Raw genomic sequence first — 51606 nt, 5'->3', positions numbered from 1 at the left:
TGTTGTACGGCGGTAATAATTTAGCCAGTATGGCGGCTTTTCGTTCAGGTGAAATACGTTTCATGTGTCACTCCGCGCCCTCAGGTTTATTTTTCAGAGGGGGTGACAACTATCCTGACACTGAGGGGTCTCGTTTCAGTGCTTTCACAAGGCGATAGCAATGAGGAGTGATGTAGCCGGGCAGGAAAAAATCCTCAACACCTTCTTCAAGGAAAAGTTGGGTATGAGCAATATTTTTTGACGGTATTTTTAGCACATCAAAATCAACGTCATTATCCGATATAACATAGCGCATTGAATTATTAGTCCATCAATTAAATAGTTCATCATTCATATTATGATATTATAATTATATAGGCTGACAGTTCAGCCTATATAAAAACAATATGACATTCACACCAGGCTGAAATGATTATATTCGCTATTAATATTTCTAACTATATAGATGAATATATTTTTGTACACAAAACATTGTGTTATGAATTAATTAGTTTTAAATCAGCTTTAGATGATTTTTTCTGCTTTTCATAGAAATTTTCATGTGAGCCAATATTGAGAAGATACAGTTCCAGCTTTGATGATATCCACGAATAACCTAATAAAACAGTTAGTTCATTTAACCTGAATTTGTGAACATGGAGATAAGCAAGATCGCCTTTTTTCAGTTCCCCGATTAAGGGATTATCAATAATTTTATCAATTTCATCTTCAACCACCTTCAGATCTTTTTCTGGTAGTTTTTTACAGGTTTTTTCAAATTTTGCAGACTGATAGACATCAATCTCGTTTTGTTCTGCGGACATAACGGGAAACCTTGTTATTTTCAACTTCGGCCTGCGCCAATAATAATTCTTCTATAAAGCGGTAAGGTAGATCAGGGTTATCTTCGGCAATCCGACCGATTTTTGCCCAGTGCTCAATCTGTTTTGGCACACTTCTGCTTTTTGCTTCTGCGTGAACCTTTGCATCGGCGACGAAGTCGTCGTCTAATCTGACTGAAATAGCCATATTCATACTCCTTTTACACGCAGACCCGTGATATGGGCTTACGTCTATACTGTTGCCTGAGTCAGGTACTGCTACAGGCTCAGTATGCGACATTATGTCGCTTATTGCAATTATTTGGTTCGTCGTTGTTAGCATCATTTTCCTCAATGTATTAATGGTAAGTTATATGAAAAAATAATAAATATAATTTGTTTCATTTTCTTGCAGAGAAGTAAGGCTAGGCGGTTTTATTATTTTTGTCATTTAAATAAAGAGGGTTTTTTATTGCCAATATTTATTCTGTGATCTGCCGCTAAAAAATAATAGAGTTAACTGGCTTGTTCAAGTCACTGTGGTTATATACAGAGAGATTGAATGAAAGACAAAACATTACAGGAAAATAAAATAATTTAAGATGAAATAAATAGTAGATTTATATAAGCGCGGACGGAAAGTGGTGAGACACTAACCGCCCGCTAACCACAACGAACTATCGAGGAGTTGGCCATGGCTAACAGGGATTCTATTGTACAAATTTTCAAAAATAAACACGGAAGAACAAAAAGTTACTGCAATATTAGATCTCAATCGCAAAAATCATCCTGCGATTGCTTACCAAAAATCACACTAACACACTGGCTGGAAAGGGAATTGGCAGCAATTAGTGGTTTAGATAAAAAATTAGTATCAATATGTCATTTTATTAATAGTAATCCACTATATATACGCCTTGTTAATATATTGTCCGGAATGAACAAATTAATAGTTCAGGAGGTGAATTATGTATGACAACACACCTCCTGAACTGGATGAATTAATTGACCAGTGCCGCGCTTTGATTTATGCCATTGTCACCCTTGATTCTCAGCAGCCAAAGGAGATACTCAGTTTTGTATTGTGGCAAAAGATGGACATGCTGTATGAAAAATATCAACAGGATATTAATGAGCCGGCTATATCTTAGCGTGGTGTATTTATAGGATTGGAATTATTTTATTTTAAATAACAGAGTTTACATCATCGCGGGCTGAAAGGAACTCAACGCTTCTGGTCAGCTAACCACAATACAATTAATCGTGAGCTGGTTATCGAAAGGGAATCAAGACTTCTAACCAGTTAATCACAACATAATTAATTGTAAGTTGACTATAGAAGGGACTCAGGACTTTCAGTCTGTGCCACAACCTAACTATCATGAGTTGGTTATGGTTTAATGCAGCACTATTTACAGAAGGTAAATAATTTTATGATTACATAAATGACAGGATTTATAAAAACGCGGTCTGGAAGTAACGAATAACTTCCAGACCGCTAACTACAATGCACAATGAAACTATCTTTAACTGGTTATGATTTGATGCAGTACTACTTATAGAAGGTAAATAATTTTATAATTAATTAAACAATAGAGCTTATAAAAACGCGGACTGCAAGGGACTCATAACTTCCAGCCCGCTAACCACAATAAAACTATCGTTAGTTGCTTATGGCTGACAGGGATTCTATGGCACAAATTTAAAAAAATAAATGCCAGATTCCAGAGGTTATAAAAAGATTAGACCTGCATCACTAAATGTTTTCAGTAAAGAGACGCTAATAATCTCAATAAGTCATTGTTAGAAAATGAAATTAGTTGTTCATTTAAAAAATAATACTGATATCTGATTAAGGTATTGTTTTATAGGAATCTATGCATAGAGAGAATATGGTTTAGTAACAAGGTTAATTATAATATTACGTATTAATTTAAATATTAATTAATAATGGTCCTCTTTTTATAAAACCAGGTAAAAGAATAGCAGGCAAATTACTCAAGCCCGCTTTATTAGTGGAGGTTAAAATGACCCGTAAAATGAATGATATTTTTGAGTTTTTCAAAGAAATGAAAGCTGCGGGTGTGACTGACGGTGAATCAGTACGCCGTATCGAGGCACGGATTAAAGCCCGTGAACTACAGGAACACTATCGTAAGCCGGCACCTATGACGGGAAATGATATTCGTTGTATTCGTGCAGAGCATAATATTTCCCAGGCATCTCTGGCACTTATTCTCAATATGACGAAAGAGAGTGTATCTAAGTGGGAACGGGGTGAAATTAAACCACACGGGGCAGCACTCCGGCTTTTGCATCTGATCGACAAAAATGAGTTGGTTATTTAAGATGTAATTATTCCTTGGTAATTATTTTATTAAACAAACAATGTGTTTTTTTTGCTTGTGATTTTTTTTATTATATACAATTAGTATATTCATTGAACGTAATATATAAATAAAATACTCTGTGATTTAGATTTCATTTACAGGAGTTAAATATGTCTTTCAATAAAAAACAAACATCCAAATCATTAGCTTCTCAGGCTGCAAGGATACTCAAGGATAAAAATTCCACGCCGCTTATTAAAAGGTTAGCAGCCTCAGTGCTATCGCAGTCAAATACACCAAAGCAGACAGGTGCTGATATGGAAACGCTGGCATCCCAAGTTTTAAAGAGTGTTATGTATGATGATATAACTAAATCATTTGCAGCATCTGCATTATCTCAGGCTAATAAAGAGCGTAGTAGTAAAAAATAATAATATATGAATTATATTATTTAAATTGGTTTTATACCGATGTTTTATGTCTGTATATTTTAAATGCTTATGGCTCTATTAAACAGACATTGTCAGTTGGATGATTTTTCACCGGATATTGTTGCACTCATTGGAATGTGGTTATACAATGTTTATACATTGTGGCGTCATAAGGGGGTGTTGAATGAGTATAGCCATTAAAAAATGGGGCAATAGTCAGGGTGTGATTATCCCAACATCGATCCTTAAGCAACTTGGTATAGAGGCGGGACACAAATTGGATATGTACGTTGAAAACGGAAACCTGGTTTTATCCCCTGTAAAGAAAAAATTTGTTTTTACAGAAGATTATCTCGTTAAAAATATGACAGAGTTTAATTCACATGCAGATGAATTAGCTCAGGTCAGCGGAACGGAAATTGGTGAATGAGCAAGGATTATATTCCCCGAAGAAACGATATTATCTGGCTTGATTTTGAACCCACGAAGGGAAAAGAAATCGGCAAATACAGACCTGCACTGGTACTTTCCGGTGAGGAGTACTGTAAAAAAACAGGGTTGGTTATTTGTTGTCCAATCAGCACCAGTATCAGAGGCAGTATCACAGAAGTTCCGGTAAATAATCTTGATACGCCCTGTATTGTTGCCGCCAGTCTGATTCAGACATTATCTTGGAAAGACCGTAAGGTTAAATTTGAAACTGAAGCGGAAGAAGGGGTATTTGATGATGTACTTGCCCGGATAATCCCGCTCATTGGTGCCGAGTCATTTTTTGATAGTTGAGATGATTTTGTAGTTTAAATATCAGACTACATTAGTAACAACTAAAGCTATACACAGAAACCCGCAGTTAACCGCTGCGGGTTTTTTTATGCCTGAAAATCAGGTAAATAAGTCAGAAAAAGGAAATTCTATGGCGAAAAATTATCAGCAGGCAGGTAGAACGATTGAAATCAGTAACAGCGGAAAAGAGGTATTGAAAAGCGGGTCGGTGGCGATGGTCGGCACTCTGGCGGCAGTGGTTATTGCCGATATTCCGGCGGGCAGGACAGGTGATGGCTTTGCCGAGGGCGTTTTCCGGTTTCCTAAAAAAGGGGGACTGGCATTGAAAGCCGGGTCTGCGGCTATGGTTAAAGACGGCGTTTTGACTGATACCGGCGGTGCGGTCATCGGCGTTGTCTGGGCAGATGCTGCTGATGGCGATCCGGATGCGGCAGTTAAAATCAATATGTTCCTCCCGGGAACATCGTCGGATGGGTAAGTTTGAATCATTGCTTAACCGAATGGATGCACTGACAGAACAGCGAATGGGCGTCACCATCCATCTTAACGGACTGCCGGTTCGTGCTGTTGAGTTTCATTTTTTATCGGAAATGGGACCCGTAAGTGGTGACGGGATCAGCTATGTCATTTTTACCCGTAGCATCACTCCGCGCCGTAATGACAGTGTAATGGTTAACGGAGATACATTTATTGTCACGCGTATCCTGCGTTGCAATGGTAAGCCGCATATTTTTATTGAGAGTGAATAATATGGAGGGTATTCGTCAGGCAATAAATAATCTCAATTCCATTAGTTTCACTGTCGTTCCTGTCGCGACCGCCCAAGCCGTAAACCGCGTTGCGGCAAGAGTGGTCAGCCGCAGTATTAAACGCGTGGCAGGTGAAACACGGTTACAGCAAAAACTTATCCGTCAGCGTGTCCGCCTGCGCCGTGCAGCCAGTAAACAATCCATTCCCAGCGCCCGGCTGTTGATAAACCGGGGCAATTTACCGGCGATTTCTGTCGGCAGCGCGAAGGTTCAGTTATCCCGCAAACGGCATAGCCGGAAAGGGCGTGGCAGTGTCCTGAAAATTGGTCGCTTTACCTTTAAGGATGCGTTTATTCAGCAGTTATCCAACGGGCGCTGGCATGTTTTGCAGCGGACAGGTCACGGACGTTATCCGCTTGAAGTGGTGAAAATCCCGCTGGTCACACCGCTGACACGGGCATTTACCGCAGAGACGGAGACATTACTTCAGTCTGATATGCCAAAGGAGCTGGTCTGGGCACTGAAAAATCAGCTCCGGCTGTACATCAAAAGGAGGGTGTGATGCGCAGGCATACCGCTATTCGCGCAGCAGTAATCGGGGTAGTTAAACAGTATGCAGGTGATGTGACTATTCATGACGGCCGTCCGGTTTTCCTCAGTGAAGATGATTTACCGGCAATGGCGGTGTATCTCACTAATGCCGTTCCCTGTGGTGACCTTCTTGATGAGGATCAGTGGGAGGCGGTACTGCATATCGAAATATTTCTCAAAGCGGCTCATCCGGACTCGGCGCTGGATGCCAGGGCGGAGGACGTTATCCGTCCGGCAATGTTATCAGTCCCCGCGCTTTCTGCGCTGTCTGTGAGTATATCGCCTTTGGGCTATGACTATCAGCGGGATGAGGAAATGTCTCTCTGGGGTTCGGCTGATCTGACATATCGGATCACGTATTCAATTTAATCAACATAATAAGGACGTTATATGACATTAACACAATCTCCGGTTAAAGGCGCAGGCACGACATTATGGCTGCATACCGGTAATGATGCGCAGGCAAAAAATCCGCTGGCAGATGAGGCTGGACACGCCTGGCGAAAGTAAAAGAACTTCAGCCGGGGGAAATCAGTGCTGAAAGTTATGACGATACTTATCTGGATGATGAGGATGCCGACTGGAAATCAACGGCTCAGGGGGAAAAATCAGCCGGAGAGGCAAATGTCACACTGGCATGGAAACCGGGAGAATCAGGACAGCAGGATCTGGTTGCCTGGTTTGATACCGGTGACATCCGTCATTACAAAATCCGCTATCCGAATGGCACCGTTGATGTGTTTAAAGGCTGGGTCAGCAGCCAGGGGAAAACCGTTCCGGCAAAAGAAGTGATCACCCGTACCATCAAAATTACCAACTCAGGTCGTCCCGTACTGGCTGAAACACTACTGAAGTCAGCTGCCAGCGAATAACAAACAGGAGTAACACTATGTTTTTAAAGCAAACGGAATTTACCTGTAATAAACAGTCGATTATGTTGAGTGAGCTGACTGCATTGCAGCGGGTGGAATATTTCGATCACCTTGTCCGTCAGACTGAATTGACTGAGCAAAATGAAAATACAGAGCAAAATCTGAAACGTACTGCACTTTATGTACGGATGAATATTGAGTCGAATGCATTTTTGGTGTCGCGTTCTTTGCTGAATTTATCCTCTGACGGGGGAACAGCAAAAGAATTGCAGGATTGCGTATTAAATACCTGGCCGCCGGGCGCACTGGAGCTGGCGGCGAAAGAGGTGCTGATACTCAGTGATATGCAGCTTGGTACTACGGAAGATGATAGTACAGAGCAAAACAATGTACCGGAACCGGCAGAAAAGTAATTGCCCGTGAGCGTCAGTTCATCCTGCGCCTCGCTCATGAATTTAAACGGGCAGACTGGCGCAGGATGCTGGCAGAAATGACAGCAACTGAGTTGGGAGACTGGTATCGCTATTTTGGCGTGATGCCATTTTCAGCTCAGTTGCTGGATCTGGAATTTGCCGCACTCAGTCACACAGTCGTATCGCTGGTGGCAGGAGCCACAGATATCTCACTGAAAGATTTTAGTTTATTGCAAAGAAACATATCCGGCAGTGAAACAGATGATTCGCTGTTAATGGCGGCAGGGGAAGGAATTACCGGAGGGATACGTTATGGCCGGACAGATAGCTGACTTAGTGATTAATCTGAGTGCAGACAGTAAGTCATTTACAGAACAAATGGGGCGGGTGGAGCGGCAATTATTAAAAGTCGCCGCCAGTGCAGATCACACGGAAGATAACATCAGACGGCTGGCAGAAAATCAGTCATCAGCCATTCGTCAGGCGGCTGACAGTACACAGGCTACACTGAAAGCGCTGGATGCGTCTCAGATATTTTGTGCGGACAATTTTGTCAGGAAATGGCGGGCATCTGCCCGTGAAATTGAAGCGATACACCAGCGGATTAATGCACAAATCAGTAGTAAACAGCATCAGGCCGGCAGTGCTAAATCACAGGCGCAGCAGCAGGATGAGTTAACTGCCGCTTTTTTCCGGCAGATTGATGCGGTAAAGCAGATAAGTGGTGGTCTGGAAAAATTGGCTCAGATCCGTATCCGTCTGAATCAGGCGCGGGACACCGGCACATTATCACAGCAGAACCATCTGGTTTTACTGTCAGCCACGAATGGTCGGATTAAGACGCTGCGGAGCGAAACGGAATTACTGTCTCAGCAGCGGGTCAGGTTTATTCAGCGGTTGAAAGAGCAGGTTGCGACACAAAATTTGTCTCAGAGCGCCATGCTGCGTTTTCAGGCGGCGCAGTTAGGTGTGGGGTCTTCTGCGGAGATATATATCCGCCGGTTGCGGGGGATGCGCACAGAAACGAGCAGACTAAAAAACAGCAGCCGGTTTCTGGCTGATGGACTGAGTCATCTTGCCGGGCAATTCGGACTGAGCGGAGCATTAGCCGGTGGCGGATGGGCAGCCGCACTGGCAGTGGTCACCGGGCTTGGTAAAGCCGCGTGGCAGGCAGAGCAGGAATTTACGCAATTTAATAAGCAGCTTATTCTGACGGGAAATTATGCGAATAAGTCCGCATCACAGCTTAATGAGATGGCGCGGACATTATCCGGTAACGGTATAACCCGAAATGAGATGGCGGTAACAATAGCAAAAGTGACCGGCTCCGGTTTTTTCCGTGATAATGAATTGACCCGTGTTTCAAAAGCCGCTGCACAGATGGAATATATGACCGGGCAATCTGTTGAAACGACGATAAATCAGTTTAAACGGTTGCAGGAAAGTCCGCTTCAGGCATCTCTTGAGCTGGAAAAAGCCAATCATCATCTGACTGCGGCACAATTAGAGCAGATCAGGATACTGGAATTACAGGGAGACAAAACGGCAGCGGCGCGTCTGGCGGTAGATGCTTATGCGCAGTCAATTAATGATGGAACTATGGAAGTCAGTAATAATCTCGGGCACCTTGAATCGGCATGGACGTCATTGAGGAATGAAGCTAAACGGACATGGGATGCAATGTTGGGGGAAGGCAGGACAAAAACACTTGAAGATCAGATCAGGGCAGTTGAAGAAAAGATACGGATGCTCAGTAATGTGGCACCTGATTATCGGCTGAAGCAATGGAATGATGAACTATCCGTCCTTAAAGAAGAAAAGTTTAATAAAAATATTGAGAAATCCCGTATTCAGGCTGACAAAAATAATGAACAAATAAATATTAACCGGCTAAGAATGCAGGATCATTATTTGGGTTTATATGCCACCAGAGAAACTAACCGAAAAATTAAGCTTCTACAATTAGAAAAAGATAGGTGGGCACTGACCAAAGAACAGTATGAAGATGCTAAAAAAGCAATATTACATATATTCAGGGACTGGAGAACGCCGAAGGGAGGGCAAAAAAAAGACAAATAAAACGGATGAAAAAATAAGGTCAGAAGAGCGGATAGTGAATGAAGAAACGTTGCTTGAATCGAAACTTCGCGTACTGAAAGAGTATAAATCTGTTACGGAGGTCATCAGCTCAGAACGTAAAAATCTCCGGGAAACAGAAGCCCGGATAGCGGTTGCGGAGGAAGCACAACAGAAACGTAAATTAACATTAGAAGAACAGCATCTGCTGGCAAATAAAAAAGCCATTCTCAGCCAGAAAGAAAAGCTTGCCATTATAGGTGATGAAATAGCGCAGGAAGAGCGGTTGGCGGATATACGGAAGAGAGCCGCACAGCATATAGATCAGCAAAATAAAAAACAGAGAGATATTATCAGCACTCACGGACTGTCTTCCCGGGAGGCTCAACGTGTCACAGAATTAAACGCGCTTAATGACCAATTTGGCGGAACGGATGCACATGCTGAAGTACTGGCAAAACAACAGGAACTCTATGCGGCAGAAGATATGAACAGAGCCGACTGGTTGGCGGGTGTTAAGTTTGCATGGGCAGAATATAAAGATGCCGCGATGGATACGTTTAGTCAAATCCGTGATGTCACAAAAGCGGTACTGGACGGAATAACGACACAGATAGTTGATTTTCTGACTACCGGTGAAACTAATTTTCGTGGATTTACGGCTTCGATTTTGAAAATGCTGACGGCGATTATGGTTAAGAGAACGATAGTGTTAGCAGTTGGTTCAGTCGGGTCAGCAGGATTTGGTGGATTGTTTCCGAATGCCAGGGGGGGCGTGTATCAGTCACCTTCACTGAGTGCCTACAGTGGCCAGGTAGTTCACACTCCGACAATGTTTGCATTTGCACGCGGAGCCGGGCTGATGGGTGAAGCGGGTCCGGAAGGTATTTTTCCGCTTCGCCGTGGTGCTGACGGAAAGCTCGGGGTGATAGCAAAGTTGTCCGGCAGCGGGGAGTCACTTGTACAGAATAATTACGTCACTATCAATAATGAGGGCGGTAACGGGCAGATAGGACCACAGGAAACAAAGTTAATCCTGAATCTGATTGAGCAGAAAACAAAACAGGTTATGGCAACGGAACGCCGTCCCGGTGGATCTATGGGGTGATTATGGAAATTTTTAGCTGGCGCATCAGGCCGGGAATGAGAGTAACGAGTCAGCCGCGTACCCGTGTAGTCCGTTTCGGTGATGGTTATGAGGCTCGCAGATCTGACGGATTTAATGCAGATCTGAAAAAGTATAACGTCATGTTATCGTTACCTAATTTGGAATCACAAAAAGTTGAGCAGTTTCTTGGCAGACATGCGGGGGTCATCACATTTTTGTGGAAACCCCCTCATGCTTCGCAACAAATCCGTGTACTGTGCCGGGAATGGTCTTTTTCAACCGGCAGAATCCGATCTGAAATTACGGCTGAATTTGAGGAAACCCTTATTTGAATAATTATTAGTCTGGAGATTATTTTGAAAAGAAATATTTTTTTTCTTTACCTGTCTGTTCAGTTTAAGTTTTACTTCAATGTCTGTAACAAATGGGAAGGAAATAACAGCTCCGTTAGGATTGAAGTGGGGAATGACAAAGAGTGATTTTCCTGAGAATATCAAATATATTAGTGAAATAGGATATGAGAATGGAATTGATCATTTTTTAGTAAAAAATACAGATGAAAGAATTGAAGGGCTGGAAATGTATAGCGTCGGAATTGATAAAGAATATGGTTTGTCTGTCGTAGACATTCTTTTTTATATCAATAATGATATGGGAGGAAATAAAGCCACTGAGAAATATAATATACTAAAAAATGTATTGGTTTCTAAATATGGTGAGCAATACTCTGATGAATATATATGGAGAAATCATAAAAAAAAATTCAATATCATTTTTTGATTGTATTAATAATGAGCAGTGTGGGAAGTTTTCTTCCTTATTTGAAGATGATAATGGTGGTAGCGTGACGCTGATGCTAACACCAACATCATCGGATAAAAAAGTAAATGTATACCTTTTATACAAATCACCCGTTATCAAAAAAATAAATGATGATACTAAAAATAATTATAACAATGAAATTATGAAAAAAGCAGAATCATTAGCTGACTTTTTGTAATTATATTGAATTGTATTTGCTCTATTGTATTCGTATTTAATCTTTTCGTAATTATTGATAGAGTACGGGCGTTTTTTTACTGTTATGAGATATTTTTTGGAATGATCGTGAAGTTATTTCTTTATAACTGATCGTATTGGTAGTTACTATACATGGTCGGAAAATAGTAACAGTGAAGAACTATAAGTTTATCCGTGAGCATGGGGACGGTACTCTCGGATATTTATTCCAATTTACGTGAGCTAATAGGTATCAATTTAAATGAAGTAAAATTAAATTTTGCCGATAAAGTATCTGTCTGTTTTAAAAAAAGGGATTAGATTCATTGTGAAAATGCGTAATGCTTTTTTCATCGCTGTTATTGGACTCACTGTTTATGTGCAGTTTTTCCAAAAAAGAAACCCTATTCAGGAATCTCAGGTAGAAAAAATTGAAATCAATCCGCAGTTAGGTCAAATTTGTAAGGCTACAACTGCTATGGTGTTTGGTCGTGATTATAAGCTTATAATGCTGGATAGCATAGATACAGATGGGATAGCTTATGTACATTACAACCGCCCGTCAGATAATTCAAATTGGGCTATTAAGTGCAAGCTTGAAGGTAATCGAGTTCTTTGGGCTTCGAATAATCCTGACAATACTGGTAGGTGGCGTAATCACCCTGCCGATGAAGTGATCACTTACAATATAAGCGGCACGAAACTAAAGCTGAAGCAAGTTTATACCGATGGTTCAAATGAAGATGCAATTTACGATATTAAATAAAGTAAAAACCATCCAGTAAAATTAGCACCATTAACACCTCCAATATATATATCCCTCCGATAAGCCGCAATTGCGGCTTTTTTTATGGAAAATCTTATGCAAAACATCTCTCCTGAAATGCGGATTGCTGTTATTGAGCTTTCCTCCGATCCTGAAATTGAACTGTTTGAAATCGATCTCACTCATATCGGCGGAATACGTTACCGGTTTTACAACGGCATGAATAATCAGCAAAAACCGCTTATCTGGCAGAAACAAACCTATGCTCCCTATCCGGTCAGCGGAGAGGGATTCACCTACAGTGGCAAAGGTCCGTCCGGACGACCGACAATTACGTTGTCTAATTTATTTGGTCTGATTACCGGCATTGTCAGCCAGCTGGACGGTGCTGGTGGCGGTTATGTTATCCGCCGGATAGTGAAATCCCGGTTCCTCGATGCGGAGAACTTTGCGGAAGGTAATACGGATGCCGATCCATCACAGGAAATCATCAGCCGCTGGGTAATAGAGCAGGTCACCAGCCTGAATAATAAAACAGTGTCTTTTATGCTGGCAGCTCCCAGTGAGACAGACGGCGCAATGTTGCCGTGCCGGGTTATTTTATCGGATGTGTGTCCGTGGAGATATCGCTCTGCTGAATGTGGCTATACCGGGCTGCCGGTTGCCGATAAGTGGGGGAAATCAACGGGTGACCCGGCAAAAGACAAGTGCGGTAAGCGACTGCCGGACTGCAAACTTCGCAATAATCAGGCACGGATCGGTGCCTTTGTTTCAACATCCCGCCTGAGTTAACCAGAGGCATTTATGATTAATACTATTCTGGCGCATGCCCTTGCGGATGCGCCACGGGAATCCTGCGGCCTGATTATCCGTAATCAGCAGGGTGAGCACTATCTTCCGTATCAGAACCGGTCTGCGGAACCGGCTCACTATTTTTCTGTTAGTTGTGATGATTTTATCCGCGCAGGTGAACAAGGTGAGGTGGTCGCAGTGGTTCACAGCCATCCCGGCGGAGAGCCGTATCTGAGTGCGGCAGACCGGGCTATGCAGGTGAACAGTGGTTTGCCGTGGCTGTTGGTTTGCAATAACACTGTCCGCCGGTTTGAGCCGGTGCCGCATCTGTTGGGGCGGATATTTCATCACGGCGCAACGGATTGTTACAGCCTGTTCCGCGATGCTTATCATTTGGCTGGCATCAATCTGCCTGACTTTGAACGGGCGGATGACTGGTGGCGGCGCGGCGGGGAACTCTACCTGGATAACATGGAACAAAATGGCTTCTCCCGGGTGAAAAAAGATATCCGCCCCGGTGATGTGATCCTTTTCTGTTATGCCAGTTCCCGGGCAAATCATGCGGCGCTGTATACCGGCGACCAGACCATTCTCCACCATATCCCGAATCAACTCAGTAAACGCGAGGCTTATAACCCACGATGGCAATACATGACTCACTCAATCTGGCGTTACCGCCACTGGCAACCTTCCGGCTTTACGGGGATCTGCAACGATTTGGACGCCGTTTCGATTTAAGTGTCAGCACCGCAGCGGAAGGTCTTCATGCGCTGTTTCTTCAGTTACCGCAACTCCGGCAGTGTATTCGTGATGGCTGGTATCAAATCCGGATCGCCGGCAGTGATGTTGCTCCTGATGAAATTCACCAGCGGTTTCATGAAAAACTGCGCGGCAATGCGGTCATTCACATTGTTCCGCGCATTGAAGGGGCCAAGGGTGGCGGGGTGTTCCAGTTTATTGCAGGTGCTGCGGTATTGGGATTGGGATGGTGGAATCCCGGCAACTGGGCTATCGGTGGCGCGCTGATATCTGCCGGTGCGGCAATGATGATGGGCGGTGTTGCGCAGATGCTGACACCTGTTGTGAAACAACCGGACGCCTCGCGTGGTGAGGAAGAGAAAGGAAATACGTATTTCAGTAATTTAGATAATGCCGTTGCACAGGGAATGGCTGTCCCTGTTGCCTACGGGCGGATCATGTGCGGGTCACGGGTGATATCACAATCACTCGAGGTCATGGATGACAGTGAACATAAATATATTGCTGCCGGTAAACATGGCGGCTGAGTGAGATAAAAATGGGAAAAGGTGGTGGAGGTCAGCGTACGCCTTATGAGGCACCAAATGATTTAAGCTCGCGGCAGAAAATATCACTAATTGACCTGATCAGCGAAGGACCGATTGAGGGTCCGGAAGAGATAAACAATGTCATCGACGATCTCACCTGCGTTTATCTCGATGATACACCGGTGATCGACGGCTCCGGTAACAGCACAGTGAATGGCATGACGATACAGTGGCGCTCGGGAACACTCGAACAGCCCGCACTACAGGGGTTTACGTCATCAGCCAATGAGGTGCCTGTCGGTATTGAAATGAAATGCAATCAGCCGGTGACACGGACTATTACGGCACCGGATATTGACCGGCTGCGGCTGACGTTCGGGACACAGTCACTGGTTGAATCAAAAGCTAACGGAGACAGTGTCGCAACAACGGTGCGGCTGATTATTCAGATACAGCGCAATGGCAGTTGGATCACTGAAAAAAATATCTCTATCGCGGGTAAGCGCAGCAACTCGCCGTATCTGATGGCGGTTATCTTAGATAATTTACCGCCGGCACCGTTCAGCATACGGATGACCCGGCTGACATCGGACAGCCACAGTGACCGGCTCCGCAATAATACCGTCTGGTCAGGTTATTCAGAGCTGATTGATATTAATCAGATATACCCGGGCTCTGCGGTTGCCGGGCTGACGTTTGAAAGTGAGCAGTTTGGTAATAAATTTCCCCGCCGTAATTATCTGATTAAAGGCCGGATTATTCCGGTGCCGTCAAATTATCATCCGGACACCCGGCAATATACCGGTATCTGGGACGGAACATTCAAACCTTCCTGGACTGATAATCCGGCATGGGTGCTGTGGGATTTACTGACACACCCGCGTTACGGACTGGGACAGCGGCTGAAAATTGCAGAGGTGGATAAATTCGCACTGTATATGATTGGTCAGTATTGCGACCGGGAGGTGGATGACGGATTCGGCGGGCGGGAGCCGCGTGTCCGCTGTAATGCTTATATTACGGATTTGCGCAAAGCCTATGATGTGATCAGTGAATTGTGCTCATCTATGCGGATCATGCCGGTGTGGAACGGGCAGATGCTGACTTTTGTCCAGGACAGAGCATCTGATTCAGTGTGGCCGTATACCAATGCCAATGTGGCTGAAGGGGTATTTGAGTACAGTTTCAGTCCGGTAAAGGCTCGCCATAATATTATCGAAGTCCGGTTTGTTGATCCGGATAATGGTTGGAAAACCAGTATAGAGCAGGTCTCTGATGATATTTCGGTGGCAAAAAACGGGCGCAATGTCCTGCGGGTATCTGCATTCGGATGCACCAGTCGCGGGCAGGCACACCGCCACGGGCTGTGGATACTGACAACGGAAAAACTGGAGACCCGGACTGTTGAATTTAAAATCGGGGCGGAAGGCTGCGCCATACACCGGGTGATATTTTTGAAGTGGCAGATAATGACTGGGTAGCGGCACAGATTGGCGGGCGTATTTTGTCTGTCGATCGCGAAAATAAAACACTGCTGCTGGATCGTGATATTGAAAAGCCGGTAAACGGCGATGCGTATGTTTCCCTGATTGACGGCAGCGGGATGCCAAAAACTATCAAAGTGATCGGTTATCCTGCCGGTAATCAAATTATTCCCGAAGCGATCCCTGAAGGAATAGCGCAGCACTCTGTCTGGGCGCTGACACTGCCGTCATTGCGCCGCCGGTTGTTCCGTGCCGTTTCGCTGGTAGATAATGGTGATGGTTCATTCACCGTCACGGCTGTTCAGCATGCACCTGAAAAAGAGGCGATTGTCGATAAAGGTGCTGTATTTGAGCCAAAACCAGACACACCAGCCAGTGGTTTTATCCCGCCCGTCGAAAACCTGACCGTTGAAATAACCAGTGATAATGAGGCATGGCAGGCAGAAGCGGCGTGGAATTCCCCTTATGCGTTGCGGGGGATGGCATATCATCTGAAGCTGTTAATGGGTGAGCGGATTGCCGGGACCGCCATGACGAAAGATTCATTTTACCGGTTCAGTGGCATGCCGGAAGGTTATTATACGCTGGTGGTCACTCCGCAGAATGACAGAGGGCAGAAAGGAGAGCCGGCCAGCACTGAGTTTTCAGTTAATCCGCCGGAAGCACCATCGCAGATTGATGTGGCTCCGGGGTATTTCAGTTTAAGTGTGGTTCCCCGTACAGCAGGGCGGAATAGCCTGCGCAATCAGTATGAATTTTGGTTTTCAGAAGCACAGATAAACGATCACCGGAAAATAGAATCCGCTGCATCTTATCTCGGTAATGGCTCAATGTGGGTTATTCAGGGGAGTAACCTGAAAGCCGGACAACGGTATTTTATTTATGTTCGCAGTATTAATATTGTCGGAAAATCTGATTTTACTGAGGGAAGCGGTATACCGGAAAGTCATGCCGGAGACATTCTTCAGCAGGCAAGCAGGGATTTTCAGCAGTCGGATGTTATTAAACAACTTAATAATGATATTGGCTATCTTAGCAGCGCAAAGAAATTACATGATCAGAATATTAAAAACCTGAATGCAGGGTTAAAACTAACGGATAACCGAAATAAATCAGATATAAAAGGGCTGAAGGATAAATTGCAGAGAAGTGATGATGCTGCAAGTCAGATTAAATCTGACTTCAGTAATAAGCTAACTAAAAACCAGCAGGATCTGGGAAGAGTAGTGGGTGACCTGAGAGCGCAAGGCAATAAAATTACAGAAATAAAGTCTTCTGATAATAGTAATAAATCTGAGATAAGAGGGTTAAAAGAACGGCTACAGAGTAATGATGTTGCTGTCAGTAATCTGAAATCGGAGGTTAATAATAAATTAAGACAAAACAGTCAGGATATCGACAGAATTACCAATGATATCCTGACACAAAATAATCTAATTAAAACTCACAAACGGGAAATGACCTCCGCCACAAGTAAAAATATATCAGAAATTAACCGTATTGAACGGGCATATACTAATAAGGAACGTAGCTGGTCACAAACAATATCAGAAGTGAAATCTTCAGTCGGAGAAATGAAATCATCGGTATTAAGTAATACGAACAGCATCACCACACTGAACCGTACATTTTCACAATCTGAACAGCAGGTTCAGGCAGCATTAAAATCGCAGGAAGCGGTAATTAACACCAAAACCACAGCGATGTTTGAGCAGAACAGCAACGGCTATGCGCTGCATTCTGTCAATGCCGGTATCCGTGTACATGGTATCGAACATAAGGCTGGTATGGTTATCGGGGCAGAAGTCAGTCGCGGGAAAGTAAAAACATCCATTGGTTTTAGTGCTGATAATTTCGCATTTTATAACCCTGCAACAAAGTCCATGGATCTGTTTATGTATATCAAAAATGGTCAGGTCTTTATGCGGGAGTCGTTTATTAATAAGGCATGGCTGAATAGTGTGGTAGTCAGCAATAAAATGGAGTCAGACAACTATATCCCCGGTAAAAAAGGATTCATTTTGGATGCAAAGAAAAATTCATTTGAAATGAATGCTAATGAAGGTGGGAGTAGTTTAAGTTTCAACGGCTCCGGTCTGTGCCTGCGTGATTCAAATGGCAATATCCGGATTGAAATTGGTCTGAAAGAAGATGACGACGAATCAGACTATGATTGGAGTGAGGATGATGAATGACAAAAAAAGTCGTATTTAATGTTTATCATGAAACTGGTGAAATCGACAACATTATTGATTCATTACTGACCGTTATTCATTCTGAACAAGTTGATTTTAAAAGAAACTCAATCATTATAAATGAAAAATATCTGAAAGACGGCGGGAAGATTATAGCCGTTCCTATCGTGACACACCGGTCAGAAACAACTTCAAGATATCCCACAATTGAGAACTTAAAGGTAAATGGTAACCGGGTTGAATGGACGTATTCAGGTAAAAATGGCGTGAAGAGTGCAACTATTCCGGTCATTCATGTTTTTAAATTAATAGGCGGATAATATAAAACCGGTCATTTCAATTAACGGCAGTGAAATAGGTTTGTTATCATCCGTGACGTATGTTCTGGAAAAAATAATAGACATGAGCGAGTTCTCAAAAGGCAGCGGAGAGTATGAGCACTGGATAGACACCGGGTATAAAATTAAGTACCCGAATATGTGGGATAAATATATTTTATTTCACAGGAATGCAAGACAGGATGGTACTGAGGCCACAATGCTCAGGTACAGATGGAATAACACACATACACAGATAAATGTCGTCGCGTCAGATACATTAAATATTTATATCTACAGACCTATTGTTGAGTCAGATATAAATAAAGGCTTTGGTATTAATATCTATAATGAAGATGGCGTACTTTTTTACTCATCATCACAATTTCCGCTCAGAATAAAAGATATTATTACGGATCTGACATTTGGCGGCACACTGTTTGATAAAGACAAACCTCTTGATTACCGCTCCGGCTACCGGGGCTGCATGGTGCTGAGTTATATTTCAGCATCGGTTGAAGGCAGTTTTTTCAGCCTGGTATTCGGTTACGGGGTTAATAATTCAGGCAATGTAAGGCGGGTAATCGATCTCGCCGCACTCGGTGGCGGCGGGGCATACGCTAATGATATCGGGTGTATTGTGGCGTATGCGCCGGATTGTTATCCGCGATGGGGAAGCACATCAGGTTCGGGCATAGCCGGGCAGTGATCAGGATATGAAAGTAAATACCTAGGCGTAATGACAATGACACTACACCTTGCTATGATTAAGGGAATATACAATTAACTCTGGAGTTAATTATGCCAAACCAAAGTAATACACCGGCGAAAGAACCAGATGCTGCTGCCCGTTCCACCCTGAATCTGCGGATAAAACCAGAAGACAAGGTTCTGATAGACAAGGCAGCGAGTGCAGCAGGTAAAAACCGTACTGAGTTTGTGTTGGACGCAGCCCGCCGTGCAGCGGAAGAAACGCTGGCAGATCTTCGTGTAATCAATGTCAGCCCAGAAGTGTATCAGCAATTTGTAGCACAACTGGATGCTCCTCCGCAAAATAATAACGGGATCAGAACAACCATGATGTCTGAATCTCCGTGGGCGAAATAACATTGAATCTGACGGCACCGGAATCACTGGAGCATAGCCATATCATTGACGATTTCGCCTCCGGAGAGGAGTCTCTTGATCACTGGCTGAAAATGCGGGCAATGCAAAACCAACACTTTGGGGCATCCCGTACCTTTGTAACCTGTACAGATAACCGGGTGATGGGGTATTACGCATTGTCTACCGGTGTTATCACTACGTCTCATGCTATTGGCCGATTCCGGCGGAATATGCCTACAGATATCCCTGTGATTTTACTCGGCCGACTGGCGGTGGATAAGCATGCCAAAGGGATGGGAATAGGGCGCGGATTAGTTAAAGATGCAGCACTGCGTGTACTACAGGCATCAGGGCTGGTGGGTATCAGAGGGATGGTGGTGCATGCATTGTCCGACGATGCCAGACGATTCTATGAGCATGTGGGTTTTGTCTCTTCTCCGCTGGACCCCATGATGCTGATGATCACACTGGCAGACCTCCGGTATGCAATGGGAGTACATCCAAATTGAATATTCAGACCGGGTGTTCTCTAAAAGGAACCTATGAATATGGGTTAATTCGTGGGTATAGGTTTTTTTTAAGTCATCACCAACCTTTTCTTGCGATCAGCTCCTTCATAGCATGGTTTTCCAAACTGACTTCCGCAAGCAACCTCTTAAGCTTGGTATTTTCATCCCCGGGTCCTTGAAGCCTTTTAATGTTAGCTGCTCCCATGCCTTCATATTTTGACTTCCAATTGCAATGTGTAATATTATTTGCTCTGTTCTGGTGATTGATTTCGACGATCTTCATACCAGAGTCAGCCTGCTTTAAATAGTAACGATCTGTGATTCGGTAAAATTGTCTTTTTTATCATGACTTCTGCTGTTTTCAGGGTAGAAAAATTAATTATTCCATTTTAGGGGAAGCGGATAGTAAGTATAAGCAGTTTTTTGTCGCCTCTTGAACGTTTTTGATTATCCGGATAGCGCTATAAAAAGATAGTAATTGAAATTATTACTATCATAATAAATTGATATAAATATTATCATATATAATGAGACCGTCGTGGTTTCTGAAAGAATAATAATGGATCTGCTAGCTAAAGTGGGAATATCAGCTGCTGCCAAATCATTAATGAGCTCAATATTACCTTCTTTGGGAAATTATCTTAATGCTAGATCATTAGTTAGATTTCTTAATAGCAGTGATAGTATGATAGGATATCTGATATATCATGTTACTAAGGTGTTAAAGATAAGAGCGATACACAGTAGTGAAAGTGATGTATATATTGATGATATTTATTAACCATTAACGTTAGAGAAAATACAAAAAATATCCAATGGTACTAACTTATTAAAATGTGATGAAAACTGTCAAGGCTAAGTTCAGATGTCCGGAATAGGGCAAAGTCTAAATGTCCATCAACTGCTTAGCATGGTCAGTAGGAGCTTCACAGGGAAAGCAATTCGTGGGAATATCATTAGACTTATAAAGTGTGAGGTATAAAAATGGCAAGGAATAAAAAAAACAAAAATGCTTTCAGCTACAACAATCATGATGTTGCGAGCAGGAATTTTATAAATAAAAACTTCAATAAAACTCACAGTTACCATTCTAATTTTTTTCAGTCAAAATTCACGAATACATCTTTTATTGGTGCCTCATTGAAATGGTGTAACTTTACTGGCAGTCTATTCCAATCATCTTTATTAAGAGGCGTCCTTTTTAGAGGAGGAAGTCTGCGGCACGTTGTATTTAAAGAATGTATAATAAACGCATGTAATTTAGATGGTTGCAAAACGGAAGGTTTAAGGATTGATAAGTGCTACATAATTAGCAGTAATAATTTAATTGACCGTTTAGATCCTTCTCAAATTATTGATTCGAAAATTTACAAGTCTTTTCCAGAAAATGAACTATTCAATCCTATTTTAATCGATGTTATTCAAGAGTTAAGAAAAAATGATTATGTGAGGCGATCTTCAGTTTTACATAGAAAATTGAATAAAATTGATACTATTTCGCTCATGTACCTTTTAGATCGCTTCGATGAAAACTTTCTTATCGAACAGTTGCCAAATATTTGTATGGAAATTGAACGTGAATTTCATACGATCAGCTATATTGACCAGCTTCTAAGAAAACAGGTATAATGTTGCTACCCGGTCTCACCACCCATAGAAATCCACAAACTGACGAACAGATGCCTGTCTACGGACTGATGCGGGTATAAAGCGTTTGTTTTTAATACGTTAGTGGAGGTAATGCCTATGGTATTAGATATCATGACTGTTTTGGCCTTTGTGTTTTTGGTTCTGTATAAAATAGCTTCACGAATCATTTCTATGTCTGGTGGTGCGATAACGTTCTAATTTTAAGAATCTTTTTCTTTAAAACTTACTAGAGTAGATTTCGTTTTGAATAAACGTAAGATACTCTTCACTTTGGCTGCCTTTCCTAAATTCTTTCTGTCCTTCAAAATCTGTATCAGGTATAAAATGGATTAACTGACTATCTTGATAAAGTGATAGAGCGGAGTTTTCATTGAGCTCCTTAGTGTCCATTAATTGATAAACTGATTCAATACATGCACCGATAAGAACATCACACAACTGCACGCTCGGGCTTTCTTTCGAATCAATCTGATAAACTTTTTTAAGATTTAGCGGGAATGAGATAGTTGCTATTTCGGAATGCTTAAACTCTCCTTTCTTATCACAATTGATCAAATAGTTAAGGCGTTCATTGTAAGTTAGCAGATTTTTCGAGCGATCATGCTCAATGGCATACTCTCCAGGGGACATCATTTCCGTGCGAGAGATTAATGCATTTAAAATAGTGAATGAGGCATCAGTACTAATCCCATCAGTCATGATGGCATCAATACAATCTTGGTGATTAAATGCCAAAGGACCAAAAAACTCCTTTAACTTTCGCCAGTCAATATCCCTTATTTTACTTATTAGCAAATTCACTGAGTCTAACGTTTTCTCTTTCATAGCATTTTGAAACTGAAGCAGAACATCATCAAACGCAGAGCCATAATACACTGGTCCAACGTAATACACCATTGATGCCATTGAGAAGTTACCACCATCCTCATAAAGATTAATTCCAAAATCATAATAAAATGGTTCAACGGCATAATCGATGAACATAAGGATTAGTAAAAAACGCTTATCACCTACGCATGTTATGCATGGGTAATTAGTTAAGAGGTGTTTTTGCAATTCAAACAATGGTTTACGGTTGGAATCTCTTCTTTTTAGTGAACTGTACTTCAATTCATTAGCTTGAAGTTTGGGGAAATATTCTTTTATCAGACGACGGGCATCATCATGGTTTATTAGTATTGATGACGCGCCTTGGAATTTTTGCTCTTTGTGGAGTAAGTCATAACCTGTATATCCACTTTCATCCATAGAAAACGTTATCATCATCCATCTCCATTGACCCTGTAAATAATTCTGTATAATTGCCACTGTATTACAGGTGAGCACTCAGGCGGTCACCAAACTCAATAATAAATCGTGTCATTGCCAATCGCCAGTTTCGGATCAGCATACTCTATTTTTTGAGGCTTCCATAATCGCCAAGTAAATTACTTTCTGTACAGAATCGTCGGTCGGAAATACTTTGTGTTTCTCTACCGCCTGACGGATCACGCTGTTCAGTGATTCAATGTGGTTTCAACCGTGAGCTTTTTAAGCATCCCAGAAACATGGTTAAGGTCGTCTTCTGTTTTCTGGTCTGTTCAGCCGCAAGAACTTTGAGTTTCTTTTCATCCATAATGTGCCTGTCTCCGTTGTTGGGGCGAACATATCAAAAATAGGTAATCACACAATTTAGATTACAGGCTCGAACATCTTAACACTCAGGTTCATCGCCTAAGCCGTAAGTGCAGGCAAAGGGATCTTCCCAGTTGTTATTTTTATAGAAAAAATTTATCGAATTGCCATCAGGTAATGTCACATATCCGACACCGCTCGACAGTAACAGCCATTTTCCGGACAAGCCATCTTTAAACTCAATATTGCCATATGCGACACAAGATGAATAATACTCATGAAGCCATGACTTCTCTTTTGATTCTTCTGCGTGACTAAAGTAGTTAATAATCTGTTTTTTATTGGGAATAAATTTCTTACAGGCATTTATTTCATTTTTATCAGTAACATTGCTACCGGTAGTGCCGACTTCGTGTATTTCAATATTTTTTACAACCCGTGCTTGTATAGAATGAGGGAGCAGGAATATCAGTAGTAACAAAAGGTATTTATTATTTACCATGATGCTGTACTCGCTTCAGTTTCGTTTTTTCTGGCTACATCCGGGTGTTTATATACTTCAGATGAAGAAATACCTAACACCTCTGAAAGCTCTGATATTAGCCATCTGAGTGACTCATTTTGTTTATTGCCGACAGATTCGTATGTACGTGTTTTATTATCACTCAACTCGGATTTTCCGACAATCTCAATGCCAATACTATCTACATTACCCGGATAACGATCCGGAAATGATTTTGTTTTCTCAATATCGGATATCTGTTTCGGCTTCCATGAGGATTCTAATCCTGCCATTTTTTGTAATTCAGCAGGCTCACATTTTTTTTGTGATGACACATCGTGACCGCATCAGCCCGACATGCCAAGTTGTTTTAGATAATGACGCGGTTTGATAAATAGTACCATCGCGGTCAATTAAAAAATGCGCGCCGTTAGACCCTGAATGACTATAGCTATTGAAGGTTTAGCTGGCGGTTTGAGTATCCGTCTGATGAACAATAATTCCGTTAATCTTGTCCATTCTGTCACGTTCTATTTTACGGAATATTTTGGTCACAATACGGTTTGATTTAACTAATCCGTTGTCATCAATATAGATCATATATGAATATCCGTTGGTTGATTATTCAATGTTTCCTGTAAAAGTTATATCATGTGGCTGCATCAGAATGCTATGGGGGTATTACGTATTTCTGTGCAGACGAGAAATAAAATAGTGATATTATTCATAATGATATTTTTTTTATAAGGTTAGCATATATTTTTGAATAATCTCTGAAATGTAGTTGCGAAGCCCTGACATAAAATAATCCACTAAAAACCAACAACACAAACCACAACACAAAATTACAACCACTTGATTAACAATAACAACTTACCGACTCTCACACATATCACAATTGATGCAACGTTCAGTAATCAGTAACGCCATAGTCGCTATCATCATATAAATTATTTAAAATTCAGCAACTTATATCTTTCACTTATACGTTACTATCTAGCCATTACATTATCTCAGAAAATCCCGCAGAACGAAGTATGAAATGGATAACTTTTTACGATTTGATTTCAGCAAAGGCGATAAGGTTACCATTTATGCCGGATTTCCAAAAGGAAAGCAGTTAAAAGGCTGGGAATTGTGTGGAGATATAAACGGATACCATCTTCTGTGGCGTATACCGCGATTAAACATCTGATCCCGAAGTTGACACAGTCAGCCCGGTCACGGAACCGGAAGCCATTTTATGATAGGTTGATTAGTCTGTGTTATGTTGAGGAAGGTCAGGCTGATTGGTTATTTAAACAGATGAATGAACAACAGCTAGCGATTAAATCGGCATTCGGTTTATTATAACCAATTGATAAATAATTATTTTTATCGTAATGGCATAAATATATTTATTAAATTTAAGTTAAGTATTAAACTTAGTATGTGGTAATAACATCAGGGCTGATATAGAAAGACAAACGGATGTCCCTGTAATGGGTAACATTTTAATCTTGGTTTGACAGAGACAAGTTCGGCTAATCATGACAAGGATAAAGGAATGGATGTTTACTTTGGACGAAATGAAGCTGAAGAAGAATATATACGTAAATTAAAAGCAGATGATCTATATAAAAAGCTTGAAGCTCAGTTAGCTGAGATGGACGATGATAATATTCATGCATTACTGACAGTAGAAGAGGCGAGTCAGTTTGTTTCAATCATGCAAGAGCCAACATCTTATAAGCAGGAAAGCGGGAAAGATATATTTTTTAAGTATGCGGGTATAGTTACCTCTTTTACGGGTAACTACCTGGATGCTTACGGGTTAGGAAAGCTTATTAATGAAATAAAAAGCTTCGGCGTTGAAGCTATTGAATATGTCGGAAAAGATGGAAACAGATATATAAAGTTAACGGGGCTTGCCGGATTAAGGACATACCTTAATGCCACTCGCTATCTTGTAGATAATCCAAAAATGCTGGAATTTGGGATCGGTGAAGTCGGCTTTGAGACTAATTTAGTTAAAGGTGCCCGGTTTTGTGTTTTATTTTCAGCCGGATATCGTGTTTTGGAGTTATTGTTTAAAGATGAATATGGACTAACCGATTTCTTTGTAAATTTATCAATGGATGCTGCAAAAACGTTGATTAGCACGGGTGTTTTATGGGCGTTAAGCGGAACTGTTACAACAGCTGTTACTTTTTTATTTGGAGGGGGAATTATTGCTGTTAGTATTGTTTTATTTGGTGTTGGTTTAGGGGTGGCTATAGTACTTTTTATTGCAGACGACTATTTTAAAATAAGTGAAGGTATAATTAGTGCTTTAAAAAATAATATTGCAGCATCAAAGGCTCAAGATTTAAGGAATGATATAAATGGTGGATTTCATATTTGGGCGGGGTTAAGTCGTGGATAGCTCATCAAAAAATAAAATAAAAATAATTTTAACTATATTTACATTAATGTTAATCCCGGGATTGTTGTTTTACTTTTCAATCGTAAGTATTAATGACTATATAAACAAAGAAAATATAATTAAAATATATCCTGGTTTGTTTTTTTGTTTTTTTTTGCTCCGTTAATAACTTATATTTCTTTTGGTCTGTTTATGATGTTAATAAATAAGGGGGAGCTTTTATCAAAAAATAAAGTATTTAATAAAATATTGAATGTGCTAGTTTGTTTTTCTATTTTTTCTTTTATTTTTGTGGTAATTGGACCTATGTATATTGATGACGATCTAATATCAAAAGGTTACATAAGGTGCCAAGTATCCTCATTTAAGTCACCGGGTATTTATGTTATTGACTCCAGTTTGTGTAAAAAATAGCATAGGTTTCACCTCGGTTATTTATCTTAATTTATACTGTATCCAGATAGATGTATGAGGATGTATGGTCGTGGATGATTCAATCAAGAAAAAATATAATATAGCTTTTGGAGTATTTTTGTTACTTATTATGGCTATTGTATTTATATGGCTGCCATCTATTTATTTCTTTGGTTATATAAATAAAGAAGATATTATTAAAATACATTTTAGTATGTTTTTTATATTATGCGTTCCACTTTTGCTTTATTTTTCATTTGGTGGAATTATGATTCTTATAAATAAAGAAAGATTGTTAAAAAAAACATAGTATCTTTAAAAAAAACATTAAATGTATTGTTCGGTATTGCTGCTCTTTCTTTTGTTTTTGTAGTAATAGGTCCGATATACATGGATGATGACCTCATATCGAAAGGTTACATCAAATGCCAGAAAACTTCATTCAGATCATCAACGATATATGTTGTTGATGCCGGTCTGTGTAAAAAATAACAGAGGTGTTACCCTCTGTTGTTTTCTTTTAAATCACACGGTTATCACAAATGCTGTATGACGATGTATTAGCCATAAGATGACCCCATGAAATAGATTTGTAATTAAGCTGAATACGCTCAAAAGGCATGGCGTCGTTACTGTCGACAGAGTTAGGATAAACGCAGGAAATCTCGGTAACGGAGGCATCAGATAGTTTTATTTCATAAAACTTTTCGAGCTGCCCGCTTTGACTGGTTCTGTAAAATGTAAACCGAGCACTCATCCGCTCATTAGAATCGATTGCAGAGGCCAAGAGTGGCGATGACTTATCAATGGGCTTTGTGAACTGAACAGGATGGTGAGTGGTATTTTGTGCTCTGGATAGCGAGTGATTAAGGCTCAGTATCTGTATTTCATTTTCATGGCCGGACTGGTATCGGTTTCCGATAGAATCCTGCGTTGTACAACCAGATGAAATCAGACCTTGCTTCTGTCCTTCGAGTGTCAGATAAATAAGAAATGACATAAAACTCCCGTGAGTTGTATAGTTAATTTCTTATATTGCTATAAGAAATATAAGACTACTAATGCTTAGGGTGATTATATTCTATATTGTAGCTAAAAATAGTATAAATACAATTTTATTTCCTAATAAATATATAAAAATCAGCGTCTGATAAAAAGGTCATCGATACATACAGATGAGAATTTTGATTTAAATAATATTAATTTAATCAATTATGATTTAATCAGTTATATCAAAACGTTTCCTGATAATTACATTGGTAATCCCATCGTGAAATAACAATTATTATTAACGTAGCGGCACAGGAATCGGATACCAGTACCAGACTGGCTAACGTGTGACCAGGAGTGAGGATCTCATATATCCGCACGTTTTTCTTGCTTACGTTTCTCTTTCTGATTCATTATGGGGTATATTGGATCCACTATCGTAAAACACTCTTTTTATAACAGGCAGCATTGGCAATGGCTCTTATCCCGAAAAACTACGCGCGGCTGGAAAGCGGCTACCGTGAGAAAGCACTAAAAATCTATCCGTGGGTGTGTGGACGCTGCACACGGGAGTTTGTTTATTCAAACCTGCGTGAATTAACCGTTCACCATATCGATCACGACCATACTAATAACCCGGAAGATGGCAGTAACTGGGAGTTGTTATGCCTGTTTTGCCATGACCACGAACACTCGAAGTACACTGAAGCAGACCTTTACGGTACAAGGGTTGTCGCGGGAGAGGATGCGCAGAAAGATGTCGGTGAAGCGACTTATAATCCTTTTGCGGATTTAAAGTCGATGATTAATAAGAAAAAATAATCTCAGCAACGATGCTTTCGGATCAGGGCTGCTAAAGTAGCCCTGATCTCCTGCCGAGATCTACTCTCAATCAATTTAAATCAACGATTTATATCCACGAAGCAAATACGGGGACAAATACCATATATTGTCACTGTCCGTAAATTTCACATTCATTTTCAGCAGCATATTTTCTGAAAGACAAAACGGGAAAAAGTGATAAAGATGCATTGTAAACATAAATGCATCGCCGGGGTTATCAAATTTTTCCGGATTTAAGGTCATTGTCAGAGAAAGGCAACGGTAGGGCTTGCCTTTCATCAGTCGGTCCTCAAGGGCGGTATTAATATCAGTTAATCCTTCAAGATGCTGATTAATTTGTTTACTGCGCTGTCGGTCATTCTCCTGATATAAAATGTAGTCGCCGATCATTTGCTTAACAGATTCAACAGAAGAAAGCATAAACCCATTCGCACTGTAATGGGATAACAGGTTCCAGTAATATTTATTGTCAGTTATCGGGGGATAGCAGGGGGTGCATATTGTAATATTTCCTGCGGTAAGCAGATCAGGCAGCTGAGGGCTTAAACGGCAGATATCACCGGTATTACTCTGTGGGTTATTAATGATACAACGGTAAGAACACCGGAAATGAAGTCCGGGCGGAGTAGTTATAGTTTCACCACGGCTATTATAAAAATGTATATAATAATTATTTTTTCCGGTGATGGTTTTATCAATACTGAGCGCATAAAACCAGGCATTTTTATATTTTGGCAGCAGCCGCGATGATGGTGTGAGATAGGTAACCGGATAAAAATCAGCGACCATACCTCGCTCTTTATCATGTGGCTCAAAAGCCAGCTGAATATTTTCAAGCTCTGTAATAAAATGGGTATCATCCACCGGTAAGTAATAAACTGATTCGTTTTCCTGAAAATCTAAAATAATCTCTTTTTTCTCTTCTTCATTAACAACAGCGACACAGTTAAGATTAAAACTTGTCAATAATACATCGTTATGCAGCGGAAGTTGTTTATTGAAATAGATATGTAATAAAAACGAGTCTGACTCTTCCCATTCCAGAGTTGGTACAATTACCGGAATATCAATATCAATAAAATGATGAACATGGTCAATGTATAACCCTTCCAGCAGTTTCTGTGGCCAGTTCGGTTTTTTTTTCCGGGTGATATAAAATAGTATTATTCTTTCCTACCTGCGGGATAAAATTAAACCGGGTTTCATCACCGTGATAGCGTATATTATTATGCTCTAATTCAATATATCCAAAGTACTGACAAAACCACAACAATAATGTATTTGCAGATGAAACAGATTTATCCAGAAATAAAGAGAAAGGAGCGGTTTCAGTCTTGCTTTTATTTCCTCTGTACTTAAACTCCAGTGACAGACATGACTTAGACGGGTGGTGAGTTATATAGCGGTTAATGAGGGTGTAGGGCTGCAATATGGTGTTATTGCAGGTTGTGAAAATTTCATCATTATTTCCTTTAATGACCGTTCCGGCAGGAATTTCCAGTGGGAAATCAATTTTTTCTCCGCTGTCAAACTGTACAATTGCGGTTGCCGGAATACCTTTGATTGCTCTGGATTGCAGGCGTTGTAACAGAGGCAGGGTAATTTCAGGAAAGGCGTCATCCACTTTTTCCTGAAGACGGGCACTGAGAAATGCAAATCCTTCAAGTAAACTGCCGCTCTGTTCATCATGCGGGTCAAGTACATCGGCCAGGTGCGGATATTCTTTGACAAACTCACGACTGAGTTGCTGAAGGTAATGTTTTTCCTGTAAAAATTTAAATTCACTCATTTATACGGTTACCCTGCACCTGGTGTTTAATGTGTACTTTCTTCCCAACAGCAGTACCCCGATGTACCGGCATGCTATTTTCCTTATTCCTGTTTTTCGGTGCCGGGTTTTAAACCTGCATTTTCAGCTTGTTTTTGCAGGTCGGCATATAATGCAAGCAAACCATTGAGTTGCTGGTCAATGCGATGTATCTGAGCCGGAGAGATAGGTTTTCCACTGCTGATATCAGCAGATAATTCACGCAGATAATCTTCAGCAGGGCGGGTTTTATTATGATTTTGCTGAATATTATAAATCTCAGTTTTCAGATATGACAGGGTGAAACTGCCGCGGTTTTTTTCCTGAGTCACAATTTTATCAGCCAGTGCCTGCAAACGACCGGACGTGACATACCAACTGTCTGTTCCGGTGATATCTGCTATCCGGGTTTGCAGTACATTTTGCCATCGTCGGGTGGCATAAGCCTGATCGGGACTGTTAGGCCAGTAGCGGCGGGCAATTTCTGTCATTTTATCTGCCAGATTCAGTGGTGCCAGCGGGGATTGTTTTTCAGTGTCGGATAAAAATTGCCCGTATGTTGCCAGTTGCGGATGTGCAAACCACTGTACTGAAGCACTTCCCGGTTGGCGGATAAATGCACTTAATTCCTCTTTTACCGGCTTATAAACCGTAAAAAACAGCGTAATAACCGCGATCACTCCGAGGCCGGTACCGCAAAGAAAGCCGGTCAGACCGCTTATTTTCCGGAGCGGAGGAGCCGGTGGCGGATCAGTCTGAACATGCACAATACGAACCGGCTCCTGAGAATGTGCCGACGTACGGAAAGGCTTTACCGGCAGGTCATTATTATCACCCGTGATATAAACCAGCGGAGCAAGCGTTACTGACGGAAGCTCCTGTTTATCTGCTGCAACAGGGGCTTCTGTTTTTTGTGCCAGATTATGGAAAAAATGTTGCAGATTCCCTGTTTTAGGCTCTTTGGATGAAGGAACCTGTGTCAGTTTATCCGTAATTAATTGCAACGCACGTTCAGCGCGATAAATCAGTCTCAGGTCATTTCGGCTGAATGACAGTTTACGGATAGCCGTCATTGCCTTGGTGTTAAACCAGTTAATGATATCAATACGATGATTTTCCTGAGGCGGCCAGAGAGAATCCCAGTCATGCACCACCATCATAGCTATCAGTTCCGCACCTTCCGTAAAACCGGTCAGTCCGTTGCGTTGCAACCGTGCCAGCGTGTAATACACGGCGGTTTGCAGATCAACGCCGTTGTGTTTGAACAGTGACAGCGCAAGCGATTCAATTAATGACCAACTGACTTCCGGCTGTGACGGATGACTGAGTTTATTTATTTCATCGCGGATAGCCGAAAACTCCGGCATATCCAGCGGTGATGGCCCTGTTCTGATAATTATACCGTCCATATACTGCTGCCTTATGTGATATCCGGTTCCGGTTAATAAAGTGTCTCAGGGAGACTGAAGCGGGAAAACAGGTTACCGGAGAACGGGTTGTCCGCTTCATCCATCGAAATGCGGTAACTCATTTCGCCGTCATCAATCGCAAACCGGACATCGAAACTGTTTGCGGTGACGTTTGTCAGTTTTCCGGACTGAATAAGCCTGATTTGCGCCCACGGACCATTATTGATGATGGCACGCGGTGATTTTCCCGGAACGCCGGATACCAGTGTCAGTTTGCTTTCTCCGCCGGAACGCATGGAGTTAGGCCAGATCATATGAACCGCATTACTGCGCCCGTGCGCATAATCGAGAATTTGTCCGTCAAGGTTCAGGACACTGCGGCGTTTATTGCCGGATAACTGCACCGGCTCTACCGTAAATTGTGTTTCAAGATTTCCCTGTGCGGTGAAGAAGGCATTGCGGATCCGGTTTGCGGTTTCAATCTGCTCCATGACGTCAGGACGGATCAGTGACTGACCATCTTCACTGACCAGCAGGTTGTTTTCAGCAAATGGCCGCAAGTTCTGCTGATAGAATGCATCCAGCGTTCCGCCGGGTTTGAAGAACCGTTCAAATTCACTCAGAGGAACATCGCGGGTCGATTTCGGGTCGAAAGGATAGCGGCCTGCAATATAGCTGTTGTATTGTTTAACAACGGACTCATTCCACTCCACTTCCAGATAGCGGATAGCTTCTTTCTGAACCACAATCCAGGCTTGATCAGCCAGTTCGCCAACCCAGCGACCCAGTGGCTCCGGCATGGTTTTGGCCATCTGACTGACTTCAAAAATAGCATCGCGGTTATTTTCTTCAAGACGCAGGAACACGGCTTTCAGTGCGGCTTTTCCCGGGACCGGGGCATTTTCAATACTGAGAAGGTAGCGGTGTAATTCATTGAGCTTCTGGTTGATATTTTGCAGATTGTCGCCGTTATTACTGACGAGAATTTCAGTCTGAGGCGCAAATTCACGATTAATCCGGCTCAGCAGACGGTACTGGCTTTGTGCCATTAATGCCTGTTTCTCTTTTTCTGTCAGATTGCTGTCCACCACAGGAAGACTGGTATTGTCCCGTAATATCTGTAATGCACGGCGCAGAGGCTGTTCACCACTGATGATTTGCTCAAGTGCACTTATTTCATCCTGAATAGTATCAAACTCACGTATCTCAAGATTACTCATTGCGGCACGCCAGTTAGCGGTATAGTCCCCCAGATATTGTTCACTAATCTGATGCTGAATTTCCCGGCGGTCGCTTTCACTGTATTTAACGTTCTGAGATAAATTCAGTACCCAGGAATCCAGTGCAGTGAGATCAACAAGCTCTTCATTCTGACGGATAAAATAGTTAATCAATCCGTTACGCGTTAAGAATTGCGGGATTTCCAGTTTCTCATCATCCAGCGATACAAACACACGGCTGAAGCCCGGTCCTACCTGATGGCGGATATCCAGAGGCGAGGCGAGTTCGTTAAAGCCTTTCAGGCGCAGAGTCTGATAGACCCGCTGATAGAGAGAGAGCTGACTCAGCTCTTTTTGTGCCGCTTTAATTACAGGCGCAAAAGGCTGATAAGCCCGGCTTGCGACGGTATCGCCCCGGTTACGGTCAGCGGCCCAGTCAGTGTGCTCAAGCGCATAATCAAGATGAGACATCAACTGAGACTGAATATCATTTTGCCCTGTAAATTCACGGCTCCAGCGTTGGCGTAAATACGCTTTAACAATGGCGTCATTGCGTCCGCTTTTATCTTCCAGCATGCGCATAACCCGCAATATGGCGAGTTTTTCTTCACTGTTTTCAGGCGCATTATTTAAATCAATTTGTAAACCGGTCATGATTGCCGGCAGAAAACGGACAATCAGAAGTTGCAGATAACTTTTTTCCACATAAGGGCCGATTTTTTTCCCCTGATACAGCCCCAGGTCAGTAAATACACCATTTTTCTCACGGTAATTACCATAAGCGGAAGTTGCATCATACAGCGGATTGAGAACCGGTAACTGGCGTACACCGGAGATATCCTGCTGGTTATCGGCAGCAACGCTGCTGAATGCACTGACTTGCGATAAGACATTTTCCCCGGCCTGATAGTTCTGGTCGTAATAATGATGCCAGCCTGTCCAGAGGGCTATTACACCGGCCGCTGTCGCCGTTGAGGCAAAAAAGAGTTTATGGTGATGGTGTCTGAGCCAGAAACGGTTTTCCGTTGCCAGATTAGGTTCTGAAAATAAAACATCACGAAATAATTGCCCGGTAAAATAGGTGAATGTTTCACTGACCGGCCAGGTATTGGTCGGCGCTACCGGCAGATTGTACTGAACAGCGGCACTCTGTGTGAAAATATCATCTATTTGTCCGCGCTGAGTGGATGAGGTCAGATAAATCCCGCGAATGAGCGGAATGTCTTCATCATTGCTGCCAATCAATTGTTGCAACAGATCAGCCACCCGGGTTTGCAGACCAACCATCTGGCGGATAAAACTGAATAATTCGCTGCGCTGACTGTCATCAACCCGGTTGAGCATCATTTCAGGCAATGCAGCGTTGAGTTGAGCTATCCATTTTTCCCAGAATGTTGTCAGTTCACTGAGCCAGGCATTTTGGTCGTCAGGCGTGAAGGTAACGCCCAGAACGGATTCCCGCAGCGCAATATCCAGTGACTGGAACATCGCATTGAAACCCTGTAACAGATCCAGTTTGGTCAGAACGATATACACCGGAGGACGGGTGCTGAACGCCTGGCGAATTTCCTGAAGACGCAGATGGATATCCGCGAAATAGCGACTTCCGGCTTCTTTATCTGCGGTGATTAACCGGGATATATCTATTGTCAGAATGATCCCGTTGAGTGGCTGGCGTGTGCGCTCAGAGACCATCCATCCCAGCAGGCTTTGCCATAAACGATGATAAAGCTGTGGTTTTTCACTGCTGTCGTGTGGCTGGGTAATTAAACGCCCCCGTGGCATCAGTAATACCGCTTTGTCTGTCAGCGAGCAGCGGATATGCAGATCCAATCCTTCTTCTGATACCACCCGGTCCTGAGGCGCCAGATCCAAAAGACTCAGATTGGCGGAAAATAACGTGTTTTTACCACTGTTTTCTGCGCCCAATACCAGATACCAGGGACGTTGATAAAGCGAGCGGTTATTATTCCCGAGATGACGGCGTAATTGTCCGAGCCAGTAATCAAGATAGCGGGTCTGAAACTCAATATCTTTTCTGATAGGGTCAACAACAGAAAGCGCCACATCCAGTTTCAGTTTTTCCAGTTCACGGACCCGCCGCCGGGCACAATATCCGACCCAACTGATAACAATCAGGAATAACCCCAGGGTGGCTAACCAGCGGGCACTGACAGGGCGCAGCGGATAATCATCACGGAAACGAAAATCAGCCCCCCAGATCCAAATCCAGAGAAGGATAATGGCAGGCAGAACCGCCAGAAAAATAGTCAGGGCAGATTTAAATTTCGGCTTATCAGACATAAAAAATTTTCTGAACAGCCCCTGCACATTTACTGATGGCAATGATGGTTTTTTCATCACACAATATTCCTTTTAAAATCTGAGTCCGGTATTTTTTCTGCGAGTTGCCGTAGTAACGCGGGTTCCCACTGCTCAACGCTGCTGTGCAGTACCGTATAATAAAGTTGCTGATAGTGAGCCTGCGCCAGCCCGGTCATTCCTGACTGTTCAATCAATGACGCTGCTAATAGTTGCAGATAAATACGGTCACGCAGTTGTTCTGCTTTATTTATGGCGTCGTCAATTTTTTGCAGTGCGGCATTCAGTCCGTCTTCGGTATAGCAGCGGGTAATTTCGTCGCGGGGTATCTGTCCGTCAGATGACGTTCCCGGCATACCTGCCGGTGATGATGCTGCCAGCCAATCCGCCGTTTCAGCTGAGATAAAAGGCGTCATATCAGAGAACAGGCAGGATGACAGCGCCGGTATCCGGGTCATAAATTCTGCGGCAGATTGCCGGATAGCCTGCGCTGCCTGAGAAAATCCCAGACGGTCGGCTGCTTGTGCACCAAGGTAGTGCCCGTCGAGCCAGTAAGGGGCGAGGCTCAGGCTTTGTTCGATTTCAGTGAGTAACGCGGGAGTGGCATGAATAATTTTTTCCCGGTAATCCGTTACTCTGTCTGGTGAAACGGAGGCTAATGGTGTTTTTCCGCCGCTGGTGGTTGCCGGAACAGTCTGTATTGTGTGCCAGATAGCATAGCGGCGTAACAGATACCCGACAGGATTCTCCGGTGACCGGCGGCATAATACATCCGCGACAGTCAGTAATGCATTTTTCCGCGAACGGTCATTCCCGGTTTCGATATCATTGACCGGGACAGGATCATCTTGTGATAAGTCTGCCGCAGGGTTTTGTGCGGTTGTTATCACCGGCGGTATTATTATTTGCGCCGCAGCAGATGAGTGAACCGATGACACGATATCATCCGGCTCACTACTTTGTATCCTGCGGTATCCTGAGCTTAATGAATCCAGAGTCTGAGACAGCTCAGGGTATTCTGTCCGCCAAAATTGTGCCAGACCGGCAAAATCACCTAATACATTATCCCGTTGTTCTGCTGTGGCTTCACGGGTGAAAGCGGGTTGTGCCAGTTCAAAACGTTGTAAGACCTGTTGGGTCAGGCGAAGTTTTATCCGTTTATTGGCAGGAAAGCAGTCACTCCAGAATTGCCGGCAAAATTGAGAAAAAAGTTGCGCCGCAAGAGTAATTTCATCCGGATCTCCCGAGTGCTGGAGTGTGCGCAGTAAATGGACAACCAGCCGGAAGTCTTTTGTCCGCGTTGCCAGCAGATTCAGCGCGCGGGACTGAATGGCCGCCACATCAAGGGAAGCATGAGTAAGAGAACCGAATCTAATCATCCCGCTGTCAATAAATTCCCAGTCAGCATCACCATCATCAATTGCGCAGTGCAATAATGATGTCTCCAGCGGTGCTAACAGTTGCTCTGACCAGTTAAATCGTGTTGCTATCATTATTTTCACCAACGGCAGGCCGCACGCAATGGTTTGATACTCTGAACCAGATTTGTCAGATCAAATGTCACCGGCTCTCCGTTTTCAGGTGTGATCGTCAGTTTTTCTCCGGTCATTATCCGTTTTATCTCATCGATACCGGCTAACCCGCGGCTGGACTCCAGTACATAGCCGTTTTCGCGGATAAACCAGTCACTGCTGAAGGTTGTCTGCTGTGTGGAAAGCCGGATCCCCCGCTGAGTGACCGGTGAATTCATTACCAGCTGCATCCGGGTAATGTTATCGACACAGCTCAGCATGAGTACCGGGCGCGGTGGCTGAGTGCCTATTGCCGGTGCTGTCATGATGACAGGCCAGGTTCCTTCTCCGGGTTGTGATGTAATAAATGAAACTGAGTGGTCACTGCGTTGTGCTTCATTCGCCATGGCTTTGTGCCAGATGCTGCCTTTTTCAGACGTTATAACCGGCGGTAAGGCTTTTTCTCTGCCAAGATTGTCATAGCACTCCAGGCGTACAAGCGGTGACTGTTCTGAACGGCAGCCTGCCAGTAATGCAGACATTTCATCTGAAAGCAGGGGGCCCGGCTGTGCCTGACTCCATAACGGTGTAAACAGAAGCAACGCCGTCATTCCCCGGATGATCCTTTTGGTCATGACATGTACCCGTATTTTTTTAATTTATAGATGAGCGAACGTTTAGAGACATTTAAGTTTTCAGACATCCGCGCGATATCGTTATCATCTGTCAGTTGCCGGTAACTAAGAATTTCTGATTCATACTGATCCAGCGCGTGCTGAAGATCATGCACATCCGCAGGATCAGATAAGCCGGCAAAGGACTTCTCTGCCACAACATAAGCAGGTGCTGCGGCCTGTGTGATCATCGTTTCCAGCCGGCGCTCTTTTTCCTGCGCAAGCTGAGCGAGGTAACGGAGTTGATTATGTTGTTCCTGCAACTGATTCAGTTTTGTCAGGTGCCGGAAGTGGCGGCAGAAAATCTGGTAATAAATAGCGGTTATTCCTGTTTCATGTTCATTATTTTCCAGGTCTGTGCCCAGGCGGCAGATGGCACCCGATATTTTGTCGTCATGATCGGTGAACGGATATCCGTGTACTCCGCTGCCCGGCGGCAATTCACTGATAAACTGTTTAAAGCTGCCGTTATCGAGATAACTTCCCTGTGATAAGTTTTTCCAGAATGTCGGTACAGGGCTGAATGTCACCTGTACCAGCGGGTGGCGTATATCTGACGCGTCAGTATCCAGCAATCCTGAAGTGACCTGCCGGCGGGTATAATCAACCGACCAGCTTATCAGTTGGTTATCGCGCGGACTGAGCAGGGTGATAACCATTGCACTGAGTGTGCTGCAATGAAAACTGTGCAGCAAAAACTGAGAAATCAATGAATCCACCGTCTGACATTCAATCAGTGACAGGGCGTTTTTCAGTCGCTCTTTCATTCCTGCACTCTTACCTCTGCCGTAAACTCACCTGCGGCGGCCATCAATGTAATGTGACGGATTATGTCTCCTTTGGCGGTATGCCGGAGGAGAAGGAGAGATAACGGCGGCAGCAAAGCACCATCGATAACGGATTCAAGAATACGGGCACCATTTTCAGCACGGTTCGCCCGTTGCAAAATGGCATCACAGACACTGTCATCAATAGTGACATCTGCGCCGAAGCGCTGAACCAGACGGGCGGTCAGCTGACTCAGTTTGAAACGGATGATACGGGTCAGTGTCTCATCATTGAGCGGCAGGAACGGGATCACTTCCATTCGTGCTAACAGTGCGGGTTTAAAGAATTCAGTCAGTTCGGGATAAAGTGCATCAAGCAACTCATCAGGCCGGTTTTCATAAGCGACAATAGTATCGTCACCCAGATTTGAGGTCAGAAAGAAAGCCACATTTTTGCAGTCGATGACGCGGCCTTCACCGTCAGCCAGTTCTCCTTTATCAAATACCTGATAGAACAGATTAAGCACGTCAGGATGGGCTTTTTCAACTTCATCCAGTAACACGACCGAATAAGGTTTGCGGCGGATAGCTTCCGTCAGTACACCGCCTTCGCCGTAACCCACATAGCCCGGAGGTGAACCAATCAGACGGGAAACAGTATGCTTTTCCTGAAACTCAGACATATTGACTGTCGTGAGATACTGTGTGCCGCCAAACATCAGCTGAGCTATCTGTAGTACCGTCTCTGTTTTCCCCACACCGCTCGGACCGACCAGCAAAAATGCACCCAGAGGTCGTCCGGGGCGGCGTAAATCGGCACGGGCGGTTAATAAGTGTTTATGCAGATGAGCAATTGCCAGATCTTGTCCTTTAATAAATTCCTCCAGGTATTGCGGCAATTCGGTCACAATTGACAGTGCATCCTGAGATAACCGGTTCAGTGGCACTCCGGTCCATTCTGCAATGACCGCAGCAATCTGTTTTTTACTAACGTGAGGGGAGACGAGGGACGACAATTTCTGGCAATTCTCCAGCGCCTGATTCAGTGCCTGCAATTTGTCACGGATAGCCGCAACAGATTCGGCTCCTGTGTCTGCAGAAGGCGCTGCGGTTGTTTCAATTTCTGCGCTATCCGTTTCCTGCGTTTCTGCCGGTTCTTTTTGTCCGGTGGTATCAAGTAGCTGTGCCCGCAGTCTGATAATATCCCTGACCAGTTCCTGCTGTGTTTTCCAGTCCTGTTGTAATTGCTCAAGAGATTGTAATAACGCCTCTTTCTCCAGGCTCAATGCGGCCAGGCGATCGTCATGATTAACCAGGCCAAGCAGGGCTTCGCGTTCAAGAATGCTGCATTCCATTTCTGTCTGATGTAACTGTGTTTTGAGAGTGGAAACCTGTTTTGGTGGTGATGTCAGGTTAATCGCTGTCCGCGCACAGGCGGTATCCAGTACATCAATGGCTTTATCCGGTAGCTGACGACCGGAAAGATAACGGTCACTCAGTTCTGCACAGGCACGCAGAGCATCATCATCAATAAAGACATTATGTGCAGATTCATATGCAGTCCGCAGTCCGCGCATAATGATGACCGCTTGCGCAGCGGTCGGCTCTTTAACCTGAACCAACTGGAAGCGTCTTGCTAATGCCGCATCTTTTTCAAAATATTTTTTGTATTCGCTCCAGGTTGTGGCGGCGATAGTACAAAGTTCACCTCTTGCCAGGGCTGGTTTCAGCAGGTTAGCGACATCGGTTCCGCCTTGCTGGTTACCGGCGCCAATAAGCGTATGGGCTTCATCGATAAACAAAATCACGGGTGTGGACGAGCACATAATTTCCTGCATCAGCCCTTTGAATCGTTTCTCAAATTCACCTTTTACGGCAGCGCCTGCTTGTATCGCCCCTAAATCAAGGACATGCAGTTCGCTGCCTTGCAGTTTTTCCGGTACGTCACCGGCAAGGATACGCAGTGCCAGCCCTTCGATTAAGGCACTTTTTCCGACACCGGGTTCACCGACCACGACAGGGTTATTTTTTCTGCGGCGGCACAGAATATCTATCATCAAATCAATTTCATTATCGCGGCACAGCACAGGGTCTAATTTTCCCTGACGCGCCTGCTCAGACATATTCTGAGTAAAACGGGCAAGAAGGGTATCACCCTGGTGCGCTGCGTTGCTGCCGCCCGGTAATGATTCAGTTTCACCGGACGGACTTTCCGCCGATCCCGCGGTCCACTCATCAAATTGCAGTTTTAATTGTTCACGGTTAATTTTGCCGAGTAATTCACATGCCTGGTGTGTCAGATAACGTTGGGGCATCTGGAGTAATACCAGTAATAAAATACCTGACCGGAGCGTTGTATGATGATGTTCTGCGGATGCAACGAGCCAGCCGTCTTTGAGGAGTTCGCTCAGCAGAGGGGAAAATCCGGGATATCCATGAGTCAGTGCCTGGTGTGGCGGGATCAGGGCATCTGTTACAGAGATCAGTTCACTGTGCTCAATTCCTGCACGCTGGCAGATTATCCGGACATCAGTTAACGGCGTTTCGAGCAGGCTGCACAGAAATAACGATACGGTAATTTCCGGTTGCTGTTCACTGACACAATGTGCTGCCGCTGTTTCCAGTGCATGTTTTGCGACCGGGTCAAGCCGGTTGACTAACGTTGAAAGATCGACATTTATCATTAGTTTATACTCCGGCTCAATAACGGTGTTAATTGATCTAAAATGTTCTGTGTCTGTTCATTAAGGTGTGACAGGTACAGACCATAAATACCGGCAGCACAGAGCAATCCGCCGATAAAAATGTATTTAAGCCGCAGGCGCTTACCTAAGTGGTAGCGGTGTGATTTTGACGATACATCGTCATATATCACCACCGAACCCTGTTCAGGCCGTAGCTGACGGATCTGTTTTTGCAAGCGGCGTAGGAGCTTGTTAAATTCATCATTATTACCCTGAGTTACTTTGTAACGACCCCGGTAGCCGAGACACAGGCAAAGCCAGATAAATTCAATCAGATCCAGATAACGTTTTGGTTCACCCAGCAAGCGTTCAATCAGGACAAAGACTTTTTCCCCACCCCAGGATTCATTATGAAAATGGACCAGTAATGATTTTTTCACCCACCCGTTATCGGTATTCCATCCCAGCCCCAGCGCGGTTTCATCGATGAATGTGCACAATACGTAACGGAATGACACAATCGCACCCGGCTCATAGCCCTGAGACTGAAGTTGTTGCTCAATCGCCTGAATATCCGCGACAACCTGTGGGTACAACTGCTCCGGGAGCGGGGAGCCTGACATGGTGCGCATACGCATCACCATTCCGAGCAACGGCGTGGCGGCATCGATCATCGGATTAATGTTTTCGCCGCGCAGCGGGATCCGGTACTGCTTATTTTCTGCCGGTTGTTGTGTGTCATGCAGGATTTGCTCGGGTTCGCCGGTCATGCATCACCCCCGTTACGGATGGCCCAGAACTGAATATCCAGCTCGGGGAAATTACCGGAGACGTGGAATGCAATCGATCCGTTTTGCTGAATTTCCTGCCATGCACTTCCCTGGCGATCAAGGCAGAAATAGGTATAGCCTGCGTGATAAGGTAACTGGCGTGGAGCGGCAGAAAGCGAAATCAGTGGTACACCCGGCAACTGAACACTGACCAGGTCACGGATGCGGTTAACGGATGTGATTTTTGTCTGCTGAGTAAACTGACGACGTAATTGTTCCTGCGGTATTTGTGCCCGGACAGCAACAATGAACTCGGCCTGTTGCAGTAACTGCTGATCCTGAATCGTCGCGACCCGGATCCCGTGCTCCTGTTCCTGCAGGTGTATTGCAATAGCCCGCGGCGTCAGTACCACACTCAATGCCTGGCGCAGTGCCCGCATCAGAGGGGGATAACATTCACTCAATGACTGATGATTATATTTCGGTAACTGACCGGACAAACGGGATTGGTCAGTAAAGGTATGTAACTCTCCGCAAAGTGAAAGTAATTCACTGAATAACGGCTCCGGATGAAGGACATTCTGAGCGGCAAAATGTGAAAAACGTGGAGATGCGCGGTTAAGCAGCTGTAACATCATAAATTCAGCAACATCGGCGATCCCCTGTTGTCCCGGTGACCCGATACGTCCGGCCAGTTGACGGGCGCGTTCAGCCAGTGTTCCGCTGAGCTCATCCAGAAAACCGGTTAATAAAGGTGACAGACGGATATTCAGACAAGACGGAATAAATGACTCATCAAGTATTAGTCCTCCGTCGGCTGTCTGTTCACTGATGCGGCAGACCGGCACACAAACGTAGGCATTAAGCTCAGTCGCACCCTGTTTAAGAACAGGGCTCAGTTTTGCAATATTGAGCATACTGACATCACCATTTTCGGTATGCAGATCCCGTACATCCTGACGACACTCTTTATAACGTGCAGTCAGTTGATTATTATCACTTGTCGCGATTTCATTGACCGTTGCACTGTGCAGCGGCAGAGCCAGATAAATAATGTTATTGCCGGTATCATTGAGGCCCGAAATATCAATCGGCGGAGGAAGCTCATCCTGAGACGGCATTGAAAATAGTGTGCCATCAGGCATGACACCGGTTGCTTCAGAGATACCTACCCGGCCGAGCCGCAAAATATCATCGTTTATCACCAGTGAGGTCAGTCCGGCATAGTGGCCTGCAAAAGCAGAAAGCAGGCTTTCAGTCACATAATCCTGATGACGTTGTTGCTGCTGGAAGTGCTGCGGTTTAATAAACAGGCCTTCACGCCAGATAACCCGGTTTTTCATCGACATATTATTCTTCTTCCTCTTTGCGCAGTTCCACTTCATTTGCCCTGACATGAACCAGGATGTAATACTGACGTCCGATCCCGCTTAATTTAATAATTTTCTTCCATTGTGTGGCGTTAGGATCAGAGTAGTGAACGATCACACCCAGATAACGGTTCTCATCACCGGTCTTCAGTAATGCCAGCGGTTTATACTGATCCGGCGTCAACGTATAATCCTGATGGTCGATGTAGTTTTTACCCAAAATATCGGGCAGAGGCTTTTCATCCAGTTGATCAAAGTCCATTGATTCAAAACGGGAGTCCTCACTGAGGTACACCAGTTGCATCTCCACCGGTGACGGTTCACCATCCGGATTCGGATTCATATCCGGTTCAGCAAGGAGTGTGATGGCGATTTCAGACGGACGCTGGCTGGCTTTTCCGACCGGAACATCCGGGTCCCACAGCACTTTTCCCACTTTTTTTGTCGCTTCCCAGGACTTACTGCATCCGGTTAAAACCAGTACCAGTAACAACAATCCGTATCGCAATTTCACACTCATGATGTGCGTCCTTTATATACTTTTCCGTAATGCCCGGTCGTATGCGTGGGTGTAAACGTCATAAAAGAGTTTTTCAAACCCTTGCTGGCGGCCGGATTTAAGTTCACGGTAATAACTGACATACATTTTCCATGCCCAGTCAGGATCCGGCTCATGCTGCTCGCCCGCCCGCTGATATTGGGCAAAGCGCGCCAGCAGGCGTTCGGGGGAAAACGCATCCAGCATAGTGTCCAGTGCGACAGAGATAGCTTCCTGGTTTGCCTGGTTGTGAAGCTGAAGATTATTCAGACTTTCACTGACCGCAGCGGTCGGAGAAAGGTGTACAGGGCTGCGCTCTTCGCCGAACAGAAGGCGCAACGCTTCCTGATAATCCACATTGAGCCGTAACGGATTATCTTCAATAGGGCGTAACTGTTTGTCTCTCAGGTTATCCTGGCTTTTTTGCAGAATAAGCAACCCTTCAATTGCCGCTTTCAATGTCCTGCCGACTTCGGTCAGAAAATCATTTGCCTGACGTGAGTTTCGCAGCGGAAGATGCGCTTCCAATCCGTGCATCAGTGGATTAACGGCAATATGTTCTGAGTCAGACGCCGGGATATCATCCGTGGCGGAGAGTTTAGGGAGATCCATATATTCCTGCACAATGGTGTTTCCGTGGTTATCAGACAGTGGTGATGCGTAGCGGGTGGCTGCATGGAGGTTATCAGCCAGCAAGCCGTCGGTATCATTTCCCTGAGAGCCTGTACCTGTGGTAAGGCTCTCATTATCCAGCGCTTTCAGCGGATCGTTGGTATAACCGCTGCGAACTGTTGCGGCCTGAATATCTGTCAGTTGTGCATCTGCCGGTGGTATTGCCCGGCTGTCCATCAGGCTGTCCAGCGGGTTACTGTCTGCTGAAATAATATCCTGCGGGGCAACAGACATAGGGTCATGATAGATCTCCCCTGCCATCGTGATGTGCGCTTTAAACCGGAGCTCACCAATATCAATGATATCGCCCCCGGACAAACGTACCGCACCTGCATGACGCGGAATAGCCGTCTGATTAACACGGACAGGCTCTGTCAGTGTTTTCAGGCAAAAAGCCTGATCCTGCCAGATAATACGGCACTGAATTCCGGATACTTTTCCGAGACTGTCCTGGAGTGACCAGGTGCAGTCGGTATTGCTGCCGATAGTACCGCCCTGAACTGAAAATTGAGCCGCCGCAGCCCGGCCACTCTCCAGCCGGTTACTGTTTACTAAATGAAAATTAAGTTGTGGTTTATCCATCATGTTATTCCAATACAGAAATCGTCACGAAAGGCTTCAGTTCGGGTTTACCCAGAAAACTCCGCCAGCCCAGTTGGTTGTTATCCTTTTCGCCGAGCACCATTCCGCCAACCTGTTTCTCTGCCATACACAGCCGCAGATCCCAGGCAAGTTGCTCATGCATGATGTAAGAAACAAAAGTAACAAGCGGTAAAAAATCCGGTCCGTTCGGCAGAAACCGCATATAACGGGAAAGAGGTAATTCACTGATTTCAATTGTGCATTTCCCGTTACAATCTTCTATTCCCGCGCCCAGACTGAAGTTTTCACCCAACAGAGAGCGTGGTTGTGCCGTCTGTCCGGTACTGTATAAAATAGTCCCCAGCCGGTTCTGCTGATCATCCGGAATACTGACCCGCCGGGTTTCCCAGCCGATCAGGTTTACTTCGTCAAGGTCAAAACAGTGCGAAATCAAACTGCATATCACATCAGCCGATCGCCCCGGGCTTGCCAGTAATCCGGCATATGCCAGCATTTTGTTATGGTTTATGGGGATCCGGTTGCGGATGTTCTCACTGCCCAACCCGAGTAACGCAAACATATAGCGGGAAAAGGCATCACGTCCGTCAGGCTCAAAAGAGATGTAGTACCGGTATTTACGCCAAATCCGGTGCAACAATGAAACGAAGCGGTGATTAAACAGATTAAGAAAGTCCGTTACACTTTCAGTCTGTTGCGCGTCTTCCCATGCCAGATTATCGAGATAATATCCGGGCAGCGGCGACTGACTGCCGTGCAGCCCTAAAAAGGCGACTTTGACGTCGTAGCTGCCGTCAGCCCGGCGGGTGACATCGGTGACATCCCGCGCAGGAAAAGCAATACCGGCATCTGACGTAAAACGGATTGCACTTTCCCCGGATTGCCCCGCAGCAATCACTGACTTTCTGAGTAATTCAGCCAGTTGATAGAAGTCATACTCCGTCATGCCGGCTGTACTGTCAGTGGCATCGGTGCTTATATCAGTGTTGACTGATTGATATTCGCCGGCCATAAATACGTTTCCCGGTTGTCCATGTTGATAACTTCCAGTTCATGGAAGGTATTTACGCTGGTATAAAGTTCAAAAAAGTGTGCAATGACAGAGCAGAACAGATACAAATCACCTTCTGATGAAAATGCATTCTGATAAACCGACAGTGTTGATTTCAGGCCGCGAACCGGTAATCCCCGGTACAAATATTCAACCGGTTTAGTTTCCATGCTGACCAGTGCATCGAGACATTTTTGTGTCTGACGGGCAGTCTGTTGATGAAATACGGACGTCAGATCATAAAGTTGTAACAGTTCCCTGAGTGAATCCAGGTTCAGTAGTGACTGATAATTCAGTGAAAGGTTTGTCAGCATTGACCAGTGCAGAGAATGATCCAGCAGTGGCAGAAGTGTTTTTGTCGGTTTGATAATATTGGTGACACCAGCGAGATCAGCCAGTGGTGTAATACAGCGGTTAATCATTCCTGTTGACAAACAACCTGCGATATCCCGGTTTGTGCAATTAAGGGAAACTGAAATAATTTCGTCACATCCGGTCAGCTCGTGTTCATTGCTCCGGACAAATGATATCCGGTGACGGAAACCTTCATTATCGGTTGTCGGCAGGATCCGCAACCGGTAGTACAGGTCTTCATTACCGGTATTTATCTGATTTTGATGATGAAAACTTTCGAACTGAGTGTAGTGCGTGCGTTGCGCCGGAAGATGACCACAGCGACGCAACCCGTCGACACGACGGACTGAAAAAATATCGTAGCATTGCGCATGGGCAAAGCACGGACTCAGAGGATATTCACTTTGTTTTCCGTTAAGCTCGATGGCTTCACTGTCCATCACAAACAGATTAGCTGCGGGTACACAGTTGATCCGGATTGTTTCCGGGGTGATAGCAATCGACGGTGGCAGCGGGCGGGAAAAACGGATAGTCAGAGAACACTGATTACCGGTCATAACCGGCGGAATATCATCCAGCCCTTCAATATCCAGGAATAAAAAAGCCTGCGGAAAACTAAAATACTCCTGTAGCAGCCGATGTCCCTCATAGCTGTTTTTAGGGTAAGGCAGCAGGGCATCTTCCCGGCGGAATCCGACCGGTGAAACTGACAGTTTTTCCGGCGTAAATGTGTGTTTTTCCGTTGCCAGTGTGGCACCGGTTATTGCATTGTTCAGCCGGTAATAGAGTTCGCGGGCGGAATAATCATCACCATCCAGATAAATCCGCAGGCGGTTCAGCCCCGCCTCAGATAATTTAACCGTTCCGGTGAATGTAAAATGCAGCGTTATTGACTGAGTATCACTGTCCGTTCCTGATACTGTAAATGGCACCACCCGGGCATCACGGCACTGTGTGAAATGACATACAGGATGATAAATTTTATCATCTTCTGAATCACTTCCGGCAAACGTGATTTCACGACTTTCAAAAAGAGTACCGGCAGGGATCAGACAAGGCTGATTGACCCGGGCATCCGGTGTTAACTGCATAATAGTCATCGACGGGAATGGCCGCGGATAGCCGGGCCAGAGCATCGTAACAAGGCTGTTGGTCAGTTCAGGAAACTGACGCTCAATCTGTCCCCGCAATGACGCTGATAAATAAGCAAAACCTTCCAGCAGGCGCAGTACATCAGGATCGGTACTTTTTTCTGCCAGAAAATTGACCAGGTGAGGTTTATACCGCGCAACCGTACTTTCCAGTAATTGCAGATATTCCAGTTCATCAGAAAAATAGGGGTTACGGGGCATACATTCAGGCCTGTTTCAGTCTGTAGTGCCGGTGACTGTCCATCTGCATATTAAATTCAATTACCTGTGACTGACTTTCCAGCAGAAGCAAAGCTGTAATCCGAAATTCCAGGAGCAGGGGATTGCTTTCATCAATAAGCCCTTCCACAGCGACGTCGCTTATCCGTGGCTCATAGTGCAAAATACAGTCCCTGATAGCAGTTTCCAGGCTGGCTCTGAAATCCACCGCAGTTGCGGTGGCATCATTCAGGTCAATAATGCCCAGTTCACGGCTGCTCTGGCAGGTTTCAGGATGAGTATTGAGCACCAGAGTCAGATGTTTTTTTACTGATGCGGTCAGTGCTGTGATACGCGACTGGCGGGAAGTACCGGAGTACTCCCCCCTTATCCGTTCGAAAAGACGGACCGGTTGCGCGGTCTGACGACGATAAAGCGCCCCCATTCCTGTTATTCCTTATCGAGGCGACCAACCAGTGACAATTCGAAACTCGCACCCATATATTTAAAATGAGGACGAACCTGAATGGCGACCTGATACCAGCCCGGATCACCTTCCACATCCAGCACCTGAATTTGTGCGGAACGAAGCGGGCGTTTACTGCGGACATCAGACGGCGGATTTTCCTGATCGGCAATATACTGTTTCAGCCAGATATTTAGTTCCCGTTCGAGATCCTGACGCTCTTTCCAGGCACCGATTTGCTCACGTTGTAATACTTTGATGTAGTGAGCGAGGCGGTTAATGATGAACATATAAGGCAGTTGAGTTCCCAGCTTATAGTTGGTTTCTGCCATTTTCCCTTCACGGGTGTTCGGATAATGCTTTGGTTTCTGCACCGAGTTTGCTGAGAAAAATGCGGCATTATCACTGCCTTTGCGCATAGTCAGAGTAATAAAACCCTCTTCAGCTAATTCAAATTCACGGCGGTCGGTAATCAAAATTTCTGTCGGGATTTTTGTCTGCAGTTCACCCATGGCTTCAAAACAGTGAACCGGTAAATCACTGACTGCACCGCCACTCTGCGGGCCGATGATATTCGGGCACCAGCGATACTGTGCAAAACTATTATTAATACCGGCGGCTAACAAAAATGCAGTATTGCCCCACAGATAGTGATTGTGGTTTTGCTTAACGCTTTCCCGGTAATTGAAGTTTTTAATCGGATTTTCAATCATATCGTAAGGGAGACGCAGTAAAAAACGTGGCGCGGTCAGCCCCAGATAACGGGAGTCCTCTGACTCGCGCAGAGAGCGCCACTTAGTATGAGCAGGGCCTTCAAAGACCGATTTCAGATCTTTAATTGCCGGTAATTCGGTATAGCTGCTCACCCCAAAGAAATCAGGTGCAACAGAAGAAATAAACGGTGCGTGAGCCATGGCACCGACAGTACTGACATACTGCAGCAACTTCATATCCGGTGTGGTATTGCTGAACGCATAGTTACCGACAACACCGGCAACCGGTTCACCACCAAACTGGCCATAACCTGCTGAATACACGTGTTTATAAAATCCGGACTGTACAATCTCAGGGGAAAACTCAAAATCTTCCAGTAATTCTGATTTTGTTGCGTGAATGATATTAATTTTGATATTTTCACGAAAATCAGTGCGGTCTACCAGCAACTTCAGTGAGCGCCATGAGGACTCAATCTCCTGAAGCTGGTTGTTGTGCAGGATTTCATCCATCTGCACGCTGAGTTTCTTATCCAGTTCAACGAGCATTTTATCAATCAGCAGCTTATTAACCGGTTCTTCTTTTGAATCCCCGGCAAGAATATTACTGATAAATGCAGCAACCCCTTGCTTTGCAATATCATAAGCTTCTGTTTCCGGTGTCATCCGGGATTGAGACATAATTTCATCGAGCAGTGATGTTCCGGTATTAACCAGACCGGCTTCCTGTTTTGCATTTACTGTTGCTGTAGACATAACACTATTCCCACCAATTATTTATTACTGACGATATCCAGTTCTTTTAACAGTTGCTCACGGGTCACTTCATTATCCAGCAGAGCCTGGAGTTGTTTCCGGAAAGCAGGAATATTGCCGAGCGGACCTTTTAAAGCGACCAGCGCTTCCCGCAACTCAAGCAGTTTATTTAATTCAGGGATCTTCTTGGCAATATTATCAGGTGAGAAATCGCGAAGAGATTTAATATCCAGATTAACCGGGATTTCTGAATCACTTTCTTCTTCGAGATGATTTTTGACGGCAAATGTCAGATTGATACCGGCATTTTCCATAACTGAATTAAAATTATTCTGATCAATGGAAACCGTTTTACGTTCTTCAATTGGTGTATCTTCTTCTTTGTTCTTAAAGTCACCAATAACCAGAAGATTATGAGGGAGTTCAATTTCAGCCTGACTTCCTCCGTCATGAGGGGTGTATTTGATATTAATTCTTTCTTTCGGTGCAACGCTGCCAAGCCCGTTCTTACTCATTGGATATCCTTAAGGTTACACTTTAACAAAAAACAGCCACACGTATACATACATAAGGCAATGTGATCATTTGTTTCCCGGTGGATAGATGCCATTAGTTAAACCCCGTGCATTTACCCGGTTTTCTTACTGGTGAAATATTACAATCCAAATAAACATTAACGTTTAAAGTATCTTTTTTTTTTATTATCATGTCAATTCATAAATTTTACTAACACTTGTAATGAGTACGACGCTGATACGTGCTCTTTTGTTGTTTGTAATGCGATTAATCTGTTAATTAATTTATTTTTCATCTTTATATGAAAAAGATGAATTCCCCGTGACAGGCTGAATCAAAAGAAAAAATGAAAATTTACCTTAAGTTCACATGAACATATTATGATTAATAATTACACACAATCATGTGTATAAAAATCACTCAGGGTGGCGATATTCAGGATTAAAACGTAATAAATTAAATTTATATTTGGGATCTGAGGCAGAAAAATAAAAAATATTTTATTGAGAATTTTATATGTTATGAAAAGAGATATCAGTCATGCGGATGAGTTAAATACGTATATTTAACTAAGAATGTGGAATGACCTTTCTGTGCTAACATAATAACTATAGTTATTTATTTCATTGTAATATTTTGTTGCATTTAACCGGAAATAGTACGGTTGAAAACACTGATTTATATGTAATACGAATACTTGCAGTGAGATATTTCAAAAATAAACTTTTATGATGTATTTTTAGTTAATATAAATGAGCGTAAATATCACTGCATCTTATAATTCATGTTTTTTTGTTAAAATACAATGAATTAATTAATAACACAGACTGTTACATTATTTATTTTCATGGTCATGAAAAATAGAATGTGTAACACCATGATTTATAATCAATTATTTATGTTCTTTTAAATAAAAAAATAAATTTTAAATAACCATACTAGTGATAAATTTCAATTTATACATGTAAATCCATGGTATTCGGATAAATATTCTGTTTGTGTAGCGATTATAAGATAAGTCATTTATTCCGGGGAGAGACATCCTTTTTTCATCATGATAAATACTTTACATATGGTTAAGTGAAACTTATGATTCCTGCGCTATTACTTATCACCATGCGCATTGGCTGATGACGATGAAACGTCAGGTAACGTATTGTTATCATTTTATTTTATAAGGATTTACTATGCCAACTCCATGCTACATCTCCATCGAAGGCAAAACTCAGGGCAACATCACTGCCGGTGCGTTTACCGCTGAATCTGTCGGTAACATCTATGTCCAGGGTCATGAAGACGAAATGCTGGTACAGCAGTTTGACCATGTTGTGACTGTCCCGACTGACCCGCAGTCCGGTCAGCCATCCGGTCAGCGTGCGCACCGCCCGTTCAAATTCACCGTTGCACTGAACAAAGCGGTTCCGCTGCTGTATAACGCCCTGGCATCCGGTGAAATGCTGCCGAAAGTGCAGCTGAAATGGTACCGCACTTCAGTTGAAGGCAAGCAGGAGCATTTCTTCACTACCTCTCTGGAAGATGCGACCATCGTCAATATCGACTGCAAAATGCCGCATTGTCAGGATCCGTCCAAATCTGATTTTACTCAACTGATTGAAGTGTCGCTCTCTTACCGCAAAATCGACTGGGAACATACCGTTGCCGGTACTTCCGGTGCAGATGACTGGCGCGCGCCTGTCGAAGCGTAAACACTCACAACCCGGTCTGCAACAGGCTGACCGGGTTGATTCTTTATCTCAGGGAATTTCGGACAGCGTTGTCCTGCGGTAGCTTTGTCCGAAATTCTCTTTCCGATATGAAGGGAAACTGCTATGCCTTCCTTTTCTGATCTCTTACAGAGCATACAGGGGCGCTCCGGGCTGGTCTTCACCTGCCGGGTCCATAATTTGCCGGAAGAGACGTTTCAGGTCACCGAATTTACCCTCAATGAAGCCCTTTCTTCTTTATTTACCTTATCTGTTTCTGTTGTCAGCCCGTTACCGGCGCTCAGTTTTACCGATCACTTAGGGCTTGC

At 43.8% G+C, this 51606-nt stretch carries 61 protein-coding genes and 3 pseudogenes; 37 read left to right on the top strand and 27 right to left on the bottom strand.

Annotated elements, in window-relative coordinates:
• Positions 1-476: 476 nt before the first annotated feature.
• Both AYY17_RS10760 and AYY17_RS10755 read right to left on the bottom strand, forming a co-directional pair.
• Positions 477-803, bottom strand: coding sequence for a type II toxin-antitoxin system RelE/ParE family toxin (locus AYY17_RS10760; protein ID WP_067423655.1), 327 nt, complete (start codon positions 801-803; stop codon positions 477-479).
• Positions 778-1008, bottom strand: coding sequence for a ParD-like family protein (locus tag AYY17_RS10755; RefSeq protein ID WP_067423653.1), 231 nt, complete (start codon positions 1006-1008; stop codon positions 778-780). The genes AYY17_RS10760 and AYY17_RS10755 overlap by 26 nt, the downstream gene beginning before the upstream one ends.
• Before the next feature lie 486 nt (positions 1009-1494).
• Here AYY17_RS10755 and AYY17_RS21565 point away from each other — a divergent pair, with 486 nt between their 5' ends.
• The 28 genes and pseudogenes from AYY17_RS21565 to AYY17_RS10625 all read left to right on the top strand — a co-directional run bounded on the left by AYY17_RS21565 (position 1495) and on the right by AYY17_RS10625 (position 19608).
• Positions 1495-1776, top strand: coding sequence for a hypothetical protein (locus tag AYY17_RS21565; protein WP_156656692.1), 282 nt, complete (start codon positions 1495-1497; stop codon positions 1774-1776).
• The gene (locus AYY17_RS10750; protein WP_067423651.1) at positions 1769-1951 is read left to right on the top strand and encodes a hypothetical protein; all 183 of its coding nucleotides are present in this window, start codon (positions 1769-1771) and stop codon (positions 1949-1951) included. The genes AYY17_RS21565 and AYY17_RS10750 overlap by 8 nt, the downstream gene beginning before the upstream one ends.
• An 876-nt stretch (positions 1952-2827) precedes the next feature.
• Positions 2828-3148 carry a helix-turn-helix domain-containing protein gene (locus tag AYY17_RS10745; protein ID WP_067423649.1) on the top strand — a complete coding sequence of 107 codons (321 nt, stop codon included), beginning with the start codon at positions 2828-2830 and terminating at the stop codon, positions 3146-3148.
• A 152-nt stretch (positions 3149-3300) separates the two neighbouring features.
• Entirely contained in the window at positions 3301-3561 is a 261-nt protein-coding gene (locus AYY17_RS10740; RefSeq protein WP_067423647.1) for a hypothetical protein, read from the top strand.
• A 184-nt stretch (positions 3562-3745) separates the two neighbouring features.
• Positions 3746-3991: an AbrB/MazE/SpoVT family DNA-binding domain-containing protein gene (locus AYY17_RS10735; RefSeq protein WP_067363768.1), complete on the top strand. Its 246-nt coding sequence runs from the start codon at positions 3746-3748 to the stop codon at positions 3989-3991.
• Complete coding sequence (locus tag AYY17_RS10730; protein ID WP_067363765.1) at positions 3988-4344, top strand: type II toxin-antitoxin system PemK/MazF family toxin; 357 nt, start codon at positions 3988-3990, stop codon at positions 4342-4344. The genes AYY17_RS10735 and AYY17_RS10730 overlap by 4 nt, the downstream gene beginning before the upstream one ends.
• A gap of 130 nt (positions 4345-4474) precedes the next feature.
• Positions 4475-4822 carry a DUF2190 family protein gene (locus tag AYY17_RS10725; protein ID WP_067423669.1) on the top strand — a complete coding sequence of 116 codons (348 nt, stop codon included), beginning with the start codon at positions 4475-4477 and terminating at the stop codon, positions 4820-4822.
• The gene (locus AYY17_RS10720; RefSeq protein ID WP_067423644.1) at positions 4815-5093 is read left to right on the top strand and encodes an ATP-binding protein; all 279 of its coding nucleotides are present in this window, start codon (positions 4815-4817) and stop codon (positions 5091-5093) included. The genes AYY17_RS10725 and AYY17_RS10720 overlap by 8 nt, the downstream gene beginning before the upstream one ends.
• 1 nt (position 5094) lies before the next feature.
• Entirely contained in the window at positions 5095-5655 is a 561-nt protein-coding gene (locus tag AYY17_RS10715; RefSeq protein WP_067423642.1) for a phage tail protein, read from the top strand.
• Complete coding sequence (gene gpU, locus AYY17_RS10710; protein ID WP_067423640.1) at positions 5655-6053, top strand: phage tail terminator protein; 399 nt, start codon at positions 5655-5657, stop codon at positions 6051-6053. Before AYY17_RS10715 ends, gpU begins: the two co-directional genes overlap by 1 nt.
• Before the next feature lie 21 nt (positions 6054-6074).
• Positions 6075-6526: pseudogene (locus AYY17_RS10705) on the top strand (phage tail tube protein); the annotation flags it as partial.
• A 47-nt stretch (positions 6527-6573) separates the two neighbouring features.
• The gene (gene gpG / locus AYY17_RS10700) at positions 6574-6969 is read left to right on the top strand and encodes a phage tail assembly chaperone G (RefSeq protein WP_067423638.1); all 396 of its coding nucleotides are present in this window, start codon (positions 6574-6576) and stop codon (positions 6967-6969) included.
• 23 nt (positions 6970-6992) lie between these two features.
• Positions 6993-7301 carry a phage tail assembly protein T gene (locus AYY17_RS10695; RefSeq protein WP_082981367.1) on the top strand — a complete coding sequence of 103 codons (309 nt, stop codon included), beginning with the start codon at positions 6993-6995 and terminating at the stop codon, positions 7299-7301.
• Positions 7282-9048: a phage tail length tape measure family protein gene (locus AYY17_RS10690; RefSeq protein WP_067423634.1), complete on the top strand. Its 1767-nt coding sequence runs from the start codon at positions 7282-7284 to the stop codon at positions 9046-9048. Before AYY17_RS10695 ends, AYY17_RS10690 begins: the two co-directional genes overlap by 20 nt.
• 34 nt (positions 9049-9082) lie before the next feature.
• A complete protein-coding gene (locus tag AYY17_RS10685; RefSeq protein WP_067423632.1) occupies positions 9083-10153 on the top strand; it encodes a phage tail tape measure protein in 1071 nt (356 codons plus the stop codon).
• Between the two features lie 2 nt (positions 10154-10155).
• A complete protein-coding gene (locus AYY17_RS10680; RefSeq protein ID WP_067423630.1) occupies positions 10156-10485 on the top strand; it encodes a phage tail protein in 330 nt (109 codons plus the stop codon).
• A gap of 79 nt (positions 10486-10564) precedes the next feature.
• Positions 10565-10933, top strand: a complete 369-nt coding sequence (locus AYY17_RS10675) for a hypothetical protein (RefSeq protein ID WP_156656691.1) — start codon at positions 10565-10567, stop codon at positions 10931-10933.
• Entirely contained in the window at positions 10884-11153 is a 270-nt protein-coding gene (locus AYY17_RS21560; RefSeq protein WP_156656690.1) for a hypothetical protein, read from the top strand. Before AYY17_RS10675 ends, AYY17_RS21560 begins: the two co-directional genes overlap by 50 nt.
• A 327-nt stretch (positions 11154-11480) precedes the next feature.
• Positions 11481-11918: a hypothetical protein gene (locus AYY17_RS10670; RefSeq protein ID WP_412779020.1), complete on the top strand. Its 438-nt coding sequence runs from the start codon at positions 11481-11483 to the stop codon at positions 11916-11918.
• 96 nt (positions 11919-12014) lie between these two features.
• A complete protein-coding gene (locus tag AYY17_RS10665) occupies positions 12015-12710 on the top strand; it encodes a phage minor tail protein L (RefSeq protein ID WP_067423665.1) in 696 nt (231 codons plus the stop codon).
• Between the two features lie 12 nt (positions 12711-12722).
• A complete protein-coding gene (locus tag AYY17_RS10660) occupies positions 12723-13448 on the top strand; it encodes a C40 family peptidase (RefSeq protein WP_067423626.1) in 726 nt (241 codons plus the stop codon).
• Positions 13352-13996 (top strand): tail assembly protein, encoded by a 645-nt coding sequence (locus tag AYY17_RS10655; RefSeq protein ID WP_067423624.1) that lies wholly within the window; start codon positions 13352-13354, stop codon positions 13994-13996. The genes AYY17_RS10660 and AYY17_RS10655 overlap by 97 nt, the downstream gene beginning before the upstream one ends.
• 11 nt (positions 13997-14007) lie before the next feature.
• Positions 14008-15477 (top strand): TipJ family phage tail tip protein, encoded by a 1470-nt coding sequence (locus AYY17_RS22310; RefSeq protein WP_067423622.1) that lies wholly within the window; start codon positions 14008-14010, stop codon positions 15475-15477.
• Positions 15456-17675 (top strand): phage tail tip protein J-related protein, encoded by a 2220-nt coding sequence (locus tag AYY17_RS22305; protein WP_067423619.1) that lies wholly within the window; start codon positions 15456-15458, stop codon positions 17673-17675. Before AYY17_RS22310 ends, AYY17_RS22305 begins: the two co-directional genes overlap by 22 nt.
• Positions 17672-17995, top strand: a complete 324-nt coding sequence (locus AYY17_RS10640) for a hypothetical protein (protein ID WP_067423618.1) — start codon at positions 17672-17674, stop codon at positions 17993-17995. Before AYY17_RS22305 ends, AYY17_RS10640 begins: the two co-directional genes overlap by 4 nt.
• A gap of 82 nt (positions 17996-18077) precedes the next feature.
• Entirely contained in the window at positions 18078-18701 is a 624-nt protein-coding gene (locus AYY17_RS10635) for a hypothetical protein (RefSeq protein WP_067423616.1), read from the top strand.
• A 92-nt stretch (positions 18702-18793) separates the two neighbouring features.
• On the top strand, positions 18794-19099 hold the full coding sequence (locus AYY17_RS10630) for a type II toxin-antitoxin system TacA family antitoxin (RefSeq protein WP_067423614.1): 306 nt from the start codon (positions 18794-18796) through the stop codon (positions 19097-19099).
• Complete coding sequence (locus AYY17_RS10625) at positions 19096-19608, top strand: GNAT family N-acetyltransferase (RefSeq protein WP_235845360.1); 513 nt, start codon at positions 19096-19098, stop codon at positions 19606-19608. Before AYY17_RS10630 ends, AYY17_RS10625 begins: the two co-directional genes overlap by 4 nt.
• An 82-nt stretch (positions 19609-19690) precedes the next feature.
• On the opposite strand, the pseudogene AYY17_RS10620 reads toward AYY17_RS10625, so the two are convergent.
• A pseudogene (locus AYY17_RS10620) lies at positions 19691-19923 on the bottom strand (IS3 family transposase); the annotation flags it as partial.
• A 669-nt stretch (positions 19924-20592) separates the two neighbouring features.
• Between AYY17_RS10620 and AYY17_RS10615 the strand changes: the two are divergent.
• Complete coding sequence (locus AYY17_RS10615) at positions 20593-21237, top strand: pentapeptide repeat-containing protein (RefSeq protein ID WP_067423612.1); 645 nt, start codon at positions 20593-20595, stop codon at positions 21235-21237.
• A gap of 237 nt (positions 21238-21474) precedes the next feature.
• On the opposite strand, the gene AYY17_RS21720 is transcribed toward AYY17_RS10615, so the two are convergent.
• From AYY17_RS21720 to AYY17_RS21870, 6 genes and pseudogenes are all read right to left on the bottom strand, one after another.
• The gene (locus AYY17_RS21720) at positions 21475-22524 is read right to left on the bottom strand and encodes a DUF3800 domain-containing protein (protein WP_235845357.1); all 1050 of its coding nucleotides are present in this window, start codon (positions 22522-22524) and stop codon (positions 21475-21477) included.
• A gap of 46 nt (positions 22525-22570) precedes the next feature.
• A pseudogene (locus AYY17_RS21245) lies at positions 22571-22773 on the bottom strand (transposase); the annotation flags it as partial.
• Between the two features lie 178 nt (positions 22774-22951).
• Complete coding sequence (locus AYY17_RS10605; protein WP_067423610.1) at positions 22952-23374, bottom strand: hypothetical protein; 423 nt, start codon at positions 23372-23374, stop codon at positions 22952-22954.
• The gene (locus AYY17_RS21880) at positions 23368-23709 is read right to left on the bottom strand and encodes an N-acetylmuramoyl-L-alanine amidase (RefSeq protein WP_202906406.1); all 342 of its coding nucleotides are present in this window, start codon (positions 23707-23709) and stop codon (positions 23368-23370) included. Before AYY17_RS21880 ends, AYY17_RS10605 begins: the two co-directional genes overlap by 7 nt.
• Positions 23687-23788, bottom strand: coding sequence for an N-acetylmuramoyl-L-alanine amidase (locus AYY17_RS22735; RefSeq protein ID WP_202906407.1), 102 nt, complete (start codon positions 23786-23788; stop codon positions 23687-23689). Before AYY17_RS22735 ends, AYY17_RS21880 begins: the two co-directional genes overlap by 23 nt.
• Before the next feature lie 48 nt (positions 23789-23836).
• The gene (locus AYY17_RS21870) at positions 23837-23974 is read right to left on the bottom strand and encodes a hypothetical protein (RefSeq protein ID WP_202906405.1); all 138 of its coding nucleotides are present in this window, start codon (positions 23972-23974) and stop codon (positions 23837-23839) included.
• Positions 23975-24511: 537 nt separating this feature from the next.
• Here AYY17_RS21870 and AYY17_RS22730 point away from each other — a divergent pair.
• The 5 genes from AYY17_RS22730 (at position 24512) to AYY17_RS22295 (ending at position 26684) form a co-directional block, all read left to right on the top strand.
• Positions 24512-24727: an antitermination protein Q gene (locus tag AYY17_RS22730; protein ID WP_162271112.1), complete on the top strand. Its 216-nt coding sequence runs from the start codon at positions 24512-24514 to the stop codon at positions 24725-24727.
• 193 nt (positions 24728-24920) lie between these two features.
• Positions 24921-25778 carry a hypothetical protein gene (locus AYY17_RS10590; RefSeq protein ID WP_067423606.1) on the top strand — a complete coding sequence of 286 codons (858 nt, stop codon included), beginning with the start codon at positions 24921-24923 and terminating at the stop codon, positions 25776-25778.
• 126 nt (positions 25779-25904) lie between these two features.
• Positions 25905-26192 carry a DUF1240 domain-containing protein gene (locus AYY17_RS22725; protein WP_082981364.1) on the top strand — a complete coding sequence of 96 codons (288 nt, stop codon included), beginning with the start codon at positions 25905-25907 and terminating at the stop codon, positions 26190-26192.
• Positions 26193-26262: 70 nt separating this feature from the next.
• Positions 26263-26502: a hypothetical protein gene (locus AYY17_RS22300; RefSeq protein WP_235845356.1), complete on the top strand. Its 240-nt coding sequence runs from the start codon at positions 26263-26265 to the stop codon at positions 26500-26502.
• 26 nt (positions 26503-26528) lie between these two features.
• Positions 26529-26684, top strand: coding sequence for a DUF1240 domain-containing protein (locus AYY17_RS22295; RefSeq protein WP_235845355.1), 156 nt, complete (start codon positions 26529-26531; stop codon positions 26682-26684).
• Positions 26685-26712: 28 nt separating this feature from the next.
• Here the strand turns inward: AYY17_RS22295 and AYY17_RS10580 are convergent, their stop codons facing one another.
• Complete coding sequence (locus tag AYY17_RS10580) at positions 26713-27192, bottom strand: Hcp family type VI secretion system effector (protein ID WP_067423604.1); 480 nt, start codon at positions 27190-27192, stop codon at positions 26713-26715.
• 464 nt (positions 27193-27656) lie between these two features.
• Here AYY17_RS10580 and yajD point away from each other — a divergent pair, with 464 nt between their 5' ends.
• A complete protein-coding gene (gene yajD, locus AYY17_RS10575; RefSeq protein WP_067423602.1) occupies positions 27657-28004 on the top strand; it encodes an HNH nuclease YajD in 348 nt (115 codons plus the stop codon).
• Positions 28005-28079: 75 nt separating this feature from the next.
• On the opposite strand, the gene AYY17_RS22290 is transcribed toward yajD, so the two are convergent.
• The 17 genes from AYY17_RS22290 to tssB all read right to left on the bottom strand — a co-directional run bounded on the left by AYY17_RS22290 (position 28080) and on the right by tssB (position 49573).
• The gene (locus AYY17_RS22290; protein ID WP_235845359.1) at positions 28080-29069 is read right to left on the bottom strand and encodes a type VI secretion system baseplate subunit TssF; all 990 of its coding nucleotides are present in this window, start codon (positions 29067-29069) and stop codon (positions 28080-28082) included.
• Positions 29070-29118: 49 nt separating this feature from the next.
• A complete protein-coding gene (locus AYY17_RS22285; protein ID WP_235845354.1) occupies positions 29119-29814 on the bottom strand; it encodes a type VI secretion system baseplate subunit TssF in 696 nt (231 codons plus the stop codon).
• An 83-nt stretch (positions 29815-29897) separates the two neighbouring features.
• The gene (locus AYY17_RS10565; RefSeq protein ID WP_067423599.1) at positions 29898-31241 is read right to left on the bottom strand and encodes a VasL domain-containing protein; all 1344 of its coding nucleotides are present in this window, start codon (positions 31239-31241) and stop codon (positions 29898-29900) included.
• A gap of 32 nt (positions 31242-31273) precedes the next feature.
• A complete protein-coding gene (gene tssM / locus AYY17_RS10560) occupies positions 31274-34765 on the bottom strand; it encodes a type VI secretion system membrane subunit TssM (RefSeq protein WP_235845358.1) in 3492 nt (1163 codons plus the stop codon).
• Between the two features lie 56 nt (positions 34766-34821).
• On the bottom strand, positions 34822-36276 hold the full coding sequence (gene tssA / locus AYY17_RS10555; protein WP_082981363.1) for a type VI secretion system protein TssA: 1455 nt from the start codon (positions 36274-36276) through the stop codon (positions 34822-34824).
• Between the two features lie 5 nt (positions 36277-36281).
• The gene (vasI, locus tag AYY17_RS10550) at positions 36282-36929 is read right to left on the bottom strand and encodes a type VI secretion system-associated protein VasI (protein ID WP_067423595.1); all 648 of its coding nucleotides are present in this window, start codon (positions 36927-36929) and stop codon (positions 36282-36284) included.
• Positions 36926-37735, bottom strand: a complete 810-nt coding sequence (locus tag AYY17_RS10545) for a hypothetical protein (RefSeq protein ID WP_067423593.1) — start codon at positions 37733-37735, stop codon at positions 36926-36928. The genes vasI and AYY17_RS10545 overlap by 4 nt, the downstream gene beginning before the upstream one ends.
• A complete protein-coding gene (tssH, locus tag AYY17_RS10540; RefSeq protein WP_067423591.1) occupies positions 37732-40419 on the bottom strand; it encodes a type VI secretion system ATPase TssH in 2688 nt (895 codons plus the stop codon). Before tssH ends, AYY17_RS10545 begins: the two co-directional genes overlap by 4 nt.
• Entirely contained in the window at positions 40419-41189 is a 771-nt protein-coding gene (gene icmH, locus AYY17_RS10535) for a type IVB secretion system protein IcmH/DotU (RefSeq protein ID WP_067423589.1), read from the bottom strand. Before icmH ends, tssH begins: the two co-directional genes overlap by 1 nt.
• Positions 41186-42538: a type VI secretion system baseplate subunit TssK gene (gene tssK, locus AYY17_RS10530; RefSeq protein WP_067423587.1), complete on the bottom strand. Its 1353-nt coding sequence runs from the start codon at positions 42536-42538 to the stop codon at positions 41186-41188. The genes icmH and tssK overlap by 4 nt, the downstream gene beginning before the upstream one ends.
• 1 nt (position 42539) lies before the next feature.
• Positions 42540-43079 (bottom strand): type VI secretion system lipoprotein TssJ, encoded by a 540-nt coding sequence (gene tssJ / locus AYY17_RS10525; protein WP_067363674.1) that lies wholly within the window; start codon positions 43077-43079, stop codon positions 42540-42542.
• A gap of 12 nt (positions 43080-43091) precedes the next feature.
• Positions 43092-44351, bottom strand: coding sequence for a type VI secretion system-associated FHA domain protein TagH (gene tagH / locus AYY17_RS10520; RefSeq protein ID WP_067423657.1), 1260 nt, complete (start codon positions 44349-44351; stop codon positions 43092-43094).
• 4 nt (positions 44352-44355) lie between these two features.
• Entirely contained in the window at positions 44356-45381 is a 1026-nt protein-coding gene (tssG, locus tag AYY17_RS10515) for a type VI secretion system baseplate subunit TssG (RefSeq protein WP_067423585.1), read from the bottom strand.
• Entirely contained in the window at positions 45345-47126 is a 1782-nt protein-coding gene (gene tssF / locus AYY17_RS10510) for a type VI secretion system baseplate subunit TssF (RefSeq protein ID WP_067423583.1), read from the bottom strand. Before tssF ends, tssG begins: the two co-directional genes overlap by 37 nt.
• Before the next feature lie 4 nt (positions 47127-47130).
• The gene (tssE, locus tag AYY17_RS10505; RefSeq protein WP_067423581.1) at positions 47131-47568 is read right to left on the bottom strand and encodes a type VI secretion system baseplate subunit TssE; all 438 of its coding nucleotides are present in this window, start codon (positions 47566-47568) and stop codon (positions 47131-47133) included.
• 5 nt (positions 47569-47573) lie between these two features.
• Entirely contained in the window at positions 47574-49058 is a 1485-nt protein-coding gene (gene tssC, locus AYY17_RS10500; protein WP_067423579.1) for a type VI secretion system contractile sheath large subunit, read from the bottom strand.
• Positions 49059-49075: 17 nt separating this feature from the next.
• Positions 49076-49573, bottom strand: coding sequence for a type VI secretion system contractile sheath small subunit (gene tssB, locus AYY17_RS10495; protein ID WP_067363657.1), 498 nt, complete (start codon positions 49571-49573; stop codon positions 49076-49078).
• A 1188-nt stretch (positions 49574-50761) separates the two neighbouring features.
• On the opposite strand from tssB, the gene AYY17_RS10490 reads away from it, so the two are divergent.
• Both AYY17_RS10490 and AYY17_RS10485 read left to right on the top strand, forming a co-directional pair.
• Positions 50762-51280 (top strand): Hcp family type VI secretion system effector, encoded by a 519-nt coding sequence (locus AYY17_RS10490; protein WP_067423577.1) that lies wholly within the window; start codon positions 50762-50764, stop codon positions 51278-51280.
• Between the two features lie 123 nt (positions 51281-51403).
• Positions 51404-51606: hypothetical protein (locus tag AYY17_RS10485; protein ID WP_156656689.1), on the top strand; the 203-nt coding region annotated here is incomplete at its 3' end.

Source organism: Morganella psychrotolerans (assembly GCF_001676055.1).
GTDB lineage: Bacteria > Pseudomonadota > Gammaproteobacteria > Enterobacterales > Enterobacteriaceae > Morganella > Morganella psychrotolerans_B.
Note: the sequence above shows the minus strand (reverse complement) of the source record. Positions and strands in the feature narration are given on the sequence as shown.

Excerpts from the sequence above, each read along its gene's own strand:
- AYY17_RS10760 (WP_067423655.1), bottom strand. The coding sequence starts at position 803 with ATGTCCGCAGAACAAAACGAGATTGATGTCTATCAGTCTGCAAAATTT.
- AYY17_RS10755 (WP_067423653.1), bottom strand. The coding sequence starts at position 1,008 with ATGGCTATTTCAGTCAGATTAGACGACGACTTCGTCGCCGATGCAAAG.
- AYY17_RS21565 (WP_156656692.1), top strand. The coding sequence starts at position 1,495 with ATGGCTAACAGGGATTCTATTGTACAAATTTTCAAAAATAAACACGGA.
- AYY17_RS10750 (WP_067423651.1), top strand. The coding sequence starts at position 1,769 with ATGTATGACAACACACCTCCTGAACTGGATGAATTAATTGACCAGTGC.
- AYY17_RS10745 (WP_067423649.1), top strand. The coding sequence starts at position 2,828 with ATGACCCGTAAAATGAATGATATTTTTGAGTTTTTCAAAGAAATGAAA.
- AYY17_RS10740 (WP_067423647.1), top strand. The coding sequence starts at position 3,301 with ATGTCTTTCAATAAAAAACAAACATCCAAATCATTAGCTTCTCAGGCT.
- AYY17_RS10735 (WP_067363768.1), top strand. The coding sequence starts at position 3,746 with ATGAGTATAGCCATTAAAAAATGGGGCAATAGTCAGGGTGTGATTATC.
- AYY17_RS10730 (WP_067363765.1), top strand. The coding sequence starts at position 3,988 with ATGAGCAAGGATTATATTCCCCGAAGAAACGATATTATCTGGCTTGAT.
- AYY17_RS10725 (WP_067423669.1), top strand. The coding sequence starts at position 4,475 with ATGGCGAAAAATTATCAGCAGGCAGGTAGAACGATTGAAATCAGTAAC.
- AYY17_RS10720 (WP_067423644.1), top strand. The coding sequence starts at position 4,815 with ATGGGTAAGTTTGAATCATTGCTTAACCGAATGGATGCACTGACAGAA.
- AYY17_RS10715 (WP_067423642.1), top strand. The coding sequence starts at position 5,095 with ATGGAGGGTATTCGTCAGGCAATAAATAATCTCAATTCCATTAGTTTC.
- gpU (WP_067423640.1), top strand. The coding sequence starts at position 5,655 with ATGCGCAGGCATACCGCTATTCGCGCAGCAGTAATCGGGGTAGTTAAA.
- gpG (WP_067423638.1), top strand. The coding sequence starts at position 6,574 with ATGTTTTTAAAGCAAACGGAATTTACCTGTAATAAACAGTCGATTATG.
- AYY17_RS10690 (WP_067423634.1), top strand. The coding sequence starts at position 7,282 with ATGGCCGGACAGATAGCTGACTTAGTGATTAATCTGAGTGCAGACAGT.
- AYY17_RS10680 (WP_067423630.1), top strand. The coding sequence starts at position 10,156 with ATGGAAATTTTTAGCTGGCGCATCAGGCCGGGAATGAGAGTAACGAGT.
- AYY17_RS10675 (WP_156656691.1), top strand. The coding sequence starts at position 10,565 with ATGTCTGTAACAAATGGGAAGGAAATAACAGCTCCGTTAGGATTGAAG.
- AYY17_RS21560 (WP_156656690.1), top strand. The coding sequence starts at position 10,884 with ATGAATATATATGGAGAAATCATAAAAAAAAATTCAATATCATTTTTT.
- AYY17_RS10665 (WP_067423665.1), top strand. The coding sequence starts at position 12,015 with ATGCAAAACATCTCTCCTGAAATGCGGATTGCTGTTATTGAGCTTTCC.
- AYY17_RS10660 (WP_067423626.1), top strand. The coding sequence starts at position 12,723 with ATGATTAATACTATTCTGGCGCATGCCCTTGCGGATGCGCCACGGGAA.
- AYY17_RS10655 (WP_067423624.1), top strand. The coding sequence starts at position 13,352 with ATGGCAATACATGACTCACTCAATCTGGCGTTACCGCCACTGGCAACC.
- AYY17_RS22310 (WP_067423622.1), top strand. The coding sequence starts at position 14,008 with ATGGGAAAAGGTGGTGGAGGTCAGCGTACGCCTTATGAGGCACCAAAT.
- AYY17_RS10640 (WP_067423618.1), top strand. The coding sequence starts at position 17,672 with ATGACAAAAAAAGTCGTATTTAATGTTTATCATGAAACTGGTGAAATC.
- AYY17_RS10635 (WP_067423616.1), top strand. The coding sequence starts at position 18,078 with ATGAGCGAGTTCTCAAAAGGCAGCGGAGAGTATGAGCACTGGATAGAC.
- AYY17_RS10630 (WP_067423614.1), top strand. The coding sequence starts at position 18,794 with ATGCCAAACCAAAGTAATACACCGGCGAAAGAACCAGATGCTGCTGCC.
- AYY17_RS10615 (WP_067423612.1), top strand. The coding sequence starts at position 20,593 with ATGGCAAGGAATAAAAAAAACAAAAATGCTTTCAGCTACAACAATCAT.
- AYY17_RS21720 (WP_235845357.1), bottom strand. The coding sequence starts at position 22,524 with ATGATGATAACGTTTTCTATGGATGAAAGTGGATATACAGGTTATGAC.
- AYY17_RS10605 (WP_067423610.1), bottom strand. The coding sequence starts at position 23,374 with ATGGTAAATAATAAATACCTTTTGTTACTACTGATATTCCTGCTCCCT.
- AYY17_RS21870 (WP_202906405.1), bottom strand. The coding sequence starts at position 23,974 with ATGATCTATATTGATGACAACGGATTAGTTAAATCAAACCGTATTGTG.
- AYY17_RS10590 (WP_067423606.1), top strand. The coding sequence starts at position 24,921 with ATGGATGTTTACTTTGGACGAAATGAAGCTGAAGAAGAATATATACGT.
- AYY17_RS10580 (WP_067423604.1), bottom strand. The coding sequence starts at position 27,192 with ATGTCATTTCTTATTTATCTGACACTCGAAGGACAGAAGCAAGGTCTG.
- yajD (WP_067423602.1), top strand. The coding sequence starts at position 27,657 with ATGGCTCTTATCCCGAAAAACTACGCGCGGCTGGAAAGCGGCTACCGT.
- AYY17_RS22285 (WP_235845354.1), bottom strand. The coding sequence starts at position 29,814 with ATGAGTGAATTTAAATTTTTACAGGAAAAACATTACCTTCAGCAACTC.
- AYY17_RS10565 (WP_067423599.1), bottom strand. The coding sequence starts at position 31,241 with ATGGACGGTATAATTATCAGAACAGGGCCATCACCGCTGGATATGCCG.
- tssM (WP_235845358.1), bottom strand. The coding sequence starts at position 34,765 with ATGTCTGATAAGCCGAAATTTAAATCTGCCCTGACTATTTTTCTGGCG.
- tssA (WP_082981363.1), bottom strand. The coding sequence starts at position 36,276 with ATGATAGCAACACGATTTAACTGGTCAGAGCAACTGTTAGCACCGCTG.
- vasI (WP_067423595.1), bottom strand. The coding sequence starts at position 36,929 with ATGACCAAAAGGATCATCCGGGGAATGACGGCGTTGCTTCTGTTTACA.
- AYY17_RS10545 (WP_067423593.1), bottom strand. The coding sequence starts at position 37,735 with ATGAAAGAGCGACTGAAAAACGCCCTGTCACTGATTGAATGTCAGACG.
- tssH (WP_067423591.1), bottom strand. The coding sequence starts at position 40,419 with ATGATAAATGTCGATCTTTCAACGTTAGTCAACCGGCTTGACCCGGTC.
- icmH (WP_067423589.1), bottom strand. The coding sequence starts at position 41,189 with ATGACCGGCGAACCCGAGCAAATCCTGCATGACACACAACAACCGGCA.
- tssK (WP_067423587.1), bottom strand. The coding sequence starts at position 42,538 with ATGTCGATGAAAAACCGGGTTATCTGGCGTGAAGGCCTGTTTATTAAA.
- tssJ (WP_067363674.1), bottom strand. The coding sequence starts at position 43,079 with ATGAGTGTGAAATTGCGATACGGATTGTTGTTACTGGTACTGGTTTTA.
- tagH (WP_067423657.1), bottom strand. The coding sequence starts at position 44,351 with ATGGATAAACCACAACTTAATTTTCATTTAGTAAACAGTAACCGGCTG.
- tssG (WP_067423585.1), bottom strand. The coding sequence starts at position 45,381 with ATGGCCGGCGAATATCAATCAGTCAACACTGATATAAGCACCGATGCC.
- tssF (WP_067423583.1), bottom strand. The coding sequence starts at position 47,126 with ATGCCCCGTAACCCCTATTTTTCTGATGAACTGGAATATCTGCAATTA.
- tssE (WP_067423581.1), bottom strand. The coding sequence starts at position 47,568 with ATGGGGGCGCTTTATCGTCGTCAGACCGCGCAACCGGTCCGTCTTTTC.
- tssC (WP_067423579.1), bottom strand. The coding sequence starts at position 49,058 with ATGTCTACAGCAACAGTAAATGCAAAACAGGAAGCCGGTCTGGTTAAT.
- tssB (WP_067363657.1), bottom strand. The coding sequence starts at position 49,573 with ATGAGTAAGAACGGGCTTGGCAGCGTTGCACCGAAAGAAAGAATTAAT.
- AYY17_RS10490 (WP_067423577.1), top strand. The coding sequence starts at position 50,762 with ATGCCAACTCCATGCTACATCTCCATCGAAGGCAAAACTCAGGGCAAC.